This is a genomic window from Streptomyces sp. NPDC048825 (genome assembly GCF_043198355.1).
Lineage (GTDB): Bacteria > Actinomycetota > Actinomycetes > Streptomycetales > Streptomycetaceae > Streptomyces > Streptomyces xiangluensis.
The window spans coordinates 1-57,671 of record NZ_JBICUR010000019.1 but is presented as its reverse complement, the minus strand read 5'-3'; the positions used below and the strand labels follow the sequence as shown (position 1 = coordinate 57,671).

Genomic DNA, 57,671 nt, shown 5'->3' with positions numbered 1-57,671 from the left:
GGCGCGCCCCGTAGGGGCGCGGGGCTGTGACACATGCGGCTCCGCCGCATGGGCGCGACCAGCCACAACAAGCCTGCAGCCGACAAACGACCTCTACAGCTTGGCCAATGCGAACCCACACCTGAAAACGCAACCAAAACCCAAGCGAACCCCCTGCTCAACCAGCGGAGCGTACGCGTGGCCCTCCGCGCCGGCCACGCGTACGCGCTCACGGCCCAGGGCGCCGAAGACGCCTGGGGGACGTCGGGCCCCGGAGCCAGAGGCCCGGGGCCCTGACGACGTCTCAGGCGCCCTGAGCCGCTCCGGGAGTGGTTCCGTTGATCTTCTCTATGGCCTGCCGGGCCTGTTCGCCAGGAGACCGCGGCAACGACGAGACCGGCGACACCTGCGGCGGCTGCGGCGCCGCCTGGGGCCGCGCATGCGAACCGGGCTGACGGCTGCGCAGCCGGTGGCTGGCCGCCTCGTCGAGGGTCACGGGACGCTGCATGCTCGCGGCAAGCCGACCCGCTTCCTGGCCGAGCGCGGCCACGTCCTCCCACGACAGTCTGAGCACGAGGGCTACTTCCGCCTCGCCGTCCGGCGTGGCGGTCATAGTCGGAGTGACTCGGTCGTTCATTGACCTGTTCCTCACGTGTTGCTGGGATCACGGCGGTTGCCGAAACATACGCAGACGCCCGCGCTCCCGTTCACACCCGTTCAGAGCGGCCCGGTCGCGGGCAGAAGTTCCTTGTGGTCATCCCCGTCCATGATGTGAACCCGGCACGCCGCACACCGTTCGTGACGTACGCGCTGATCGGCGCCAACGTCCTTGTCTTCCTGGCCACCCCGGGCGTGGCCGCCTCGCTGGTCGGCGAGAGCAGCCTCACGCAGCTGTGCCAGCTCCAGGCGTTCCTGGACCAGTGGGCGGCGGTGCCGCGCGAGATGCTCCACGACCGGACGCCGACCGTCGTGCCCACCGGCGATGTGGCCGTGGGCCCACAGGGTCCGGGCTGCGTGGTGGGTCCGCCCGACTACGACAAGTCGCCCCCGCTGTCGGTGCTCACCGCGATGTTCCTGCACGGCAGCTGGCTGCACCTGCTCGGCAACATGCTCTTCCTGCTGATCTTCGGCAACAACATCGAGGACCGCCTCGGCCACGTGCGCTACCTGCTGTTCTACGTGGTCTGCGGCTACGCGGCGGCGTATGCCTTCGCCCTCGTCAACGCCACCTCCGGCGACCCGCTGATCGGCGCGTCCGGTGCGATCGCCGGTGTCCTGGGCGCATACCTGGTTCTCTATCCGAAGGCCCGGGTCTGGGTCCTCGTACCGTTCCTGATCTTCCTGCCGCTGCGACTGCCCGCCTGGCTCGTACTGGGCTTCTGGTTCGGCCTCCAGGCGGTGTACTCGTCCGGCGCCGGCGTCTCCGAAGCAGGCACCGTCGCCTACCTGGCCCATGTGGCCGGCTTCGTGGCAGGCATGCTCCTCGCCTGGCCCCTGCGCCCGGGCACCCCGCCGCCACCGGAGCCGCGCGGCCTGCTGTGGGGCAGGCAGGCCCGGCCGCGGCAGACCTGGAGACCTGGCTAGCGGGCGGTGCGTGTGTGGACGTACTCGACGAGCCGGGTCAGCGCGTCCGGTTCCGTGCTCGGCAGGACGCCATGGCCGAGGTTGAAGATGTGGCCCTCCAGGCCCGCGGCGGCGTCGAGGATCTCCTGCGTCTTGGTCTCGACGGCCTCGGTGGTGGAGAAGAGGACTGCCGGGTCGAGGTTGCCCTGCAGCGCCTTGCCCGGGCCGACGCGGCGCGCGGCCTCGTCGAGCGGGACGCGCCAGTCGACGCCGACGACGTCCGCGCCCGCCTCGCCCATCAGGCCCAGCAGTTCACCGGTGCCGACCCCGAAGTGGATGCGCGGGACGCCGTACGACTTCACTGCCTCGAAGACCTTCGTGGAGGCGGGCATGACGGAGCGCCGGTAGTCGGCCGGCGCCAGCGCGCCGACCCATGAGTCGAAGAGCTGCACGGCCGAGGCGCCCGCCTCGATCTGCACCTTCAGGAAGGCGGCCGTGATCTCCGCGAGCCGGTCGAGCAGTTCGGCCCACAGCTGCGGGTCGCCGTACATGAGCGCCTTGGTGTGCTCGTGGTTGCGGGACGGGCCGCCCTCCACGAGGTAGCTGGCGAGCGTGAACGGCGCGCCGGCGAAGCCGATGAGCGGGGTCTCGCCGAGTTCGGCGGTGAGCAGACCGATGGCCTCGGTGACGTACGCGACGTCCTCGGGCGTCAGGTCGCGCAGCTGCGCGAGGTCCGCGCGGGAGCGGATCGGCTTCTCGACGACCGGGCCGACGCCCGGCTTGATGTCGAGGTCGACACCGATGGCCTTGAGGGGGACGACGATGTCGCTGAAGTAGATCGCCGCGTCCACGTTGTGCCTGCGCACCGGTTGGAGCGTGATCTCGGCGACGAGCTCGGGCCGCATGCACGACTCGAGCATGGGGATGCCCTCGCGCACCTTGCGGTACTCGGGCAGCGACCGCCCGGCCTGCCGCATGAACCACACCGGTGTATGCGGCACGCTCTCGCGCCTGCACGCCTTCATGAAGGCGGATTCGTACGTGGCTGTCGGCTGGCCCGTCGGGCGGTCATTGGCACTCACGCCGAAAGTCTCGCACGCCGTACGGACAGAAAGCCTCGGGGGGCAGCGAGCGCCCCATAGGGGCGCGGGGCGCGGGGCTGTATCGATTTGCGGCTCCGCCGTGTGCGCGCGAGCAACCCACGACAACCCGCACCCGCCACACGCCCGAACCACCCCCGACGAACCCGCCCACCCCCACACCCAGTCACGCCCACAAACCCAACGAAACCGAACCGTTCCCCGCCCAACCGCCGGAGGCACGGGTGTCTCTCCCTGCACGAAGGCGCCGTTCCCCTTAATCTTCCCCGCATGGCTGCGGCTCAAGGACGACTGTCGGACGGCGCTGGCGGAATGGACGACGCAAAGGAAGCCAGGGACGACAAGGAAGCAGTACAGGGTGCGGACGCGACTCCGCTGCCCTTCCGCACGGCCGTCGACGCGCTCGGCACGGCACGGCTGCGGCCGGAGATCGAGATCGACCCGACCAAGCCGCCGCAGCGGCTCGCCCCGTTCGCGTACGCGCTGGAGGCCGCGGTCGTCGACGGCGACGAGGATCTGGCGGACGGCCGGCTCATCCTCCTCCACGACCCCGCCGGGCATGAGGCCTGGCAGGGGTCGTTCCGTCTGGTCACGCTCGTACGCGCGGAACTGGAACCGGAGATCGCCGCCGACCCGCTGTTCCCCGACGTCTGCTGGTCCTGGCTGACCGGCGCCCTCCAGGCCCGCGGCCTGTCGTACGGCGAACCCAGCGGCACCGTCACCCGCGCCAGCTCCCACTACTTCGGCGGCCTGTCGGAACGCCGCCCCGCCTCCCAGATCGAGATCCGCGCCTCCTGGACCCCCCGCGAGGGCCTGGGCGGCGTCCCGGACACGGCCTCCCATCTCGCCGCCTGGTGCGACCTGCTGAGCCAGATCGCCGGCCTGCCCCCGGCGACTCCGGGTGACCCATCGGTCGTGACGCTCCCTCAGCGACGCGGCCCCCAGGCCCGCTGAGCCCAACCCCGCTCCGCCCGATCACCCCTGATCGCCTCTTCTGATCAGCCCCTTCGGGTTTGCCGCCCGGCCCCTCACCCACAAGCAGCAATCTCTTTGTCGATACGACCACTTTCAGCCGCGCAACGAAGCGGAGTGGACTCGTTCGATCTTCGGGTGATCGACCATCCGTCCGAATTGCACGGATTGTTACTCACCAAATCGTGATCATTCTCTAAAGGCAGACACGTTTGATGCCGAAGACCTCTGTGACCTTGAAAGCACGGTTCCCCCCGGTTCCCTCCCCAGAGCCGGCCCCGTCCCACACCCCCCACCCCCAGGAGGCCTGGTGTCCGTTCTCCTCGAGCAGCCCGCAAGCCTGGTCGCCTACCGCCCGAACAAGCCCACCGCGATGGTGGTCGTGGCCGACCAGCGCGTGCGCTCCACCGTCACCCGCCACCTGTGGGCCCTCGGAGTACGCGATGTGATCGAGGCCTCGTCCGTCGCGGAGGCTCGTCCTCGCATCGGCAACCCCCGTGACATCTGCGTCGCGGAAGTCCATCTGCCGGATGGCTCCGGCCTCACCCTCCTCTCCGAAACCCGAGCCGCGGGCTGGCCCAACGGCCTCGCCCTCTCCGCCGCCGACGACATCGGCGCCGTACGCAACGCCCTGGCGGGTGGCGTAAAGGGATACGTCGTCACCGGTACGCGTACGAACATCGGCCTCCCCACCCGCCCCGGCGTCGCCCCCATCGGCTCGGCCGCCGCCGCCCGTATGCACCGCCGCCCCCCGGGTGCCCCGAGCCACCCGGGCGGCTACCGCGAACTGTCCGGCCGCGAGGTCGAGGTGCTCCGGCTGGTGGCGGAGGGCCAGTCGAACAAGGCCATCGGCGTCTCGATGGGTCTTTCCGCCCTGACCGTCAAGAGCCACCTCGCCCGTATCGCCCGCAAGCTCGGCACGGGCGACCGCGCCGGCATGGTGGCGGTGGCCCTGCGCACCGGCATCATCCACTGACCCGACTGCTGTACACATACCAGACGCCCGTCGACGGAACGTTCCGTCGACGGGCGTTGTACATCTCACGACGACGTCGCCCCTTGGGCGATCAGCGGCGTCGCAGTGACGGGTCGAGCAGCGCGGGCGGAGTGTCGTACTTCTCGTGCGGGGCCAGGTCGGTGCCGGGGGCGACGATGGTGTCGATCGCGTCGAGCACGTCGGCGGAGAGCACGGTGTCTGCGGCGGCGAGCTGCGCGTGCAGGTGGTCGAGCGTGCGGGGGCCGATGAGCGCGCCGGTCACGGCCGGGTGCGCGGTCACGAAACCGAGTGCGAGCTGGATCATGGTCAGGCCGGCCTCGTCGGCGACCTTCGCCAGCTGCTCGACCGCGTCGAGCCTGGCCCGGTTGGCGGGGATGCCGGTGTCGAAGCGGTCGGGCATGAACGTCGAGCGGCTGGTGGTGATGTCCCGGCCCTCGCGGATCGCGCCCGACAGCCAGCCCGAGGCCAGCGGGCTCCACACCAGCACACCGAGCCCGTACTCCTCGGTCACGGGCAGTACGTGGGTCTCGATGCCGCGCTGGAGGATCGAGTAGCTGGGCTGTTCGGTGACGTAACGGCTCAGGTGATGCTCGCGGGCGGCCCACTGCGCCTGCACGATGCGGTAGGCGGGGAAGGTCGAGGAACCGAAGTAGCGGATCTTCCCCGCGCGCTGCAGGTCGGTCAGGGCCGACAGGGTCTCCTCGTCGGTGGTGCTCGGGTCCCAGCGGTGGATCTGGAAGAGATCGACGTGGTCGACGCCGAGGCGGCGCAGGCTGTTGTCCAGCGCGGTGACCAGCCAGCGGCGCGAGCTGCCCCGGTGGTTGCGCTCGTCGCCCATCGGCATGGTCGCCTTCGTGGCCAGCACGATGTCGTCGCGGCGGCCGGCGATGGCCTTGCCGACCATCTCTTCGGATTCGCCGTCGCTGTACATGTCGGCGGTGTCGATGAGGTTGATCCCGCCTTCGAGTGCGGCGTCGACGAGGGCGGTGGACTCGTCCTGGGTAGTGCGGCCGATCTTGCCGAAGTTCATCGCGCCGAGCGCGAGGGAGCTGACCTGCACACCGGTGCGGCCCAAGGTGCGGTACTGCATGACCGTGTTCCTCCATGGCTCTGGCATCATAAGTAAACGGAACGGCGTTCCGTAACGACAGGAACGATACGGAACATTGTTCCGTTTGACAAGCTCGGCATGCACGGCAGGCACGCCATGCACGGCAGTGGAGGGAGCGGCGCGGTGAACGACAGCGACGAGGGCTCGGGGCACAAGGCGGCCCAGCCCAGGCGGAAGGACGCCCGGCGCAACAAGGAAGCCCTGCTCGACGCGGCAGCCTCCGTCTTCGTCACGTCGGGCGTGGAGGCGCCCGTACGCGACATCGCAGCCAAAGCCGGCGTCGGCCTCGGCACGATCTACCGCCACTTCCCGACGCGGGCGGATCTCATCCTCGCCGTCTACCGGCACCAGGTCGACGCCTGCGCCGAGGCTGGTCCGGCCCTGCTCGCGACGAGTGCGACTCCGCACGCCGCGCTGGGCCAGTGGATCAACCAGTTCGTCGACTTCCTGGTCACCAAGCACGGACTCGCCGCCGTGCTGCAGTCCGACAACGCCGGCTTCGAGGCGCTGCACGCCTACTTCCTCGACCGCCTCGTGCCCGTCTGCACCGGGCTGCTCGAAGCAGCGGCCGAAGCCGGCGAGATCCGCTCCGACCTGGAGGCCTACGAGCTCATGCGCGGCGTCGGGAACCTCTGCATCGGCGCGGACAGCGACCCCGACTACGACGCACGCCGGCTGGTCGAGCTCCTCATCGCGGGACTGCGCCACACGGAGACCGATTCTGGCCGGTCAGAGCCCGCGCCGATCGACAGTGCGGGTCAGGCGCGGGGCCGGGCAGATACGCTTGACATGTGACCGACGCCCAAGAGACCGCAGCAGACACATCACTGCGAACCACCGGAGGCGCCCCTCCGGACGACGGCGGATCCTCTGAAGCAGAGGTGCCGATTCCGTTGCTGGAGCCCCGGGACGGTATTCCGCCCGTGATCGCCGACGATGCGTCGCTCGCCGAGGTGATCGCCGCGTTCGCCGCGGGCAGCGGTCCCGTGGCCGTTGACGCCGAGCGTGCTTCCGGTTACCGGTACGGCCAGCGGGCGTATCTCGTGCAGTTGCGCCGCGAGGGTGCGGGCAGCGCGCTCATCGACCCCGTCGCGTGTCCGGATCTGTCGGGTCTCGGCGAGGCGCTGGCCGGTGTGGAGTGGGTACTGCACGCTGCCACGCAGGATCTGCCGTGTCTCCGCGAAATAGGCATGATCCCCAGCCGCCTCTTCGACACCGAGCTGGCCGGACGGCTCGCCGGGTTCCCGCGCGTCGGCCTCGGCGCGATGGTCGAGGGCGTCCTGGGCTTCGTACTCGAGAAGGGGCACTCCGCGGTCGACTGGTCGACGCGTCCGCTGCCCGAGCCGTGGCTGCGTTACGCCGCGCTCGACGTGGAGCTGCTCGTGGACCTCAGGGACGCGCTGGAGAAGGAGCTCGACCGGCAGGGCAAGCTGGAGTGGGCCCGGCAGGAGTTCGACGCGATCGCCTCGGCGCCCGCACCCGAGCCGCGCAAGGATCCGTGGCGGCGTACGTCCGGAATGCACAAGGTGCGCCGACGGCGGCAGATGGCGGTCGTACGGGAGTTGTGGCAGGCCAGGGACAAGGTCGCGCGGCGCCGTGACATCTCGCCGGGCAAGGTGCTCGGCGACGCGGCGATCGTCGAGGCCGCCCTTGCCCTGCCGGCCAATGTGCAGGCCCTCGCCGCACTGAACGGCTTCGGGCACCGCATGGGCAGGCGTCAGCTGGAGCAGTGGCAGTCGGCCGTGGACCGCGCGAAGGCGCTGCCGGACCATGAACTGCCGCAGCCAGGACAGCCGGTGACCGGGCCTCCGCCGCCGCGCGCCTGGGCCGAGAAGGACCCGGTGGCCGCGGCCCGGCTGGTCGCAGCACGGGCGGCGGTGTCGGCGCTGGCGGAGACCCTGACCATGCCTCAGGAGAACCTGATCACCCCGGACACGGTGCGCCGCTTGTGCTGGGAGCCGCCTGCCGAAGTGAACGCCGAGTCCGTCGCGGCCGCGCTCGCCGGGTACGGGGCGCGGCCGTGGCAGGTCGAGCAGGTGACCCCGGTCCTGCTGCCGGCGCTCACTTCGTCGCGCCCCGAGTCGAGCGAGTGAAGCCGTTGCGGATTTGACTTGCTCTTCCTCCTGAAGGAGGGAGACTCTGGCCTGCTCGCTCGGTGCTGTGCCGCTACGCGGCTTGGGCATCGGGCGGGCTTCCTTGAGCGCTTCAACTCCCTCAAAGGACGCCTCCTCCCGGCGCCTGCGCCCCGAAGCAACAGAACCAGCCAACTTGACCGGCCGATGCCGCACGAGCTGCCCCGTACTGCAGACCACATATCGCGTCACCGGAACCCCGGATGAGCTGACTGCCGTATGAACAGTGCGGGTGCGTTGTGGCTGATCGCGCCCCGCGGCGGAGCCGCAAATCGACACAGCCCCGCGCCCCTCACGGGGGCGTGTTCACCCTGACGCGTAAAAGTAGCCGTGTGACCTTCACCGCTCCCGTGTCTTGGACTGGGCAGCACGGTTACCCGCAAGTAGCATGGGGGTGAGCGCGCGCTCAGGCGTGTGTGCCGCGCAGCAGTGCCTACCCCGCATCTGGAGGAGAGCCATCGTGCCTCGTACCGTCAGGGACGTCGTCTTTGTCGACGGCGTCCGTACACCGTTCGGCAAGGCGGGCCCGAAGGGCATCTACCACGAGACCCGTGCCGACGACCTCGTCGTGAAGGCGATCCGGGAGCTGCTGCGCCGCAACCCCGGTCTCGACCCGAAGAAGGTCGACGAGGTCGCCATCGCCGCGACCACGCAGATCGGCGACCAGGGCCTCACCATCGGCCGCACGGCGGGCATCCTGGCCGGGCTGCCGCAGTCCGTCCCCGGTTACTCGATCGACCGTATGTGTGCCGGTGCCCTGACCGCCGTCACCACGACCGCGGGCTCCATCGCCTTCGGCGCCTACGACGCCGTCATCGCCGGTGGTGTCGAGCACATGGGCCGCCACCCGATGGGTGAGGGCGTGGACCCGAACCCGCGGTTCGTGAGCGAGAAGCTGGTCGACGAGTCGGCCCTTTTCATGGGCATGACCGCGGAGAACCTGCACGACCGCTACCCGCACATCACCAAGCAGCGCGCCGACGAGTACGCCGTGCGCTCGCAGGAGAAGGCTGCGAAGGCGTACGCGAACGGCAAGATCCAGGCCGACCTGGTGCCGATCTCCGTGCGCCGGACCAATGAGGAGGCGGGTGAGACGGGCTGGGGCCTGGTCACCGCCGACGAGCCGATGCGTCCGGGGACCACCCTGGAGAACCTGGCCGGTCTGAAGACGCCGTTCCGTGTGCACGGCCGGGTCACGGCCGGTAACGCGGCAGGTCTGAACGACGGCGCCACCGCCTCGATCATCGCGTCCGAGGACTTCGCCCGCGAGAACAACCTGCCGGTCAAGATGCGCCTGGTCTCGTACGCCTTCGCGGGTGTCGAGCCCGAGGTGATGGGTTACGGCCCGATCCCGGCGACCGAGAAGGCCCTCGCCAAGGCGGGCCTGTCGATCGAGGACATCAACCTCTTCGAGATCAACGAGGCCTTCGCCGTCCAGGTCCTGGCCTTCCTGGACCACTACGGCATCGCGGACGACAACGCGCGCGTCAACCAGTACGGCGGCGCCATCGCGTACGGCCACCCGCTGGCCTCCTCCGGCGTCCGCCTGATGACGCAGCTGGCCCGGCAGTTCGAGGAGCAGCCGCACGTCCGCTACGGCCTGACCACCATGTGCGTCGGCTTCGGCATGGGCGCGACGGTCATCTGGGAGAACCCGAACTTCGAGGGGGACAAGTGAGCACCACCGCTGAGCTTTTGAAGGGCGCGGCCGAGCTGTTCCCCGACGAGGTCGTCACGCAGGCGCACGTACGCCACTTCGACCTGCCCGCAGGCGCGGGCCGTTTCGCGCTCATCACGCTGGACAACGGCCTGGACCACACCAAGCCCACCACTTTCGGACCGCAGTCGCTGGCGAACCTGGACACCGCCATCGACCAGGTCGAGCGGGAGGCCACGGCCGGCGAGATCGTCGGTGTCGGCATCACCGGCAAGCCGTTCATCTTCGCGGTCGGCGCCGACCTCAAGGGCGTCGAGCTGCTCAAGAAGCACGAGGACGCGCTGGCCATCGGCAAGGGCGGCCACGAGGTCTTCAAGCGCCTGGCCGCGCTGGCGGTCCCGACCTTCGCGTACTACAACGGCGCGGCGATGGGCGGCGGCGTCGAGGTCGGCCTGCACTGCCAGTACCGCACGGTGTCGAAGGCGCTCCCGGCGTTCTCGCTGCCCGAGGTCTTCCTGGGCCTGGTCCCCGGCTGGGGCGGCTGCACGCTGCTGCCGAACCTCATCGGCGCGGACAAGGCCGTCTCGGTGATCATCGAGAACTCGCTCAACCAGAACAAGCAGCTCAAGGGCCAGCAGGTCTACGACCTCGGCATCGCGGACGCGATCTTCGAGGACGCGGACTTCCTGGAGCAGTCGCTGCTGTGGACGGCCTCCGTCCTCAAGGGCGAGATCGTCGTGGACCGTCCGGTGATCGACCGCGGCGAGGCCTGGGACCAGGCTGTCGCCAAGGGCCGCTTCATCGCGGACGGCAAGGTGCACGGTGCGGCTCCGGCCGCGTACCGCGCGCTGGACATCATCGCCGCGGCCAAGAACGGCGACCTCCAGCAGGGGTACGACGCCGAGGACGTGGCCCTCGCCGACCTGATCATGGGCGGCGAACTGCGCGCCGGTATCTACGCGTTCAACCTCGTCCAGAAGCGCGGCAAGCGCCCGGCCGGCGCCCCGGACAAGAACCTGGCGCGTCCGGTCACCAAGGTGGGCGTCGTGGGCGCGGGCCTCATGGCCTCGCAGCTCGCCCTGCTGTTCCTGCGCCGCCTGGAGGTGCCGGTCGTGCTGACCGACATCGACCAGGAGCGCATCGACAAGGGCGTCGGTTACGTCCACGCCGAGATCGACAAGCTGCTCGGCAAGGGCCGTATCAACCAGGACAAGGCCAACCGCCTGAAGGCCCTGGTCACCGGTGTCCTCGACAAGGCCGAGGGCTTCTCGGACGCGGACTTCGTCATCGAGGCCGTCTTCGAGGAGATCGGCGTCAAGCAGCAGGTGTTCGCGGAGGTCGAGGCGGTCGCTCCGGCGCACGCGATCCTCGCCACCAACACCTCCTCGCTGTCCGTGTCGGAGATGGCGTCGAAGCTCAAGAACCCCGAGCGGGTCGTGGGCTTCCACTTCTTCAACCCGGTCGCGGTCCTGCCGCTCCTGGAGATCGTGCGCGGCGAGCAGACGGACGACGCCTCGCTGGCCACGGCATTCGCCGTCGCCAAGAAGCTGAAGAAGACGGCGGTTCTGGTCAAGGACGCCCCGGCGTTCGTCGTGAACCGCATCCTCACCCGCTTCATGGGCGAGATCCAGAACGTCATCGACGAAGGCACCCCGGTCGAGGTGGCCGAGAAGGCCGTCGAGCCGCTCGGTCTGCCGATGTCACCGCTGGTCCTCCTTGAGCTGGTCGGCCCGGCGATCGGCCTGCACGTCTCCGAGACGCTCAACAAGGCGTTCCCGGACCGCTTCACGGTCTCCCCGAACCTCAAGGCGGTCGTCGAGGCGGGCAAGCGCGGCTTCTACGTGTACGACTCCGGGAAGCCGGAGCTGGACCCGGAGGTCGCCGCGCTGCTGAAGCAGGGCGACACCGTCCTGACGGAGGACCAGGTCCGCGCCCGTGTCCTGGACGCGGTGGCCCAGGAGATCGGCCTGATGCTCGACGAGGGCGTCGTCGCCGAGGCCCAGGACATCGACCTGTGCCTGATCACGGGCGCCGGCTGGCCCTTCCACCTGGGCGGCATCACCCCGTACCTGGACCGCGAGGGCGTCTCCGAGCGCGTGAACGGGAAGCCGTTCCTGGAGCCTGGCGTGGCAAGCGTTCCCGCGTAAGGCACGGACGAGACCCGTACGAGCTCGTACGACACTGATGCCCGGCCCACCAACTGGTGTGCCGGGCATCGGCGTTACCGCCCGGCGTTACTGCGGGACGATGGGACGCCACGCCTCCAGCGCCAGCCCCGGTTCGGCCTTCCTGCGGGTCATCAGCAACTCCCCCTTGGCCCCCTTGGCCGGCTGGAGCGTTGCCGCCACGAGGTCGCCCTGGTGGTCCTTGCTCAGCGATACCTGGGTGTCCGGGGGGAGTTGGGGGCCCGACTCGGTCCACCAGGCGCCCGCGGACTCCTGCTCGGTCGGGTAGGCGGCGAAGGCGACGCGGCCGCTTCTGGACCGTTGGGCGAGGAGGGTGCAGTCGACTCCGTCGAGGGTGAAGCGTATGGCGGAGACGGGTCCGGGGCCTGCGCAGGGCAGGAGCGCGATGGGCTCGGCGCCGGGGCGCCAGGCGCACAGGGTGTCCGACTCGTCCGTGAAGAAGAGGGTCACGTGCTCTTCGGAGGTGGCGAGGGCAAGCAGCGTGCCGGGGCGGGCCGACGCCTTGAGGGGCTCGTCGTCGAGCGCGGGTATGTGGCCGGGACCCGCCTGCGTCCAGCGCAGGATCCCTGCCGGCGAGGTCGCGTACAGCTCGACGCGGCCCGACAACCTTGTCACGGCGGCCAGTTCGCCCTCCACCTCGCGGCCCTTCAGGTCACGCCAGGGGCCCCAGCCTCCGCGCTCCTTCTGGCCGCGCATACTGACGCCGCCGCCCGCGTTGGGCACGAAGACATGGGCGCGGCCCTCCGCGTCGACCGCGACGGCCGGAACGCCGGTCTGCGCACCCGCCTTGTTGGGGTGCCCGAGCCGGTTCCAGTCGAGGGCGGCGAGATGCGGGCGGAAGTGCGTGGTGTGGACGAGTCCCGCCTCCTGCGGGCCGGTGGGACGCCAGGCCACCAGGTGGGCGTAACCGTCGGTTCCCTGGCCCACGGCGAGCACGGGATGCAGACGCTGGTCGCCGCCCACCGTACGGGGCGCGATCCACGAACCGCCCGGGGTTCGCTGAGCCCAGCACCACACCGCCTCGTCCCGCGGAGCGTAAGCGCTGAGCCGACCGTCCCGGCCGCGTATGAGCCAGGAACCGTTCACTGTACGGACCATCGACACTCCCCCACTCTAGTCGGGCCCCCAGGACCGCCCCGTGCGACCCTGGCCTCATGAGCGCCCCTCTCCTCATGATCGTCGACGCCGCCAATGTGGTCGGTTCGGTCCCCGACGGTTGGTGGCGGGACCGCCGCGGAGCGGCCGCGCGGCTACGGGACATGCTGGTGCCGTACGCCGACGACGGGGTGCCCGGCTTCCCGGGGCCCCTGGAGATGGTGCTCGTGGTCGAGGGAGCCGCCCGCGGGCTGTCATCCGTTGCGGGCGTACGGGTCGACTCGGCGCCCGGCAGCGGCGACGACCGCATCGTGGAGCTGGCCGCCGAGGCTGCGGGGCGCCGCTGTCTGGTGGTCACGGCCGACCGCGAACTGCGGGACAGAGTGGGCGCGTTGGGGGCGGAGGTCACCGGCCCGCGAACCGTCCGCCCCTGACCCGCCGTTCGCCGCCGGGCACGTCTGCGGCAGGCGCTCTACGGAGTCTCGCCGCCCGGCGGCGGCTTGAGCACGTCGTCGACCGTGGTCTCCCTCTCCTTACCGAGGCGGCTGCGCGTACGGCCGTAGAAGAAGTAGACGAAGAAGCCGGCCGCCATCCAGATGCCGAACCGCACCCAGGTCTCGGCGGGCAGGTTCAGCATCAGCCACAGCGAGGCGCACACCGACAGGATCGGGATGAACGGCACCCACGGGGTGCGGAAGGCCCGGTGCAGGTCGGGGCGCGTCCTGCGGAGGATGAGCACGCCGATCGCGACGACCACGAACGCGAAGAGCGTGCCGATGTTGACCAGCGCGGCCAGTTCGTTCAGCGGGGTGAAGCCCGCGAGGATCGCGATGACCACGCCGAGCAGGATGGTCGGCCGGTGCGGGGTCTTGAACCGGGGGTGGACGCGCGAGAAGAAGCGGGGCAGCAGTCCGTCGCGGCTCATCGCGAAGAAGACACGGGTCTGGCCCAGGAGAAGGATCATGCAGACCGTCGTCAGGCCGACCGCGGCGCCGAAGCTGATGAAGCCCGCGTACCAGGGGTGCCCGGTGGCCTTGAACGCGTCGGCGAGCGGGGCGTCGACGGACAGTTGGCTGTAGTGCTGCATGCCGGTCACGACGATCGACACGGCGACGTACAGGGCCGTGCAGATGAAGAGGGAGCCGAGGATGCCGCGCGGCATGTCACGCTGCGGGTTCCTGGTCTCCTCTGCGGCCGTGGCCACGACGTCGAAGCCGATGAAGGCGAAGAAGACGACGGAGGCGGCGGTGAAGATGCCCATCACGCCGAAGTTGGAGGGCGCCCAGCCGAACATCAGCTGGATCAGCGGGGCTTGGAGGCTCTCCCCCGGCGGCACGTCCTGCGCCTTCGGGATGAACGGGTCGTAGTTGTCGCCCTTGATGAAGAAGGCGCCCGCGATGATCACGACGAGGACGACCGTCACCTTGATGGCGACGACGAGCGAGGTGATCCGCGCGGAAAGCTTCATGCCGAGGACGAGGATGCCGGTGAGCACCAGAACCAGGGCGGCGGCGAGGATGTCGAAGCCGAAGTCGCCGGCGCCCTCTCTGCTGCCCAGCGCCGCGGGCATCTCCCAGCCCGCGTTGTCCATGAGCGACTGGACATAGCCCGACCAGCCGACGGCGACCACCGCCGTGCCCAGCGCGAACTCCAGGACCAGGTCCCAGCCGATGATCCAGGCGGGCAGTTCACCGAGGGAGGCGTACGAGAAGGTGTAGGCGGAGCCCGCCACCGGGACGGTGGAGGCGAACTCTGCGTAACAGAGCGCGGCGAGCGCGCAGACGACGCCGGCCGCGGCGAAGGCCAGGGCGACGGAGGGGCCGGCGTTGTTCCTGGCCACCGTGCCGGTGAGGACGAAGATGCCGGTGCCGATGATGACACCGACGCCGAAGACGGTCAGATCCAGCGCGGACAAGGATTTCTTGAGCGCGTGCTCCGGCTCCTCGGTATCGAGGATGGACTGCTCGACCTTCTTGGTCCTGAAGAGTGTGCCGCTCACGGTCTTACCTCCCACGCTTGGCATCCTCGACATGATCGAGAGGGGGCGTGGTGCGTATGCCCCGGCGCGGGGGGTTTCACGCAAATGGGCCGGTTTCACCACCGTAACGGATGGGTGAGACCGGCCCATTCGGAGCCGTCATGTAGCCGTCAGTCGCGGGCCGGCTCCGCCGAGTCGATGCCGGCGGTCGTGCGCTCGGTGGGCCCGTCGAGCTTGGCGACCAGGCCGGTGACCTGGCGGGCGATGTCCGGGGCGGTCAGGCCGATCTCCGCCAGGACCTCCTTGCGGGAGGCGTGGTCGAGGAAACGCGGCGGGATGCCGAAGTCGCGCAGCGGGATGTCGACGCCCGCGTCGCGCAGGGCCTGCGCGATCGTCGAACCGACGCCGCCGACGCGGGAGTTGTCCTCGACGGTGACGACCACCCGGTGCTGCTCGGCGAGCGGGGCCATGGCCTCGTCGACGGGCTTGACCCAGCGCGGGTCGACGACGGTCGTGGAGATGCCCTGCTTGTCGAGCAGGCCGGCGATCTCCAGGCACATGGGCGCGAGCGCGCCGATGGAGACGAGGAGGACGTCCGGGGCGTCGGTGCCGGGCGCGCGCAGTACGTCCATGCCGCCGATGCGGCCCACGGCGGGTACGGCGGGACCCACCGCGCCCTTGGAGAAGCGGACCACGGTCGGCGCGTCGTCGACGTCGACGGCCTCGCGGAGCTGGGCGCGGACCTGGTCGGCGTCGCGGGGCGCGGCGAGCCTGAGGCCGGGTACGACCTGCAGGATCGACATGTCCCACATGCCGTTGTGGGAGGCGCCGTCGGTGCCGGTGATGCCGGCGCGGTCGAGGACGAAGGTGACACCGCACTTGTGCAGGGCCACGTCCATCAGGACCTGGTCGAAGGCACGGTTGAGGAACGTCGCGTACACGGCGAAGACGGGGTGCAGGCCACCGGTCGCCAGGCCTGCGGCGGAGACGGCGCCGTGCTGCTCGGCGATGCCGACGTCGTAGACGCGGTCGGGGTACGTCTTGGCGAACTTCTCGAGGCCGACCGGCTGGAGCATGGCGGCCGTGATCGCGACGATGTCCTCGCGCTCCTTGCCGAGCTTGACCATCTCCTCGCCGAAGACGGAGGTCCAGTCGGCGCCGGAGGAGGCGATCGGCAGGCCGGTGTCGGGGTGGATCTTGCCGACGGCGTGGAAGCGGTCGGCCTCGTCCTGGAGGGCGGGCTGGTAGCCGCGGCCCTTCTCGGTGAGGCAGTGCACGATGACCGGGCCGCCGAAGCGCTTGGCTCGGGCCAGCGCGGACTCCAGGGCCTCGATGTCGTGGCCGTCGATGGGGCCGACGTACTTCAGGCCGAGGTCCTCGAACATGCCCTGCGGGGCGATGAAGTCCTTGAGGCCCTTCTTGGCGCCGTGCAGGGTCTCGTAGAGGGGCCTGCCGACGACGGGCGTGCGCTCCAGCAGGTCCTTCCCCCGGGCCAGGAAGCGCTCGTAACCGTCCGTGGTGCGCAGAGTGGCGAGGTGGTTGGCGAGGCCGCCGATGGTGGGGGCGTATGAGCGCTCGTTGTCGTTGACGACGATGACCAGGGGGCGGTCCTTGGCGTCGGCGATGTTGTTGAGCGCCTCCCAGGCCATGCCGCCGGTGAGGGCGCCGTCGCCGATGACCGCGACGACGTGATCGTCCTTCTTCAGGACCTGGTTCGCCTTCGCCAGGCCGTCGGCCCAGCCGAGGACCGTGGAGGCGTGCGAGTTCTCGATGACGTCGTGCTCGGACTCGGCCTGCGACGGGTAGCCGGACAGGCCGCCCTTCATCTTCAGTCTGGAGAAGTCCTGACGGCCGGTGAGCAGTTTGTGGACGTAGGACTGGTGGCCCGTGTCCCACAGCACCTTGTCCTTCGGGGAGTCGAAGACACGGTGCAGAGCGATGGTGAGCTCGACGACGCCGAGGTTGGGGCCGAGGTGGCCGCCGGTCTTGGAGACCGCGTCGACGAGGAAGGTCCGGATCTCCTCGGCCAGCTGGTCCAGCTGCTCCAGACTGAGCCGGTCCAGATCGCGCGGTCCCGTGATACGGGTCAGCAGCGGCACCCGTGCCTCCTTGCTGTAGAGCTGTTCGAGCTTTGCCGGGCTCGTCGAGTGTAAATGTCGCCCACGCACAGGGAAGAGCCCGGCACCGCCGTTGGTGCCGGGCTCTTGCTTGTAGGGGACTACGCGCGACCGGCGGTCCGCTGAGTCTTCCGCGTGACGGAGTCGATCACGACCGTGGCCAGCAGGACGCTGCCCGTGATCATGTACTGGATCGGTGTGGCGATGCCCTCGAGGGCGAGCCCGTACTGGATCGAGGTGATCACCATGACACCGAGCAGCGCGTTCCATGTACGGCCGCGACCGCCGAAGAGGCTGGTGCCGCCGATGACGGCCGCCGCGATGACGTTCATCAGAAGGTCACCGGCACCCGCGCTCTGGTTGGCCGCCGCGATCTTCGAGGCCCAGAACAGACCGCCCACCGCCGCGAAGAAACCCGCGAGGGCGAACACCGAGATCCGTACCCCCGTGACGTTGATTCCCGCACGCCGGGAGGCCTCGACGCTGCCGCCGAGTGCGAAGATCTTGCGGCCGTAGCCCGTGCGGCGCAGCACGAAGTCCGTCAGCACCAGGACCAGGAGGAACAGCAGCAGCGCCAGCGGCAGGCCCTTGTACTGGTTGAACATGATCGCGGCGGCGAACGCGACGACCGCCAGCAGGCCCGTGCGCAGCACGATGTCGACGAGCGGCCGGGACGGGACGCCCGCGGCCTCGCGACGGCGGCTGTCCAGGAACGACGTGACGAAGAAGACGGCGACCGCGACCGTGGCGAGCCCGTATGCGGCCGCGACGTCCGAGAAGTAGTACGTCGTCAGCTTGCCGATCACACCGTCGCCGTCGAGGTTGATCGTGCCGTTCTCGCCCAGGAGCTGGAGCATGAAGCCGAGCCAGAACAGCAGGCCGGCCAGGGTGACAGCGAACGCGGGCGCACCGATCCTCGCGAAGAAGAAGCCGTGGAGCGCGCCCGCGACCGCGCCGCCGCCGAGGGCCATGAGCACGGCCAGCCACTCGTTCATGCCGTGCGTGACGCTGAGTACGGCCGCGATGGCACCCGCGACACCGCTGACGGAGCCGACCGAGAGGTCGATCTCACCGAGCAGCAGCACGAAGATGATGCCGACGGACATCATGCCGGTGGCGACCATCGCCACGGCGATGTTGTTGAGGTTCTCGGCGGACAGGAAGTTCGAGTTCAGGCTCTGGAAGATGACGGCGATGGCGATCAGGCCGATGACGACCGGGAGCGAGCCCAGGTCACCGCCGCGGATCTTGCGCTTGAACTCGATGACGTAGCCGGCGAAGCCGCGTTCACGCACGAGCAGCCGTGGGTCGACGGCGACGTCCGCGCCGGCGGCGGCCTCCGGGTTCTCGACCACTACGCCGGTGGTCGCCGGGGCGGTGTCCTGTGTCTTGTCGATACTCACTTCTATACCTCCCCGTTGCCGCGCGCCGCGCGACGGGTCACGGCGTTGTCCGTGGCGCCCGTGATGGCGGAGATGATCTCCTCCTGCGAGGTGGACTTGACCTCGAACACGCCGTTGTTGCGGCCGAGGCGCAGTACGGCGACCTTGTCGGCGACGGCCTTCACATCGGCCATGTTGTGGCTGATGAGGAGCACCGCGTGGCCGCGTTCGCGCAGCCGCTCCACCAGGTCGAGGACCTGCGCGGTCTGCTCGACACCGAGGGCCGCGGTGGGCTCGTCGAGGATGACCAGCTTGGGCTCGCCGAGCATGGAGCGGGCGATGGCCACGGTCTGCCGCTGGCCACCGGAAAGTGAGGCGATCGGGATGCGCACACTGGGGATGCGGATCGACAGCGTCTGCAGCAGCTCGCGGGAGCGGCGCTCCATCTCGACCTCGTCGAGCACGCCGCGCCTCTTGAGCTCGCGGCCCAGATAGAGGTTGCCCACGACGTCGATGTTGTCGCACAGCGCGAGGTCCTGGTAGACGGTCGCGATGCCCAGGTTCTGGGCGTCGTGCGGCTTGTTGATCTGGACGGACCTGCCGTCCCACTCGATGAAGCCCTCATCGATGGGGTGGACGCCGGCGATCGTCTTGACCAGCGTGGATTTTCCGGCACCGTTGTCGCCGACCAGGGCGACCACCTCACCGGCGTGGACCTCGAGCTCTACGTCGGTGAGCGCCTGGACGGCACCGAACCGCTTGGAGACCCCGCGCAACGCCAGCACAGGCGTAGCGGACACGTAAACCATCTCCTTCGCCGCCTGACCCGGCGGAGAGGTAGTACAGAAGTTTGGGAAGCTGTTCCGTCCGGCGCCCCGCGCGAGCTTGCGGGGCTGTTGGTGGCGGGGCGCCGGAGGGGCTTTGCGGACCTACTACTTGAGGCCGATCTGGTCGCAGGCGGCCTTGAACTTGGCCGTGCAGATCTCGTCGACCGTGTAGATGCCGTCCTTGATGACCGTGTCGTTGATGTTGTCCTTGGTCAGCGAGATGACCGGGACGAGGACCGAGGGGACGCCCTTGGTGGTCGGGCTGTCGACCTCGGTCTTGGCGATGGAGTCGAGCTTCTCACCCTTGGCGAGGGCGACGGCCATCTCCGCCGCGATGTCCGCCTCCTGCGGGTAGGGCTTGTAGACGCTCATGTACTGCTCACCCGCGACGATGCGCTGCACACCGGCGAGCTCGGCGTCCTGGCCGGTGACCGGCGGGATCGGGTTGACACCGGCGGCCTTCAGGGCGGTGATGATGCCGCCCGCCATGCCGTCGTTGGCGGAGTAGACGCCGACGATGTTGTTCTTGCCGATCGCGGAGATCGCACCTTCCATGTTGGCGTTGGCGTTCTCCGGCTTCCACTCCTTGGTGTCGTACGACTTGGCGATGGCGACCTTGCCCTCGAGCTGGGAGAGCGCGCCCTTCTTGAAGAGGGCTGCGTTCGGGTCGGTGACCGCGCCGTTCATCATGACGATCTTGGCGGAGGGCGTGGCCTTGTCGCCGAGGGCCTCCAGGAGCGCCTTGCCCTGGACTCGGCCGACCTCTTCGTTGTCGAACGAGACGTAGCCGTCGATGTCGCCCTGGGCAAGACGGTCGTACGCGACGACCGGGATGTCCGCCTCCTTGGCCCTGTTGACGGAGTTCTCGATGGCCTTGGAGTCCACCGCGTCCACGATCAGCACGTCCACCTTGTTGGTGATCATCGTGTCGACCTGCTGGTTCTGGGTGGTGGCGTCCTGCTTGGCGTTGGCGTAGACGATCTCGCCCTTGTTGTTCGTGAGCTCCTTGACCTTCTTCTCGATCAGGGGCTTGTCGAACTTCTCGTAACGCGCCGTCTGGTTCTCCGGAAGAAGGAGACCGACCTTGATCGCGTCGCCCTTGTTCGTGGCGGCTTCGTCGTTGTCGCCGCCGGCTTCCTCGGCGCTGCCACAGGCAGCCAGCGAGATGGCCATCGCACCTGCGGCAACGGCAACAGCGGCACGACGCATACGCGTATTCACTTCAGATACCTCCCTGACGAGGCCGCGACAGTGCGGCCGAGGTGGCTGGCAGTCAACTCGGCCATTAGTGCGACGTCAAGAAGTAAATCCTTAACGAGATGACAACGGTGCCATCCGTCCTCTAAGTGAAGGCGGGAGTCGCCGTGGGGAGGGTTCCATCCAAAAGGGTTGAATCCCCCATCTCGCTGAGTGCGAGAGCGAGAGCCCCAAGGACCTCCGCCCGGCCACCAAGTGCCCCTGGAAGAACGGACAGTTGACGCGCTGCGCTGGGGATCGCGTAACGGCCGACCGACTCCCTTATGGGCCCGAGCACCAGCTCACCGGCCTCGGCGAGATCACCGCCGAGGACGACCCGGCTCGGGTTGAGCAAGTTGCAGAGATTGGCGACTCCACTGCCGATGTGTCGGCCGACGTCGGCGATCACGCGACGGCAGCCAGGGTCGCCGTCCCGCGCCAGCCGTACGACGCCTTCCATGGTCAGATCCGTGCCGTGACTGGACTGGAGCAGCGGCAGTACATAGCGCGCGGCCGCGAAGGTCTCCAGGCAGCCCCGGTTTCCGCAGCGGCAGACGGGGCCGGACTCATCAAGAGTAATATGACCGATTTCTCCCGCCGTGCCACCCGGTCCGCGGTAAATACGTCCGCTGATCACCAGGCCGGCGCCGACACCGCTGGCGACCTTGATGTACGCCAGGTCCCGCACCCCCCGGCCGCTGCCCCAGACGAGCTCACCGAGGGCGCCGAGGTTGGCGTCGTTGTCCACGTGCACCGGTACGCCGAGCCGCCCCCGCAGCTCCTCGGCGGGCTTGGTACCGGTCCAGCCCGGCAGGATCGCGGTCGAGCCGAGGGTGCCGGACTCCACGTCGATCGGCCCCGGCACACCGAGGCCCACGCCCGCGATCTTGCTGCGGTCGACGCCGGTGGCCGCGATCAGCCTGCTGACCAGCTGTTCGGCCCGGTCGAGGCCCTGCGCGGCGGAGGCGTCCACATCGAGGGGTTCGGACTCCTCGGCGAGCACCTGATGCGCGAGGTTCCCGACTGCGACGCGCAAATGCGTGTGCCCGAAGTCGACCCCTATGACGATGCCGGCGTCGCCGCTCAGGCTGACGCTGCGGGCCCGCCGTCCGCCCGCCGATGTGGGCGTGACCTCGACCGTTCCGCCTTCCTTGAGCTCGCGGACGATGTTGGAGACCGTCGCCGCGGACAGGCCCGTCGTCCTCGCGATCTCCGCCTGGGTGAGCGATCCGGCCAGGCGCACGGCGCGTACGACCCGCTCGAGATTGGCTCGGTGCAGCGACGACTGCGACCCCGGAGTCTCCACGACGACCTCCTGCATACGGGGTCGCCTCGGCAGGACCCCGTCTATGTGCAACTAGTGAACTCTAAGCTGAGCTGTTTGGGCTGCCTCCCGTCAAGAGGTTGAGCGGAGGGGCGCATGCCGGCCCCCCGCACGCGCAAGGGCGGCCCCGGACCAATCCGGGACCACCCTTGCAAAGCGACCTGGCGGCCGAACCCGCTACTTCAGTGCGCCCGCCGTCAGACCCGCGACCACCTGGCGCTGGAAGATGATGTACGCGGCGAGGACCGGGAGCATGGCCATGACCAGGCCTGCGAAGAGTCCGGACCAGTCGCCCTTGTAGCCCTGGCTGACGGCGAGCTGCACGAGGCCCTGCGTGAGGACCTTGCGGTCCTCATCGGTGTTCAGAACTGTCGGCAGCATGTACTGGTTCCACTGTCCCAGGAAGTTGAAGATGCTGATGCTGATCAGGCCGGGCTTGGCCATCGGCAGCATCACCTGGAAGAACGTCCGCGTGTGCGAGGCGCCGTCCACGAACGCCGCCTCGGCCACCGAGGTCGGCAGCGTACGGAAGAAGGCCGTCATGAAGAACACGGTGAACGGCAGCGAGTACGCGATGTAGACCAGGATCAGCCCGGGCAGTGTGTTCAGCAGCGAAAGGTTCTGCAGGACGTAGAAGAGCGGAACCAGCGCCAGGATGATCGGGAAGCTCATCCCTCCGATGAAGAGGAAGTAGATGAGACGGTTCCCGGGAAACTCGAAACGCGCGAGGACGTACGCCGCCATCGAACCGAGCAGCATCGTGCCGACGAGCGAGAACCCCACCACGATCACCGTGTTGAGGAAGTAGTCGCTCATGTGCGCCTCGGTCCAGGCCCGCGACCAGTTCTCGAAGTGCAACGAGTCCGGCAGCGCCCAGGGCGAACTGAAGATGTCCCGGTCCGTCTTGAACGAGGTCATCACCGCCCACAGCAGCGGCATCACGACCATGAACGCCCAGAGGATGAGCATGCCGTGCGAGAAGAAGTTGAGGGTCCTGCCCTCGGACGGCTTGTCCAGCGGCCCGGGCACGGCCGTCGTCTTGGCGACGGGCGGCCGCTCGTCCGGGGTGACGTCGGCGGGAGGGGTGTCGGTCGTCTTCATAGTCAGTACTCCAACCGCTCGCGCCGGCCCAGCCTCATCACGACCGCCACGAACAGCAGCGTCACGATGAGCAGGGCAACACCGATCGTCGTCGCATAGGCGGCCTGGCCGTCACGGAACGCCTTCTGGTAGACGTACAGCGGCAGAACCGTCGTCGAATAGTCGGGGCCGCCGCCGTTCGGCCCCACGGTCATGATCTGCACCACCGCGAAGGACTCGGCGCCCAGCGCCAGGATGCCCATGTACGCCCAGCCGGACTGCACGGTGTCCCAGAGCAGCGGCAGGGTGATCTTGAAGAACGTGGTGATGCGGTTCGCGCCGTCGAGGAGTGCCGCCTCGTAATAGTCCTTGGGAATGGACGCCATTCCGGCGGAGAAGAGCACCACGAAGAATCCGACGGTGCACCAGACGAGAACAGCGAAGACACACCACAGTGCGAGATCGGGATCGCCCAGCCAGTTGGGCTGGACATTGTCCAGACCGACCGCCTTGAGCGCGGAGTTGAGCGCACCGCTGTTGGGGTTGTACGCGAACTGGAACAACAGCGCGACGATCGCGATCGACAGCACCTGCGGGAAGAAGTAGACGACCTTGTAGAAGGCCGAACCGCGTACGCCCGCGATCGCGGCGTTCTTCCTGCGCCGTCCGCCCACATTCAGCATGAAGGCGAAGAACAGCGCCAGTGTCAGCGTCACCAGCGGCAGCAGCACCACGAACATCACGCTGTGCTGGAACGACTTCCAGAAAACCTCGTCGTCCAGCATTCTCGTGAAGTTGGCGAAGCCCACCATCTTGAACTCGGGGCTCAGACCGCTCCAGTCCGTGAACGAATAGTAGATGGACTGGATGAAGGGCCAGATGACAAAAAGGATGTAAATCGCCAGGGGGGCCGACAAGAACCCCACGATGAAACGGTACTTACCGTGCTGCATTCCTACCGACCCGATCTTCCCGCGCCGCCGCCGACACCACGCATCGAGAGCGGGGGACCCCGGTCACGTCCCGGAGCCCCCCGCCGCGCTCACTGGTGCTTGTAGTGCTGGATGGAGTCGTCCTTGGCCGCCTCGTCGGCGTAACCCTGGATCTTCTTGATCGCCTCGGCCGGGGTGAGCCGCCCGGCCATCATCTCGCCGAGGCCACCAACGCCGATCTTCTCCTTCTGCAACGACACGTACCAGTCCTGGAGGCGCGGGTTGACCACGTTCTCGCCGGCCTTCTCCAGGGCCGCGACACCGGACTTCAGACCCGGGGTCAGCTCGATACCGTCGGTGCCGCCGTTGAACGCGGACAGCGACTTGACGGACGTGGTGAAGTTCTTCGACGACTCCTCGCTGAGCATGATGCGCAGCTGCTCCATGCCGCCATCGGGGTTCTTGGACTTCGCGGGGACGATGAAGGGCTCGCCGCCCGACGCCCAGATGGTGCCGAAGGGCATCTTGTCCGAGCTGTCGATGCCGGTGGGCGCGGACACCGCGAGGTCGAAGTCCTTCGGCATGGTCTTCGCCGCCTCGTTCTCCACCCACGAGCCGTTCGGGATGAAGAGCGCCTTGCCCTCGGTCCAGGCCGTCTGCGACTGGATGTGGTCCAGGCCCGGCGTGCCCTGGAGGATGTAGCCCTTCTTGTAGAGCTCGTAGTAGGCCTCGAAGCAGGTCTTGACCGCGGGGTGCTTCCAGGCGTTCGGCTCAAGGTTGTCGATGGCGTCGAGCGTCTCCCGGCCGCCGACCTTGGCGATCATCGGGTAGAGCGAGAAGGGGAGGTAGTACGGGTGCTTGCCCGCGTACGTCCAGCCCGCCATGCCCTTCTTCTTCGCCTTCGCGCAGACCGCGAGCATGTCGTCCCAGGTCTCCGGGTACGTGGCGTCCAGCGAGTCCAGGGCCTTCTGGGAGTACCACACGCCGTACACGGTGTACGCGTAGTACATGATCCAGACCGGGTCGCCGTCGAACTGCCCCATCTCGACGATGCCGGGCCGCAGCGTGTCGCGGACCTTCTTGTTCGGGTCGTCGACGGACGGCGCGTCCAGCAGCGGCGTGAGGTCGGCGAGCTGCTTCTTGCCGACGAGGACGCCCATGTCCATCTGCTCGGCACCGGAGTTGTCGATCAGGTCCGGCGGGGAGCCCTGGTTGAAGCGCGGCTGGAGAACCGACTGGATCTTCTGGGTGGCGGAGAACTTGACCTTCGCGTCCGGGAACTTCTGCTCGTAGACCGCCTTGGCGTCCTCGGCGTACTTCGTACCGAAACCGCCGTCGAAGATGACGATCTCCAGCGGAGCGCTCTCGTTGACGGCGAGCGGGTTCTCCGCGGTCTTCTTGCCCTTGTCGACCTTCTCCTCGCTGTCGCTGTCACCACCGCTGGCGCACGCGGACAGGAAGCTCATCGTGGGCACGGCGATCAGGCCGAGTGCGGCGGACCGCTTGATCAGATCACGCCGGCCCAAACCTTCATGGCCGCTGTGGGCGGAAGTGGATCCCATGCTCAAGTCCTCGCCTTCTCCAGGACTCAGGCGGTGAACCGGATCCTCCCGGGCACCGCGATGATGTGCTGCGTTTTCCCAGCGACGCATGGCCGAAAAGCGACTGCGTCACGGGCCGGACTCCCGGCCCTGAGGCCGGGTAGGACGACGTACTTGGTGCGCCCCTGCGAGGGGTTTCGGTTGAACTCGGGTCGGGCGGCGCCACCCACGGATGGAGGAGCGACCTTGCGGACGCTGACAGGTATAGTCCACTTCCCGATGCGGGGGCAAGATCGAATGCAGGTTCGGTCGGCAGTCTTTCCCGAGTTGAGATCTCGCGGATATATGACACGCCCTTGGATTCCCCATGGACTCTTTGAACCTCTCCTGACCTCGGCCAATTGAGTGATGCCGGCAACTCGCGGCTCCTGACATCGCATACGCCTCTTCAACACTCTTGACACCGCTGACCACTTGACGCCCTACTGGACCCCGCACAGCGGATTGACAACGTTGTCCACTTCGCGAGGGATTCTGGTAGATGCAGCACAGATCTCGGCACAGATGGGGTTCCACGGCATTTCTCGGCGCTACGGCATTAGCCCTGGTGGTGGCCTCACAGGGCGCCGCCGTCGCCCGGCCGGGCCAAGCGGCGGCGGCCGACCGGGAGTTCGCCTCCTCATTCGAGGCGGACGATCCGGCCCCCGACTGGCTCAATACGGTCGATACGGCACCTGACGGCACGAAACGCTCCTCGGGCGTGGACGGCGGCTACAGCACCGGCATCCCCGGCAATGTCACCGAACACGTCACCGACGTCCGGGCGAGCGGCGAGAACACGGGCGGCGGCGAGGTCAAGGAGAACCTCGTCGACGTCGAGTCGAGCACCAAGTGGCTGACTTTCGCCCCCACCGGCTGGGTGGAGTTCGATCTGGACGCCCCGGTCAAGCTCGTCACCTACGCGCTGACGTCGGCCAACGACCACGACGAGCGCGACCCCGTGGACTGGACCCTGAAGGGCTCCACGGACGGCAAGGACTGGAAGACCCTCGACAGTCGCACGGGCGAGTCCTTCGGCAAACGGTTCGAGACGAAGTCGTACGACCTCGCCGCCCCGGCCGAGTACCAGCACTTCCGGCTCGACATCACCAAGAACAACGGCGCCCCCGACGCCGTACAGCTCGCCGACGTGCAGTTCTCCACCGGCGGCGGCGAAGAGCCCGCTCCCAGGGACATGCTCTCCCTCGTGGACAAGGGGCCGAACGGCTCCCCGACCGCCAAGGCGGGCGCGGGCTTCACCGGCAAGCGGGCCCTGCGGTACGCGGGGGCGCACAAGGCGGACGGCCGCGCCTACTCGTACAACAAGGTCTTCGACGTGAACGTCGCGGTCGGGCGTGACACGGAGCTGGCATACCGGATCTTCCCGTCGATGGCGGACGGCGACCGCGACTACGACGCCACGAACGTGTCCGTGGACCTGGCCTTCACGGACGGCACCTATCTGAGTGACCTGCGCGCCACCGACCAGCACGGGTTCGCGCTGACGCCGCAGGGGCAGGGCGCCGCCAAAGTCCTGTACGTCAACCAGTGGAACAACGTCGTCTCCCGCATCGGCTCCGTCGCGGCCGGCCGGACGGTCGACCGGATCCTGGTCGCGTACGACTCCCCGAAGGGCCCCGCGAAGTTCCGCAGCTGGCTGGACGACGTCGCGCTGAGCGTCAAGAAGCCGGAGAAGCCCAAAGCGCATCTGTCGGACTACGCCTCGACCACGCGCGGCACCAACTCCAGCAACGGCTTCTCGCGTGGCAACAACTTCCCCGCGACGGCCGTGCCGCACGGCTTCAACTTCTGGACTCCGGTCACCAACGCGGGCTCACTCAGCTGGCTGTACGACTACGCGCGTGCGAACAACGCGGACAACCTGCCGACCATCCAGGCCTTCAGCGCCAGCCACGAGCCCAGTCCATGGATGGGTGACCGGCAGACGTTCCAGGTGATGCCCTCGGCCGCCTCCGGCACGCCGGACATCGACCGCACGGCCCGCGCGCTCGCCTTCAAACACGAGAACGAGACGGCGCGCCCGTACTACTACGGGGTCCGCTTCGAGAACGGCCTCAAGGCGGAGATGGCGCCGACGGACCATGCGGCGGCCCTCCGCTTCACGTATCCCGGTGACGACGCGAGCGTGCTCTTCGACAACGTCACCGACCAGGCCGGGCTGACACTGGACAAGGAGAACGGGGTCGTCACGGGCTACTCGGACGTGAAGTCCGGACTGTCGACGGGCGCGACGCGGCTCTTCGTGTACGGGGTCTTCGACGCGCCGGTGACCGACGGGAGCTCCTCCGGCGTCAAGGGCCACCTGCGCTTCGACGCGGGCGCCGACCGCACCGTCACCCTGCGCCTGGCGACCTCCCTCATCAGCGTCGACCAGGCCAAGGACAACCTCCGCCAGGAGATCCCGGACGGCACGTCCTTCGACACCGTCAAGTCGCGCGCCCAGAAGCAATGGGACCGGATCCTCGGCAAGGTCGAGGTCGAGGGCGCCACACCGGACCAGCTCACGACGCTGTACTCCAGCCTCTACCGGCTGTACCTCTACCCCAACTCCGGCTTCGAGAAGGTCGGTTCGAAGTACCAGTACGCCTCGCCGTTCTCGCCGATGCCCGGCCCCGACACGCCCACGCACACCGGGGCGAAGATCGTCGACGGCAAGGTGTACGTCAACAACGGCTTCTGGGACACCTACCGGACGACCTGGCCGGCGTACTCGCTGCTCACCCCTCGCCAGGCGGGTGAGATGGTCGACGGTTTCGTGCAGCAGTACAAGGACGGCGGCTGGACCTCGCGCTGGTCCTCGCCCGGGTACGCGGACCTGATGACCGGCACCTCCTCGGACGTGGCGTTCGCGGACGCGTACGTGAAGGGTGTCGGCTTCGACGCCAAGTCGGCGTACGACGCGGCCCTGAAGAACGCAACCGTCGTCCCGCCGTCCTCGGGCGTCGGCCGCAAGGGCATGACGACCTCCCCCTTCCTCGGCTACACGAGCACCGAGACGCACGAGGGCCTGTCCTGGGCCCTCGAGGGCTACCTCAACGACTACGGCATCGCGAAGATGGGCCAGGCCCTCTACAAGAAGACGGGCGAGAAGCGCTACAAGGAGGAGTCCGAGTACTTCCTCGACCGGGCTCAGGACTACGTCAGCCTCTTCGACTCGAAGGCCGGCTTCTTCCAGGGCCGCGACGAGAAGGGCGACTGGCGGGTCGAGTCGTCCAAGTACGACCCCCGCGTGTGGGGCTACGACTACACCGAGACGAACGGCTGGGGGTACGCCTTCACCGCGCCCCAGGACTCGCGCGGCCTCGCGAACCTGTACGGCGGACGGTCGGAGCTCGCGGAGAAGCTCGACGAGTACTTCGCGACCCCCGAGACCGCCTCGCCCGAGTTCAAGGGCTCGTACAGCGGCGTCATCCATGAGATGACCGAGGCGCGGGACGTACGGATGGGCATGTACGGGCACTCCAACCAGGTGGCCCACCACGTCAACTACATGTACGACGCGGCCGGCCAGCCCTGGAAGACCCAGAAGAACGTGCGCGAGGTCCTCTCCCGCCTCTACACCGGCAGCGAGATCGGCCAGGGCTACCACGGCGACGAGGACAACGGCGAGCAGTCGGCCTGGTACCTCTTCTCGGCGCTCGGCTTCTATCCACTGGTCATGGGCAGCGGCGAATACGCCGTCGGCTCACCGCTGTTCACCAAGGCGACCGTGCATCTGGAGAACGGCAAGGAGCTGGTGGTCAAGGCCCCGAAGAACAGCGCGAAGAACGTGTACGTACAGGGGCTGAAGGTCAACGGCCGTACGTGGACGTCGACTTCGCTTCCGCACTCGCTGATCTCCCGCGGCGGCGTTCTGGAGTTCGACATGGGGTCGAAGCCGTCGTCGTGGGGCACGGGGAGGAACGCGGCACCCCCGTCGATCACGCAGGACGACAAGGTGCCGTCGCCGCGGGCCGATGTCATCGAGGGGGAAGGGGCGTTGTTCGACAACACCTCGGCGACGGGTGAGGCTGCGGCCTCCGTCGATCTGCCAATTCCCAAGGTGGCAAAAGCGGTTCAGTACACACTGACGTCCTCGGACCGCGCGAAGGCACCCAAGGGCTGGGTCCTCCAGGGCTCCCCCGACGGCAGCACGTGGAAGGACCTCGACAAACGCTCCGGCGAGTCCTTCACCTGGGACAAGCAGACACGCGCCTTCTCGGTCGCCAAGCCGGGGACGTACGAGCGCTACCGGCTGGTCCTCGACGGCGAGGCGACGCTGGCGGAGGTGGAGCTGCTGGCCTGAGGCACGCCGGTCCAATCCCCCACGGGAAGGGCGGGCGCGGAGGAACTCTCCGCGCCCGCCGCGCGTCAACGGCGAGCCGTGGCAGTCTCACTTCGGGTGACGCTACCGTCGTACACAAGACCATGACGCGCACCGGCGTCCACACTCTTGTCCATGGGAGCAGTGATGACCACACCCCAGCGGGGACGGGCCACCGAGGACAACTGGATGTTCCCGCCGACCCTCGGCTGGACCTTCGACCAGGTCAAGCACTTGGAGCTGCCCTTCGACTGGGAACTTGTGGACGGAGTGATCGTGGCCCGTGGGCAGACCAACGTCTGGCACAACGAGGTACGGGACGGCATCGGCGACGCCCTCAAAGCGGCACGCGTATCGCCGTATCGGGTCCTGACCGAGCAGTGCGTGATGGTGGACGACCAGAACGTCTCCAAGCCCGACGTGATTGTCTACGACCCCCGGAAACTGAACCTCTTCGAGGCTGATTGCATCCCCGTGGCAAAGCTCGCCCTTGCCATCGAGGTGGTATCCCCCGGTTCCCGCCAGGACGACCGGGTGCGCAAGCCCGCGCTCTTCGCCACAGCCAAGGTTCCTTGCTACTGGCGCGTGGAACTCGACCGGGATCAGCAGCTCACCGTGCACGAGTACTGGCTCAACGCGGACACGCGCTCGTACTTCCCTGCTCCCCTGCACCCAGTGCACCACGACAAGCTCGTCACCGAGATGCCGTTCCCGGTCGAGATCGATCTCGACGCACTCGTCGCGTTCTGACAAGCCGCTCCCGTCAGCCGACCCGACACGCGAGGGCGGTCGCCGCATCACCCCCGGAGCCCTCGACCACGTACCCGAACGTCGTGCTTTCTCCCGGATCCAGCGAGCCGTTCCAGTTGGCGTTGTGGACCATCACGTTCTGACCGGAGTAGGTCGCGTTGCCGCTCCACAGGCTCTCGACCTTCTGACCGCTGGGCAGCGTCCAGTCGACCATCCAGCCCAGCATCGGGACGTCGCCGGTGTTGGTGACGGTCACCTGGGACTGGTAGCCGCCGTTCCAGCTGCCCGTCGTCTTGCGGGTGGCCGTGCAGGTGCCCGGCACCGGCTCTGTGGGGTTGCCCGGCTCGCGGATGCCTGTGACCTCGCCGTTTCCGCCGTCGAAGACGACGTCGGAGCAGGAGTAGAAAGTCTCCTGGCTGTCGGAGCGCTGCCACACCATGTAGATGAGGTGGCGTCCTGACTTGCCGTCAGGGAGCTTGCCGGACCAGGAGTAGTTGGCCTCGACCGTGCCCGGGCTGCCGTTGAGCGGCGGGTGGTCGACGGTCAGGAACGGCTGCTCCTCCATGTCGTCCCAGGTGAGCGCCTTCTTGGGGTCGAAGCCGTCCTTGGTGATGTACACGTAGAACCAACCCGGGTGCGCGGCCCACGCGTTGTACGAGAAGTCGACGGTCGCGCCCGAGGTCAGATGCGTCAACGGCCAGCTGTCGCTCGGGGTGTTGAAGCCGGTGAAGTTGGTGTTGCCGCCGCTGCACAGCTCGCCGTCGGGCACGAAGCCGCGAGTGCGGCCCGCACCGTCCGAGCGGAGTACGGAGAACCAGTTGTAGAACGGCGTCGTGCCGCTGACCTGCTGCGCCGCCTTGCACGCCGGGTTGACCGGCTTGATCTCACCGGTGTCGGTCAGGCCGTCCTGCCAGCACAGGAAGGTGCGGCTGCCGGGCTTCATGGGGGTGCCGTGAGCCTCCGCCTCGCCGCCGGACGCGACCACGAGGCCGAGCGCGGGGACGGTGACGACGAGGGCGAGCAGCACAAGGAGCCATGCTCTGAGGCGAGTTGGTGCCGGTAATGGAAGTAGTCGAAAACTGCTCATGACGTACGTCCCTTCGCGCTGCGGATGTGGGGTCGCTGCGGTTCTGTGAGGACGTGCGGGTGAGGTGGGAGGGCCCCGGTGGTTCGGGCAGGTTCCGGTCCGCCCCTCCATGGGAGCGCTCCCACCTCACTCGTGGTGAAGATAGCGCCGAGCGGCCGACTTGTAAACGCCTGGCACCCAAGGGGCGGCGGACGGCGACACCGGCTACGGCATGGCGTCGCCGTACGCCGAATTCGCACGCCGCCGGGGCTGGTTGCGGCCCGACCAGGTGGTGGACGGCGACAGTACGCGGCGCTGCGCGACGGGGTGCGGGTGTGGGCCGGCACGGACCGGTCGTGGGCGGACGTGACGACCACGTTCGGCGAGCCGTCGGTGTTCTTCGGCGGGACCAGCCCCCTGTACGGCAGGGCACTCGGCTACCTCGGCGAAGACGCGGACGCGGACGCCCCGATGTCGTCTTCCACGCGGGTTCCGTCGATCCGTCCCTGCCTCAGGCCTGGTCGGCCCCGGCCGAACGGTCCCCGTTGCTCGCGGTGCGCTTCGGTGACGGCCCCTTCCGCGAGTCGTTCACCTTCACCCCGGAGGGGGTGCGGCGGCAGCCGGAGCCCACGGGCTGAACAGGGTCACGCCGACGGACGGTCCGGGCGTACGGAGAACGCCGTGTCGCCCGCCACGGCCACGATCGCGTCCTTCACGAGCAGCACGCTCGGGATCCTGTCCTGCGCCGACGTACCCGGGTCGTCCAGCTTGTCCGTGGTCTACCGTACGGCGCCGGTTTCCCGGTCGAGGGCGAGGAGGCGGCCGTAGCGGTTGGCGAAGTAGAGGTGGTCGTACGTCGTCGACATCACTGGCGCCGACAGGTTCTCGATCTGCGTCCCCCGCTGCCACAGCCGGGCGCCGTCGGTCGCCCTGTTCGCGGTGACGGTCCCGTCGGGCCTGACGAAGTACACGACGCCGTCGATGAGGGTGGCCGTGCCGCGCGGGGTACCCGCCAGCGGGGTCCGGACGGCGGCACCGCTGGACGGGTTCACCCGCAGCAGAGTCTTGTACGCCTCGTCCCGCCCGTCATTGGACTCCCACTCCGCCTGCTGCGGCAGCGCGAACAGCGGCTGCCCGTCGACGACGCCGAGCGGCACCGCGCCCAGGGGCAGGGCGTCGAGTTCTTGGGGCGTGCCGTCGGCCGGGTCGAGGCGCACCAGGCCGGTCGGTCCCTGAGTCGGGTCGTCCGCGTCGGCGCACACGCCGTAGGGGACGCCGCCCAGGACCAGCGCGTCGCAGGCGGTGCCGGCCGACGATGTCGCCGGTGTGCGCCACAAGTCCTTGCCCGTCCGGGCGTTGACAGCGACGAACTCCGCTGCCCCCTCCGGCATCGCCAGAACGCCGCCGTCGAACAGGGCGACGGTACGGCCCGCGTCGACCGCCCGTGTCCAGAGCCGCTTCCCGGTGTCGGCGTCGAGGGCGAACAGCCGCCAGGTCGACTGCACCTCCGTCACGTCCGGCATGTCGGCCCCGTACACGATCCCGTCCCGGACGCCGAGGGGCCGATCGGTGGACTGGGGGCTGCTGCCGAAGCGCCACGCGATGCGGCCCGAGGCGGCGTCGATCCGGGCGACCGTGAAGCCGGTCCCCGCGCAGTACACCGAGGATCCCCCGGCCACACAACCGGAATCCACACTGTCCACGTTGACGATCACGGACTCGTCCTTCACGGCCCGGACGAGGCTCGCCTGCCAGGGCTGCCAACCGGTGGGAAGCGCCGGGCCGGGGGACGCGGACCTACGCGCACCGGGCGTGCCCTCGGTGGTCTTCACGTTCGACACCAGGTGGTACACCGACACGCCGACCACCGTCACGGCGAGGGCCACGGCCAGGACGACGAGTCGACGCGCCCGGCTTCCACGGCGGGCGGGACCTGCCACGGCCGTCGTGGCACCGTGCCGCCGCGCGGCCCGCCGGCCTCCCGGCACAGTCGGCGGACCCGCCGCTACCGAGGTGCCGGGCGCAGTGTCCGAGAGAGTCATGAACAACTGGTGCAGGTCGTCCAGTCGGGGCCGCGCGGCCGGGTCCTTGTCCAGACAACGCTCGACGATGCCCAGCAGCGGCTCGTGCACACCGTCCAGGGCGGGTTGCTCGTGAACGACCTGATAGCCCGTCATGTACGGGCTGGCGCCGTCGAAAGGACGGTTGCCCGTGGCCGCGTACACCAGCAGTGAACCCAGCGAGAACACGTCCGAGGCGGCGGTGACGTCCCGGGGCGAGGCGAACTGCTCCGGGGACATGAAGGGCGGGGTGCCGATCAGCCGTCCGGTCACGGTGAGGGCCTGGTTGTCGGCGGCGCGCGAGATGCCGAAGTCGATGACGCGCGGGCCGTCCTCGGCCATCAGGACGTTGCTCGGCTTCAGGTCCCGGTGCACCACCCCCGCCCGGTGGATGTCCCGCAGCGCCTCGACAAGGCCCAGCGCCAGCGTGCGCAACTCGCCACCGCCCAGAGCGCCTTCCTTGGCAACGCTGTCCTCCAGCGTGCGGCCCGGCACGTACAGCGTGGCCATCCACGGGAGTTCGGCGTCGGGATCGGCGTCCACCACCGGGGCGGTGAACGCCCCGCTCACCCGGCGGGCCGCCGCGACCTCCTGGCGGAAGCGGGTCCGGAACTCCTCGTCCTGCGCGTACTGCGCGTGGACGACCTTGACCGCGACATGGCGCCCGGAGGCGGCGCGGGCCAGGTAGACGACGCCCATGCCGCCGCTGCCGAGCCGGTCGAGCAGCGTATAGCCGCCTATGGACCCGATGGGCTCCGATTCCCCGGTGCTCAGCGGCGTATGCCGTTCGCCCATCGTAAATCCCCCGTGTCGCACGGCTGTTCAGCCGCATCAGACTAGTGCCTGTTCCGCCGGGCCGTGTCGCGGAGGCCGGAACCCTGGACCGACGCCGACCTGCTCCGGGCCGCCCGCACTCCCGTCGGATCGTCCGCCGCCGGGAGGCCGACGGTGAACTCCGTACACCCGGGGACGCTGTGTACCTCGATACGGCCGCCGTGCGCGGACGTGATCGCCGCGCGATGGCCAATCCCAGCCCCGACCCTCCCGCTCGCGCGTCCGTGCGGGGGCGGGAGGTGTCGGCGCGGGTGAAGCGTTCGAAGACTCCGGGCAGGAGGGCGGGCGGGATGCCCGGGCCGTCGTCGCACGCCCTCGCGGCGGGCGCACGGCCCGCCCTCCGGGCGCACGACGGGAGTTCGACGACCAGACCTGACGAAGACCTACGAAAGCGCCAATTCCCCTGACCGAAGGGGGCATTGGCACTCCTCGGCCACAGGATTCCCTTGAGTCGCTTTCCACTCAGCGCTCACGCTGATCACTGGCTCCCTCTCACCAGGGCGGGAGCGTTCAGCGTTCAGGGGAGGAAGTCCACACATGCGAAGACTCCACGCCCTCTGGGCCGTGGCAGCCGCGGGCGGTCTGCTCACGGGGGCCATCACGCCCTCAGCGGCCGATCCCGCGTCCCCGGTCACGAAGCCGGCCACCAAGCCCGGCACCACGAGCACGCAGACCGTCACCCTCATCACCGGCGACACGGTCACACTCACCACCGGCGCCGACGGCAAGTCCGCCGTCGACGTCCGACGCGGCAAGGGCCGCGAGTTCGCCACCTTCCTGTCGAGCGAGCAGAAGGGCGAGGTCAGCGTCGTACCGGACGACGCGATCCCGCTGCTTCAGGCGGGCCGTATCGACCCGGCCCTGTTCAACGTCACCCAGCTCGTCAAGCAGGGGTACGCGGACTCGAAGACCGGCGCCATCCCGCTGATCGCCACCTACCGCCAGGGGAACTCCACCCCCGAGGGCGCGCGCAGGACGCTGTCCCTGCCCAGCATCGACGGCGCCGCGCTCACCGCGAAGAAGTCCACCGCCGAGAAGTTCTGGGCGGACGTCGCCCCCGACGCCGAGAACACGGCCGCCGAGCCCACGGCCAAGGCGGCAAGGCAGCTCGACGGCGGCCTCGACAGGCTCTGGCTGGACGCCAAGGTCAAGGTGTCCCTCGACGTCAGCGTCCCGCAGATCGGCGCCCCGGAGGTGTGGCAGGCGGGCTACGACGGCAAGGGCGTCAAGATCGCCGTCCTGGACACGGGCGCGGACACCGGACACCCGGACCTCGCGGGCAAGATCACGGAATCGAAGACCTTCGTGCCCGATCAGGAGGTGCAGGACGGCCACGGCCACGGCACCCATGTCGCGTCCACGATCGCCGGCTCGGGCGCTGCCGCCGACGGCAAGCGCAAGGGCGTGGCGCCGGGCGCGGAGCTGATGGTCGGCAAGGTCCTCAACAACGCGGGCTCCGGCCAGACGTCGTGGATCATCGCCGGCATGCAGTGGGCAGCGGACTCCGGCGCGGACATCGTCTCCATGTCCCTCGGCGGTACGGCTTCCGGCCCCTCGGACCCGATGAGCGAGACGGTGGACGAGCTGTCCGCGTCGACCGGCACCCTCTTCGTGATCGCCTCGGGCAACTCGGGCCCGCGGGAGCAGACCGTCGGTACGCCGGGCATCGCCGACTCGGCGCTCACGGTCGGCGCGGTCGACAAGTCCGACAAGCTCGCCTCATTCTCGAGTCGTGGCCCGCGCCTCGGCGACTCCGCGGTCAAGCCGGAGATCACCGCACCCGGCGTGGGCATCACGGCGGCCCGCGCCTCCGGTACCTCCATGGGCGCGCCGCTCGACGACAACTACACGGCGGCCAACGGCACTTCGATGGCGACCCCGCACGTGGCGGGTGCGGCAGCGCTGGTCGCGCAGGCCCATCCGGACTGGACGGGCGAGCAGATCAAGCAGGCGCTGGCCAGTACCGCGAAGACGAACGCCGACAACTCCGTGTTCGAGCAGGGAGACGGCCGCGTCGACGCCGTGCGGGCGGTCAAGCAGAACGTCTTCGGGACCTCGACCCTCAGCTTCGGCAAGTACGAGGACGGCGACACGGAGGTCGACAGCAAGGACATCACTTACACCAACACCACTGAAACGCCCGTGGAGTTGAAGCTCTCGTCGAGCCTCGCCGACGTCACCCTGGGGGCCACCACCGTGACCGTGCCCGCGAAGGGCACCGCCACGGTCCCGGTCGGCGTCGACCCGGCGCCGGCAGCCCAGGGCCGGTACACGGGCCACATCACCGCGACCGCCGACGGCATCCTGGTCACGACGGGTGTCGGCTTCGAGAAGGCGCCGAAGACGCACGACCTGAAGGTCTCCCTCGTGGGCCGCGACGGCAAGCCGGCCACCACCCGGGCGTCGCTCTACGTGTTGCAGGAGCTGAACGGCGCCTACGGCAACGCCTACGGCTTCATGGGCGCCACCGGGACCTGGGAGGTCCCGGCCGGTACGTACTCCATGGCCACCTGGATCGACGACACCGACGCGGGCGGCGTGGCCGTCGGCACGTCGGTCGTCGGCAACCCCGAGATCAAGGTCGACGGGGACACCGAGGTCACGCTCGACGCCCGCAAGGCGGTAGAGATCAAGCCGCAGACCAAGGAGGACGCCGAACACCAGGGCTTCACCACCTCGTGGCACCGCGAAGGCCCGGGGAGCTCCTTCGGGATGACGTACAGCCAAGGCCCCTGGACCGACCACGTCTATGTGGCGCCTACCGAGAAGGTCACCGAGGGATCCCTTGAGTTCTACGCCAAGTTCCGTCTGTACGCGAAGGAGTTGACGGCGAGCGTCACCAGCCCCGAGAAGTACGCGCTGCCGCTCGAGTACGCGAACACGTACAACGACTTCCCGGTGAAGATCACCGGTGACCGGAAGGTGCGGGCGGTGTACGCGGGCGCCGGCACGGCGGCCGACTTCAAGGGACTGGACGTCAAGGGCAAGGCAGTGGTGGTCGGGGTCCCCGCCGACACGTGGGGGCCGGACGAGGCGATGGCCAACGCGGCTGAGGCGGGGGCGAGTTATCTGATCGCGTACCGCAAGAAGGCCGGCCAGTGGCTCACGGCCGTGGACAGGGCGACGATGCCGGTGATGGTCGCCACCGGCGAGGACGGCGAGAAGCTCACCACCCTGCTGAAGAGCGGCAAGAAGGTCACGCTCAAGCTGGGCGGCACAGAGGTCAGCCCGTACGTCTACAACGTGACCCTCCCGCAGTCCGGAGCGATCTCGCCGGACCAGACGTACACCCTGGACCGCTCCACCACGGCGAAGGTGAAGAACCGTTACTACGCGGGCAGGGCAGGCGAGATGGGGGCGGACACCGTCTACACGTTCCGCCCCTGGCAGCTCGTCGCGGTCGAGTCCAGTGACTACATGCAACTCGGCCAGGAACGCACCGAGTACTTCAACGTGAGCCCCGACACCCGCGTCTGGCACACCGTCTACCCGTCCTGGGAGTCGTTCGGTGGCCAGTGGAACACCTTGCGGACCTACGGCAAGGCGGGCACCCAGCCGAGCGAGGACTGGCTGCGCCAGGTGGTACGCCCGGCGACCAGCACCGAGTACGGCCTCTCGGAGCGCACCGGCGACAAACTCACCCTCCAGGTAGCTGAGTTGAGCGACTCGACGCCCGGTCACTACGGGTATGTGAGAGACGTCAACGACACCGGGCAGGGCAAGCTCTACGCGGACGGTCAGCTGGTCGGGGACTCGACGGTCGGCGGGTACGGCACCTTCGACGTCCCGGCGGCGAAGGCCTCGTACCGCTTCGTGCTCGACACCCAGCGCAAGGCCGGCTGGACGCCGTACTCGACGAGCACCCACACCGAATGGTCCTTCGCCTCGGCGCACACCGACGAGGCGACGGCACTGCCCCTGCTCTCCGTCGACTATGACCTGTACGGGCTCGACCTCCTCAACCGCGCCGAATCCAAGCGGAAGCCGGAGCTCGGGCTCTCCGTCCGGGATCAGGAGGGGAGCGTCAAGGCCAAGGCCCTCAAGGCCTGGGTCTCGTACGACGACGGCGCGTCTTGGAAGGAGGCGAAGGTCCGGAACGGCAAGGCCGAGATCAAGCACCCGAAGGGCGCGGAGTTCGTGTCGCTGCGCGTGCAGGCCTCCGACGGCGCCGGAAACCAGGTCGATCAGACCGTACTGCGGGCGTATGGCCTGAAGTAGGAGCGCCGCCAAAAGCCGTGCGACAGCTTTAACAAAGACCGTCTACCGTGCCGGGCCATGGTGAACACGGCATACGACTCGGCACTCAGACAAACGGCACTTAGACAGACCCCTGCCGCGAGCCCCTGGGCCGCGGTGGGGGTCTCTGCTTTCGACGAGCTGCTGTACCAGGCGATTCTCCATCAGCCCGATGCGGGCGCGGGCGGCTGGGCACGGCTCACCGACGCGTCTCCGGCCCGGGTGCGCGAGGCCTGCGACCGGCTGCTCACACTCGGTCTGCTCCAACCGCCCGACTCCACCGGCGGGTTACGGGCCGTCGATCCGCGCGTGGCGATCCGCGCCCTGATCCGGCGACGCGAGACCGAGTCCGAGCTGCTCGCCGCCACCGCCGACGAGATGGCGACGGCGTACGAGGCGGGGCTGCTGCGCGAGGAACCGTCGCGCCTGGTCGACGTCGTGTCGGGCGAGGGCGCCAACGCCGCGCGCCTCGAGGAGCTGTACGCGCGCGCCGAGCACGAGGTGTGCGTCTTCGACACTCCCCCGTATCTCGCCCCGCGCACCCCGCAGTTGGACCTCCAGGCGGATCTGCTCAGCCGTGGCATCGTCTATCGCACGGTGTACGCGGCCACCGCCCTGGAGGACCCGGACGTGCTGTACCACGCCTGGAAGATGGTCGAACTCGGCGAGCAGGCCCGGGTGTTGCCCACCGTGCCTATCAAACTGCTGGTGGTCGACGGCCGCAGAGCGATGCTGCCGCTGACCGCCTCCGCCGCGGGCGGCTATTGCGCGGCGGTGGTACGGCACTCGGCGGTGACCGAAGCGCTGCAGAGGCTCTTCGAGCTGGCCTGGCAGCAGGCGACGCCGCTCGGTCAGCCGGTCACCGACGGCGAACTCACCGAGGGCGAAAGGGCGTTGACGCGACTTCTCGCCGCCGGAATGAAGGACGAGGCGGTTGCCCGGCACCTGGGAGTGAGCCTGCGGACGCTGCGTCGGCGGGTGAGCGATCTCCAGGAGCGGCTGGGTGCGGCGAGCCGCTTCCAGCTGGGGGTACGGGCGGCGCAGCGCGGCTGGGTGTGACGGTATGACGCGAAGGGGGCCGCACCCTGTGTCCTTCAGGGATGCGGCCCCTCGACTGCCGTACCTGAGCGCTTACTTGCGGATCAGGCTGCGCAGCACGTACTGCATGATGCCGCCGTTGCGGTAGTAGTCCGCCTCGCCGGGGGTGTCGATACGGACGACCGCGTCGAACTCGACGCCCGTGTCCGTGGTGACCTTCACCGTGCGGGGCGTGCGGCCCTCGTTCAGTTCTGTCACGCCGGTGAAGGAGAAGGTCTCCTCGCCGGTCAGGCCCAGGGACTCGGCCGAGGCGCCCTCCGGGAACTGGAGCGGGAGTACGCCCATGCCGATGAGGTTCGAGCGGTGGATGCGCTCGTACGACTCGGCGATGACGGCCTTGACGCCGAGGAGCGCGGTGCCCTTGGCGGCCCAGTCGCGGGACGAGCCGGAGCCGTACTCCTTGCCGGCCAGGACGACCAGCGGGATGCCCTGCTCGATGTAGTTGCGCGAGGCGTCGTAGATGAAGGAGACCGGGGCGCCGTCGACGGTGAAGTCGCGGGTGTAGCCGCCTTCCGTGCCCGGCGCGATCTGGTTGCGCAGGCGGATGTTGGCGAACGTACCGCGGATCATGACCTCGTGGTTTCCGCGGCGGGAACCGTAGGAGTTGAAGTCGCGGCGCTCGACGCCGTGCTCCGTGAGGTACTTGCCCGCCGGGGTGTCGGCCTTGATCGCACCGGCCGGGGAGATGTGGTCGGTGGTGACCGAGTCGCCCAGCTTGGCGAGGACGCGCGCGCCGGTGAAGTCGGTGACCGGCGTGGTCTCCATCGTCATGCCCTCGAAGTACGGGGGCTTGCGGACGTACGTCGACTGCGGGTCCCACTCGAAGGTGTTGCCGGTCGGGATCGGCAGCGCCTGCCACTGGGCGTCGCCCGCGAAGACGTCGGCGTAGGACTTGTTGAACATGTCCTCGCCGATGGCGTTCGCCACGACGTCGTTGACCTCGGCCTCGGTCGGCCAGATGTCCTCCAGGTATACGGGCTTGCCGTCCTGGTCGGTTCCCAGCGCGTCCTTGGTGATGTTCACCTTCATGGAGCCCGCGATGGCGTACGCGACGACCAGCGGCGGGGACGCCAGGTAGTTCATCTTGACGTCGGGGTTGATCCGGCCTTCGAAGTTGCGGTTGCCGGAGAGTACCGAAGTGACCGCCAGATCATGCTCGTTGACCGCCTTGGAGACCTCCTCCGGCAGCGGGCCGGAGTTGCCGATGCAGGTGGTGCAGCCGTAGCCGACGAGGTTGAAGCCGACCTTGTCGAGGTAGGGGGTGAGCCCCGCCTTGTCGAAGTAGTCGGTGACGACCTTGGAGCCGGGGGCGAGGGTGGTCTTGACCCAGGGCTTGCGCGTCAGGCCCTTCTCGACCGCCTTCTTGGCCACAAGGGCGGCGGCGACCATGACGTACGGGTTCGAGGTGTTGGTGCAGGAGGTGATGGCCGCGACCGTCACGGCACCGTGGTCGATCTCGTACGTCGAGCCGTCGGGGGCGGTGACGGTGGTCGGGCGGCTCGGGGCGCCGTTGGGGGCGACGGCCGGGGCGTCGGAGGCCGGGAAGGACTCCTGGCCCGCCTCGTCCACGTCGTCGACGTAGTTGCGTACGTCGGTCTTGAACTGCTCGGCCGCGTTCGCGAGGACGATCCGGTCCTGCGGGCGCTTCGGGCCGGCGATCGACGGGACGACCGTCGAGAGGTCGAGCTCCAGCTTCTCGGAGAAGTCGGGCTCGGCGGCCGGGTCGAGCCAGAGGCCCTGTTCCTTGGCGTACGCCTCGACGAGCGCGAGCTGCTGCTCGCTGCGGCCCGTGAGCTTGAGGTACTTGATGGTCTCGCCGTCGATCGGGAAGATCGCGGCGGTGGAGCCGAACTCCGGCGACATGTTGCCGATGGTGGCGCGGTTGGCGAGCGAGGTCGCGGACACACCCTCGCCGTAGAACTCGACGAACTTGCCGACGACGCCGTGCTTGCGGAGCATCTCGGTGATGGTCAGCACGAGGTCGGTGGCGGTGGTGCCGGGCTTGAGCTCACCGGTCAGCTTGAAGCCGACGACACGCGGGATGAGCATCGAGACCGGCTGGCCGAGCATCGCGGCCTCGGCCTCGATACCGCCGACGCCCCAGCCCAGCACACCGAGGCCGTTGACCATGGTGGTGTGCGAGTCGGTGCCGACGAGGGTGTCGGGGTATGCCTGGCCGTTCCGGACCATGACCGTACGGGCCAGGTGCTCGATGTTGACCTGGTGGACGATGCCGGTGCCGGGCGGGACGACCTTGAACTCGTCGAAGGCGGTCTGGCCCCAGCGCAGGAACTGGTAGCGCTCGCGGTTGCGGCCGTACTCCAGCTCGACGTTCTGTGCGAAGGCCTCGTTGGTGCCGAACTTGTCGGCGATGACGGAGTGGTCGATGACCAGCTCGGCCGGGGCGAGGGGGTTGATCTTCGCGGCGTCGCCGCCGAGCTCCTTGACGGCCTCACGCATGGTGGCGAGGTCCACGACACAGGGCACGCCGGTGAAGTCCTGCATGATCACACGGGCGGGGGTGAACTGGATCTCCTGGCTCGGCTGGGCCTGTGAGTCCCAGCCGCCGAGGGCCCGGATGTGGTCGGCGGTGATGTTCGCGCCGTCCTCGGTCCGGAGCAGGTTCTCCAGCAGCACCTTCAGGCTGTACGGAAGGCGAGCCGAGCCTTCCACCTTGTCCAGCCGGAAGATCTCGTACGACTCGTCGCCCACGTTCAGTGTGGCGCGGGCGTCGAAGCTGTTCGCCGACACGACAGTCTCCTTCATTCATGTGCGCGTACCACCGCATCCTGCCGCCACGTCGGTTGGCCGATCAGCTAAGGTAAGGCTAAGTTAGGTAACCCTTACCGATCCGGCGGCTGAGGTACGTCTCGGCAGATATCTCGATGTCGAGATAACTCTAGTACATGACCGCTGCCCGGTCATGCCCGGAGGGTGCGCCACCCTCGCGAAAGGCGACGGCAGAAATCAGCCGCGGCGTGCCGCTGCCGATCCGGGGTACCCACCCTGGGACGAAAGGACGCAGACATGCCCCTCACGTTCCGTAAGAGTTTCCGGATCCTGCCGGGGGTGCGGTTGAACATCAACCGGCGCTCCTGGTCCATCACCACGGGTGGCCGGCACGGGCCGCGGCACACGCGCAGCAGCACCGGGCGCCGGACCACATCGTTCGACCTGCCCGGCCCCTTCGGGTGGCGCAGGACACGTACCGCGACCCGGCGCCGCCGTGGCGCCACCCTCACCAGGCGTCACGGAGGCCGCGCCTGAGGGGACGTCACTCCAATGGACCCCCCGGGATGGTGACATCTCATATCCGAGATAGCCTTCCGGCATGGCAGACGATTACCTCGTACGCATCGGCAAGCTCATCCGTGACGCCCGCCAGCACCGGGGCTGGACACAGACGCAACTGGCCGTGGCGCTCAGCACCAGTCAGAGTGCCGTGAACCGCATCGAGCGCGGGAACCAGAACATCAGTCTTGAGATGATCGCCCGCATCGGTGAAGCCCTGGACAGTGAGATCGTCTCGCTGGGGTACGCGGGCCCGATGCATCTACGAGTGGTTGGCGGCCGGCGGCTCTCCGGCTCCATCGACGTGAAGACGAGCAAGAACGCGTGTGTGGCGCTGCTGTGCGCGACCCTCCTGAACAGGGGACGCACGGTGCTGCGCCGGGTGGCCCGCATCGAGGAGGTGTACCGCCTTCTCGAGGTGCTCGGCTCCATCGGCGTACGGACCCGGTGGATCAACGACGGGGTGGACCTGGAGATCGTGCCCCCGGCGGACCTCGACCTGGGCACCATCGACGCGGAGGCGGCCCGCCGTACGCGCTCGATCATCATGTTCCTCGGCCCGCTGCTGCACCGTATGGACCAGTTCAAGCTGCCGTACGCGGGCGGTTGCGACCTCGGTACCCGGACGATCGAGCCGCACATGATCGCGCTGCGCCGGTTCGGTCTGGACATCACTGCCACCGAGGGGCTTTACCACGCGCAGGTGGACCGGTCCGTCACACCCGGCCGGCCGATCGTGCTGACCGAGCGCGGGGACACGGTCACCGAGAACGCGCTGCTCGCCGCCGCGCGCCACGACGGCGTGACCGTCATCCGCAACGCCTCGTCCAACTACATGGTCCAGGACCTGTGTTTCTTCCTGGAGGCATTGGGCGTACGGGTGGAAGGCATCGGTACGACGACGCTGACCGTGCACGGGGTGCCGAACATCGACGTGGACGTGGACTACTGGCCCTCGGAGGACCCGGTCGAGGCGATGAGCCTGCTGGCCGCCGCCGTCGTCACCGAGTCGGAGCTGACGGTGCGTCGAGTGCCGATCGAGTTCCTGGAGATCGAGCTGGCGGTCCTGGAGGAGATGGGCCTCGATCACGACCGTACGCCGGAGTACTTCGCGGACAACGGCCGTACGCGGCTGGTCGATCTGCTGGTCCGGCCCTCGAAGCTGGAAGCGCCGATCGACAAGATCCACCCGATGCCGTTCCCGGGCCTGAACATCGACAACGTCCCCTTCTTCGCGGCCATCGCGGCCTCCGCACAAGGCAAGACGCTGATCCACGACTGGGTCTACGACAACCGCGCGATCTACCTCACCGACCTCAACCGCCTCGGCGGCCGCCTCCAACTCCTCGACCCTCACCGTGTGTTGGTCGAGGGCCCGACCCGCTGGCGCGCCGCCGAGATGATGTGCCCACCCGCGCTGCGCCCCGCCGTGGTCGTCCTGCTGGCGATGATGGCGGCCGAGGGCACGTCGGTGCTGCGGAATGTGTACGTCATCAACCGGGGGTACGAGGATCTGGCGGAGCGGCTCAACACGGTGGGGGCGCAGATCGAGATCTTCCGCGACATCTGATCCCTTGTTGTCCCTGCTCCTTACCGCTTACCGCCGCACCTGCTGAGATCGGGCTTCTGGCACCACCCTGCCGGTGGTGCCACGACTCCTGTCCGTGCCACCTGACAGCGCGGCGGCACCCTTCACAAGGTCCCCGCTCCCGGAACCTCCCGGCGCTGTTCGGCCTGTGGCTGCACCACGCCCGACAGCCGGAAGGACCAGGCCACGTTCATCTGCAAGAACCCCGACTGCGGCTTCCAGGCGAACGCCGACTGGAACGCGGCCCGGAACATCTTGCACCTGTATCGGATCGGCCACCAGGCGATCCCGGCTGCCGGGAGGGCAGTCGTCAGGCGCACTCGTGGCGTCAAGCCCGCCACCGAAAGGTAGGTGGGAATCTCCCGGCTTGCCGGGAGAGCACTTCAATTCGGGGACAACCACGCGCGGCACGCGCGGCGGCTCCAACGGATCAAGGCGAAGTGGGATCCGCGGAACGTCTTCCGTCACACACTCTCGGTACGCGCTGCCTGGCGTCCGGGGCGCGGGCACGTTCACGCCGTGCCCTTCTGAGAAACGCGGTCAGGCACAGCAGGAGCGTCACCGCTCCCGCGCTCGCCGCCGAGGCCGCGCGCAGGCCGGGTGGCCGGAAGGAGCAACGGAGTTGGTGCTCCGTGGCGTCGTCCGGCAGTGGTACCGCCAGCATGCCCAGGCGGCTCTGCGGGGCGCGCATCGGGCCGCCGTCGACCGCGCAGCGCCAGCCCGGTGTACGCGCGGTGGCGATGACGGCCGTGCCCGTGGAACCGGCCGGGAGTGTGGCTCGTACGCTGTGGCCGCCCGCCGCGACGTGTGTGGCGCCCCGGGCTCGCAGGTCCGTGATGGCCCGCCGTAGTGCGGCGGGGTCCAGGCAGGCCAGGGGTGAGTGGGTCAGTTCGGTGTCCTGGAAGACCGTGGCGATGGTGAGCGTGACACGGCCGTCCGCCGGGACGGTGCCGAGCGGCTTGGTGGCCACCGCCTTCTCGGGGCGCTCACCCCACAGGCGTACGAACCTTCCGTCGGGGCCGGCGAGCATGGCGTCGGTCCAGGAACCGTCGACGTACAGGCGGCTGCCGGGGCGGCATCGGGCGGTGATCCGGTACGGGGCGCCTGCGGCCGTCAGCCGGTACGGGCCCGACGCGCGCAGCGGGGCCGTGCCGTGCGCACCGGCGAAGGAGATCCGCGGCAGCTCGTACACCTTGTGTCCCAGTGCTGCCTGCTGGTGGGCGAACACCGAGGAACCTGGCGGGAGTCGGGGTGCCTCGCGTGGGTGGACGGTCACCAGCGGTGGCGCGGGGAAGCGTTCGACGCGTACCCGTGCCGGGGCGTCGGTGTGCCGGATGCGGGCGCCGACGGAGAAGATCGCGTCGGCGACCGGGTTGTCCTGGGGGATCAGATGGCGGCCGTACATCGTCCAGGAGTAGCCGAGGCGTCGCAGCAGGCGAGCGGTCTGCTTCGGCACGTAGCTGCTGTAGTAGGCCGGGCCCTCGCCGCCCAGGAGCTGGGGGTCGTTGTTGACGATCTCGGGCGGGCCGGTGTCGGTGCGATGAGCGGGCCAGTCGGCGACCCGCTTGACGGCCTCGCGTACCGCGTCGTGACGGGCGCCCCAGGTGGGCTTGGGGGTGTAGAAGGCCAGCTTGTGGCGCTGTTGGTCGACGGCGACACCGCTGGCCGCGGACTCTGCGAGGACGAGCACGGCGAGTGCGGCGCCGACCAGCCGGGCGCCGCGCTTCCCGGCGAGCAGCAGCAGGAGCCCGAGCGTGAGCCCTCCCGAGCCGAGGACCACGAGCCAGGTCAGGTGACTCACGCCGTTCTCGTTGCGTACGGACGCGGCGGCGAGGACGCAGGTGATCGCACCGGCGGCGAGCAGGGGTCCTGGCCGTGGCCGGTGGGCGAGGCACAGCCACGCGACCGAGACCAGCAGACCGGCGAGCACGAACGTCGCGCGGTACGGACTGCCGTTGGGCAGCGAGAGGCCGTACCAGGCCTTGACCGTGGGCAGCGAGCAGAAGGAGGCGACGACGGCGAGCAGCGCCAGGCACCACGCCACCCGCGTACGCACGGGGATCTGCCTGCTGAGCGGGAAGGCGAGCACCAGCAGCAGCGCGAGCATGCCCACGAAGAACCGGGGCAGGCTGCCGAACCCCCACTGTGCGGGCAGCAGTTGGAGCAGATACTCCAGGGGTGGCGGACGGCTGTAGGGCAGCGCGGGAATCGGCTGGGCACCCGCGGCGGCCAGGTACGAGGGCCAGATCACGGGCGCGGCGAGTGCCGTACCGAGCGCGAAGGTGAGGGCCGTACGGCCGAGGAACCGCAGCAGCCCTGTCCGGCTCCACTCGCGGGTGGCCAGCAGCACGACACCGACGACGGCTGTGCCGACGGCGGCCATCAACGCGGTGTAGAAGTTGCCGGCCCAGGCCATGCCCACCATGGGCGCGGCCCACAGCCAGCCACGCTCGCGCGTACAGCGGTCGAGCGCCAGCAGCATCAGCGGGAACCCCGTCAGGCCCCACAGCCACATCGGGTCGAACGCGCCGTCGCTGAGCGTCCAGCCCGACAGTCCGTACGCGGCGCCGAGCAGGCCCGCCTGCCACCAGCGGCCGGGCTTCAGCCGCCGTAGCCACAGCGCCATGACGGCCGCGCCGAGCCCGATGCTCAGGCACTCCCCCACGTACACGCCCAGGTCGACCTGGCGCCGCGGGAAGGCCGCGACGAGCAGCGAGAAGGGGTTGCCGAGGAAGCTGACGAAGTCCGCCCAGTACGGCACTCCGAAGGCGCTGTTCCAGTTGAAGAAGAGGTCGCCGGACGAGGTGCCGTGCAGCAGGTCCCACAGGTGGGCATGGAAGGGCACGAACTGGTTGCCGAGGTCGTTGACCGCACGCGAGCGGTCCCCGAAGGGGTACGTGCCGCGCAGCCCGCCCGAGATGACGAAGGCGGCCATGGCGATCGCCGCGGCCAGGCCGGGTCCGGCGAGGCGGGTCTTCATGCCGGCACCAGGATGCGGCGGGCGATCAGGAAGGTGACGGGGATCGCTCCGACGGCGGCGATCAGCGGGGCGATCCGTGCGTCCATGCCGAGGCCGGAGACCAGCGCGTAGACCCCGGCGGTGGTCAGCAGGAGGTTCGCGGCGTTCGTCAGCGGGAACAGCACGAACTTCTGCCAGCTCGGATTGGTCCGGTAGGTGAAGCGGACGTTCATGAAGAAGGAGCCGATCATGCTCAGCAGGGTCGCCAGGACATGCCCGACCAGATATGGCGTCCACAGGCACAGCAGCCGGTAAAGGGCGTAATACGTCCCGGTGTTGACGGCCCCGACCAGCGCGAACCGCAGGAGTTGCCCCTTCACGAGGAGCGGGTCCGCAGGGCGGGCGGACGGGTGACGTCCGCGGGCTGGCGCTCGCTCACCAGGTAGTGCGGGCGCTGCTTGCACTCGTAGTAGACCCGGCCGATGTACTCGCCGATGAGGCCGAGCAGCACCATCTGCATACCGCCGAAGCCGGTGATCGCGACGAGCAGGGTGACGTAACCGGGTGCGGTGACGCCGCCGATGAGCACGGCGCCGACCGTCCAGACGGCGTAGATGAGGGCCAGGCCGGAGAGCAGGAGCCCGAGGTGGAGGGCCAGTCGCAGGGGGCGGCTGTTGAAGGAGACCAGGCCGTCCACCGCGTAGTTGAGGAGCTTGGGGTAGCTCCACTTGCTGTTGCCTCCGGCGCGTGGGGTGTCCTGGTAGTCGAAGAAGACGGTGCTGAAGCCGATCCACGAGAACAGGCCCTTGGAGAAGCGGTTGCGCTCGCCCAGGTCAACGAGCGCGTCCACGGCGCGGCGCGAGAGCAGGCGGAAATCCCCGGCGCCGTCGACCAGTTCGACGTCGGCCCAGTGGTTGAGGAGCCGGTAGTAGGCGCGGCTCAGCAGGGTTCGCACGGGGCCGTCGTGGTTGCGGGAGCGGCGGGCGACGACCTGGTCGAAGCCTTCGCGCCGCAGGTCGAGCATCTTGCCGAGCAGGGCGGGCGGGTGCTGGAGGTCGGCGTCCATGATGGCGATGTGGTCCCCGGTGGCCTCGCTCAGCCCCGCGAGCAGTCCGGCCTCCTTGCCGAAGTTCCGCGACAGGGACAGGTAACGGACGCGAGGGTCCCGGAAGGCGAACGCGCGCAGCAGGGACAGCGTGCCGTCGGTGGACCCGTCGTCGACGAACACCACCTCGTACGGCTCCCCGAGTTCGTCGAGCCGCGCGTGGAGTTCGTCGTTGAACGCCTCGAGCACCTGCTCCTCGTTGAAGCAGGGCACCACGACTGACAGCATCCCGCGCTCCTTGCTTCTGGCCCGGAGGCCGGGGTGCCTCCGGGCCGGATGTTCTGTGGGCGACGTCCGGTGGACGTCGGGTCCTGGACGTCGGCGTCCTGTGCGGGGCGTCAGGCTTCGACGAGCGTGATGTCCTGTTCCTCAGTCGCGTGGACATGCGGCCGGGGGAGGTTGAGGGGGAGGCTGCCGTCGCTGCGGAGTTCCATCACCGTGGCCTCGACATGGGCCGGTCCGGGCTCGAAGCGGCCCGGCCGCGTCCGGCCGGTGTTCGTCCAGGTGTGCTCGGCTCCGTCGCAGACCGCGCGTGTGCCGCCGATGCCGTACCGCACTTGGCTGCCTGCCTGAGCGGCCAACGACGAGGTGACGAGCACCGGGCCGGAGCTGTCCGAGCAGCGGTAGGTGCCGGAGAGGGTGATGGTGCCGTCCGCCGCGATCCGGCCCGTCTCGTCGACGGTCACCACGCCGGCGGCGACGGTGGTGGAGTCGGCGGGATCGGGATCGGCCGGTTCGTCGACGGCGGTGGCGGACGGGGCGGCGAGCATCAGCAGCGCCGCACCGGCGGCCACGCCGAGGATCTTGCGTAGGAACATCGGTTTACCTCCTCGGGTGGGATTCCCAGAGGTACCCGGCGCTCGTCGCCGCGGCCGTGACCGTCACCCCTTCGGTGGCGAGTCCGTACCGTCCGTTCCGGGGACGTCCGAAGCATGTCCGCGTGTTGTCACGCTTCACGGACGGCGGTTCCGCCCAGTCCACGGCCGGGGCATGGTCTCATTACGAGGCGGCGACCACGTCGCCCGAACCCGTCGCACGTGGAGGTACGCCATGTGTACTCACCGGCCTTCCTGCCCGCAGTCCGACCGCTCCGGCCGCGACACCGCACACATCGTCGCGGCCCACCCCGAGCAGGGCTGGTACCTCCTGTGCGACGGCGCCATCGTCTTCGACGACACGGGCGCCCTCCTGCCTGACGGCCGCGTCGTCGCCCCTCACCGAGTACCGGTGGAGCACCTGAGCATCGCGGCGTAAGCGCTCCGCTGGGTGGGCGGTCGAAGGTGCGGGTCCGTCGTGGCTGGTCGCTCCCCCACTCTCGGCTTCTCCCCCACTCTCGACTTCGCTCGAGCGGGGGGACCCCCATCGCGGCGGAGCCGCACATTGATACAGCCCCGCGCCCCTGAAGGGGCGCTGTGCCGCGCCTTGCCTCTATGGGAGGACCGCGACCCCGTCGAGTTCCACCAAAGCCTGGGTGTCCCAGAGGCGTACGACTCCGAGGACGGCCATGGCCGGGTATTCGAGGCCTGCCAAGTTGCGCCAGATGCGGCCGAGTTCGGGGGCGTGGGTGCGGTAGTCGGCCACGTCCGTGGTGTAGACGGTGACGCGGGCGAGGTCGGTGGGGGTGCCTCCGGCGGCGCGTAGAGCGGTGAGGAGGTTGGTCAGGGCGCGTTCGAACTGGCCGGGGAGCGTGGAGCCGACGATCTTGCCCTCGGTGTCCAGGGCGGTCTGGCCGGCGAGGTAGATGACGCGAGAGCCGGTGGTGGTGACTGCGTGGGAGAAGCCGGTGGGCGGGGAAAGTTCGGCTGGGTTGATGCGCTCGGTGGTCATGCGCGGTCCTCCTCCGCGGACGGCTCCCTGTCACCCAATTCCTTGTACAACTCCTTTGCGATGACCGCCCGTTGGACCTCGCTCGCCCCCTCGTAGATCCGTGGGGCGCGTACCTCGCGGTAGAGGTGTTCGAGGAGGTGGCCGCGGCGCAGAGCGCGGGCGCCGTGCAGTTGGACGGCGGCGTCGACCACGTACTGGGCCGTCTCGGTGGCGAGCAGCTTCGCCATCGCGGCGCGTTTCGGGACGTCGGGGGCGCCTTCGTCGTACGCCGCTGCGGCCGCGTAGACCATCAGGCGAGCCGCCTCCGTCCGCTGGGCCATCTCGGCGACCTGGTGGGCCACGGTCTGCAGGTCGCTCAGTTTGCCGCCGAACGCGTCGCGTCCCGCGGTGTGCGTGAGGGTGGCGTCCAGCGCGGCCTGTGCCATGCCGACCGCGAAGGCGCCGACGCTCGGGCGGAACAGGTTGAGGGTGTTCATCGCGACGCGGAACCCACGGTCGGGTTCACCAAGGACGTCGCCCGCGTTCACCGGTACGGCGTCGAAGGCGAGGGTGCCGATGGGGTGCGGGGAGAGCATGTCGAGGGGGGTGCCGGTGAGTCCGGGGCGGTCGGCGGGCACCAGGAAGGCGGTCACCCCGCGGGCGCCGGCGCCGGGCGTGGTGCGGGCGAAGACGGTGTAGAAGTCGGCTTCGGGCGCGTTGGAGATCCAGCACTTCTCGCCGGTGAGGCGCCAGCGGGCCGGGCCGTCGGGTTCGGCCTGCGGCGAGGTGTCCTGTTCCGCCCGGAGGCTCAGCGCCGCCGCGTCCGAGCCCGCGCCCGGCTCGCTCAGGGCGAAGGCCGCCACCGCCGTGCCCTCGGCGACGCGGGGCAGCCAGCGGTCGCGCTGGGCCGGGGTTCCGTACGCGTGGACCGGGTGGGCGCCCAGGCCCTGGAGAGCCAGGGCTGTCTCCGCTTCCGTACAGGCGTAGGCGAGGGACTCGCGCATCAGACACAGGTCGAGCGCGCCGGAGGTGAACAGGCGCTTCAGGAGGCCGAGTTGAGCCAGTTCCACGAGGAGCGGGCGGTTGACGTGGCCCGGTTCGCCCTTCTCGGCCAGGGGGCGCAGACAGTCGGCGGCGACGGCCCGTAGCTTCGCGCACCAGGCGGATTGTTCCGGATCGAGCGAGAATGCGGTCATTGCCGGTCCCTTCTCCCCCTGCCGGGCCACACCCCAAGGCTATCGCGGACCGTTGACTGTCGTCACCAACACGATACGCTCGATGCGCGAGCCCACCACGACACAGGGGGCGAACCGCCATGGAACCCACGGACTCCAGGGACGCGAGCGACACCGGGCGGCCGACGACCTCGGCCCACGTCGACACCTTCGCCCGCGACCATCTCCCACCCCCCGGCCAGTGGCCCGAGCTCCGCTTCGACCTCCCAGGGCTTCACTACCCCGAACGGCTGAACTGCGCCGCCGAGCTCCTCGACCATGCCGACCCGGACCGGCCCGTCTTCCGTACGCCGTCCGGCGACCTATGGACGTACGGCGATCTCCGCACCCGAGCCGACCGGATCGCGCACGTCCTGACCCGTGACCTCGGCGTGGTGCCCGGCAACCGCGTCCTCCTGCGCGGGCCCACCACGCCCTGGCTGGCCGCGTGCTGGCTGGCCGTCCTGAAGGCGGGCGCGGTCGCCGTCACCGTGCTCGCCCAGCAGCGCCCTCACGAGCTGGCCACGATGTGCGAGATCGCGCGGGTCGGGCACGCGCTGTGCGACATCCGGTCCGTGGACGACCTCGCGAAGGCGGAGATCCCCGGGCTGCGGATCACGACGTACGGCGGCGATGCTCCCGACGACCTCCTGAACCGAATAGACCGCCGGGTGAACCCCGGCACCCCCGACGAGCCGTACCCCGCCGTGGACACCGCCGCCGACGACGTCGCCCTCATCGCGTTCACGTCCGGCACCACCGGCCGCCCCAAGGGCTGTATGCACTTCCACCGCGACGTCCTGGCGATAGCGGACACCTTCTCCGAGCACGTCCTGAAACCGCACGCCGACGACGTCTTCGCCGGCAGTCCCCCGCTCGGCTTCACCTTCGGACTCGGCGGCCTGGTCGTCTTCCCGATGCGCGCGGGCGCCAGCGCCCTGCTGCTCGAACAGGCGGGCCCCAAGCAGTTGCTGCCCGCGATCGCCGAGCACCGGGTGTCGGTGCTGTTCACCGCGCCGACCGCGTACCGCGCGATGCTGGAGGAGCTGGACTCGTACGACATCTCCTCGCTCAGGCGCTGTGTGTCCGCGGGCGAGAACCTGCCCGCCGCCACCTGGCAGTCCTGGCACGAGCGCACCGGCCTGCGCCTCATCAACGGCATAGGCGCCACCGAACTGCTGCACATCTTCATCTCCGCGGCCGACGACGACATCCGTCCGGGGACCACGGGCGTTCCCGTACCGGGGTGGCACGCGCGCGTGCAGGACGAGAACGGCGAACCGGTGCCCGACGGCGAGCCCGGCCTGCTCGCCGTGCGCGGACCGGTCGGCTGCCGCTATCTCGCCGACCCACGGCAGTCGGAGTACGTACGTGACGGCTGGAACATCACCGGCGACACATATGTCCGTGACGCCGACGGCTACTTCCGCTATGTCGCACGTGCGGACGACATGATCATTTCCGCCGGGTACAACATCGCCGGCCCGGAAGTCGAGGACGCGCTCCTGCGTCACCCGGACGTGGTGGAGACGGCGGTTGTCGGCCTGCCCGACGAGACACGCGGCCAGGTCGTGGTGGCGTACGCGGTACTGCGGGCCGGAGCGCGACAGGACCCCGAGGCGCTGCGCACCTTCGTCAAGTCCGAGCTGGCGCCGTACAAATGCCCGCGCCGGATCGTCTTCATGGAAGCGCTGCCGCGTACGGCGACGGGGAAGCTTCAGCGCTACCGATTGCGTACAGGCGTCAACCCGGGCCATACGGAAAGCAGTTCCGCCGGCACGGAAAGCGATCTCCGGTCCACGCAAGGTGACCTGGCATGACGCCGACGACCTAGAATGATCAACGTGTCCGAGCAGCACACTCCCCGGTCCCTCATCGTCACCTTCTACGGCGCGTACGGCCGCTTCGCCGCCGGTCCCGTGCCGGTCGCCGAGCTGATCCGGCTGCTGGCCGCGGTCGGCGTGGACGCGCCCTCCGTACGGTCGTCCGTGTCCCGGCTCAAACGCCGCGGGCTGCTCCTGTCGGCGCGCACGGCGACGGGTGCGGCCGGGTACGAACTGTCGCCGGACGCAAGGCAGTTGCTCGACGACGGCGATCGGCGGGTCTACGCGGCGGCGCCCCCGGAGGACGACGACTGGGTGCTCGCGGTGTTCTCCGTGCCGGAGTCCGAGCGGCAGAAGCGGCATGTGCTGCGCTCCCGGCTCGTGGGCCTCGGCTTCGGAACGGCCGCCCCCGGGGTGTGGCTCGCGCCGGCCCGCCTCCACGAAGAGACCCGTCATACGTTGGAACGGCTGCGTCTCGACGCGTACGTGGAGCTGTTCCGCGGTGCGCATCTGGGCTTCACGGCGACGGCCGAGGCGGTCGCGCGCTGGTGGGACCTGGCCGGGATCGCCAAGCAGCACGAGGAGTTTCTGGACCGCCACGCGCGCGTGCTGCACGACTGGGAGGCGCGGACGGACACTCCGCCTCAGGAGGCGTACCGGGACTATCTGCTGGCCTTGGACTCCTGGCGCCACCTCCCCTATGCCGATCCCGGACTGCCGCCCGCGCTGCTGCCGCCGGACTGGCCGGGGGCCCGCTCGGCGGCCGTCTTCCGGGCACTGCACGAGCGGTTGCGGGATGCGGGCGCCGCATTTGCGTGGGGGTCCCCCCGCTCGAGCGAAGCCGAGAATGGGGGAGCCCCGACAGGGTTGCCCGGAATCTGAACAAAACCTAGGACGACGTGAGTTGCCTCACATTTAGGTCAGTGCGAGCAACGCTCAGACCGCTCCTAGCCTCTTCTCATAATCCTTACCTAGGCTTGCGACGCATGAGTCTGATGCGCAATCTGAACCGGGCGCTCACCGCCACCACCGGCCTCCAGGTGCACAGGGCCCCCAACGCCCCCGCCGCGCCCAAGCAGCCGAAGGCCGCACCGGCGAAATCCGCCAAGCGGCCCACGCCGGTGTACCGACGCCCCGCGGCCGAGGACCTGACGACGGACCGACTGCTGCGGCAGCCGGTCTTCATCATGTCGCCCGTGCGCTCCGGTTCGACCCTGCTGCGCATGCTCCTGAACGCGCACTCGCGGCTGCACTCCCCGCACGAGACGCACATCCGCCGGCTCGAGGTCGACTACGGCAGCAAGCTGTCGCAGCGCGCCATGAGCGCCCTCGACCTGGAGCGCGGCGACCTGGAGCATCTGCTGTGGGACCGGGTGCTCCATCGCGAACTGGTCAAATCGGGCAAGGACTTCCTGGTCGAGAAGACGCCGAGCAACGCGTTCGTCTATCAGCGCATCCAGGACTGCTGGCCCGACGCCCGCTTTGTCTTCCTGCTCCGCCACCCGGTGTCCATCGCCCGGTCCTGGCACGAGGGCGACCCCGAAAAGCGCACCTACGACGAGGCGGCGGCCGACGCACTGCGTTACATGAAGGCCGTGGAGAAGGCCCGTAAGGGCATCACCGGCGGCCACACCGTGCGATACGAGGACATCACCGCGGACCCCGAGAAGGAGATGCGGAGCCTGTGCGAGTTCCTCGAGGTCGAGTTCGAGCCGTCGATGCTCGACTACGGCAAGAAGGACGACTCGCAGGTGGTCAAGGGGCTCGGCGACTGGCGCGACAAGATCAAGTCCGGTCAGGTGCAGGCCGGTCGTGCGCTGCCGAAGGACGACGAGGTCCCCGAGCTGCTGCGCCCGATGTGTATGTCCTGGGGTTATGTGTCATGAGACCGCACGCCGAGGTTGAAGAGGTCTGGCCGCGCGACGGCCGTGTCCGCCTCGTGGGCCGCATCCACGGCCGGGCCGCCGGGGGCACCGACGGTTGGCGGATGGTGCTCGTGCTGCGCGGGACCGACCGGCGGCTGCGGTACCCCGCGCGCGTGAAGGGCGATCGCTTCGAGAGCGAGCTGCCCGTCTCCGACCTCGCTGACCGTGACGCGGAAGCCGACGGAGAGGTTGAGGAGTGGGACATCCATCTCACCGACGGCGAGGCGGAGTTGCGCGTCGGGCGTCAGCTCGACGACATCCGCGGCAAGAAGAAGATCATGGTGTTCCCGGAGCAGCGGCTGAGCGGCTGGAGTGTCCGTCCGTACTACACGGTCAAGGACAACCTGTCGCTGGAGTGCCGTCTGGAATGCCGTTCGGAAGAGGCGATATGACAGTCCGGAATCAGGCGCCGCGACTTACGACGCATGAGGCCCCAAAGCGCCCGAAGGTCCGCTATCTGCTCTTGCACGCGTACGGCCGCGGCGGCACGATCCGCACCGTGATGAACCAGGCCAACTCCCTTGTGCGGGCGGGCTGGGACGTCGAGCTGGTGAGTGCGCTGCGCCGCCGCAAGGACATCCAGTTCCCGCTCGATCCGCGGGTGACGGTCTCCACGGTCGTCGACCTGCGGGAGGGCGAGTACACCCCGCCGTCCTCTCTCGCCGGCCGCTGGCACGACTGGCGCCGGGGCAGGCTGCTCGAGCGGCCCGGAAGGCACATCCCCGCGGGCGAGTTCGGCTACCGGTACTTCAACCGGTACGTCGAGGAGCAGCTCATCGCGTACCTGTCCACACTGCGGGACGGCGTCCTGGTGACCACGCGGCCCGCGCTCAACTTCCTGGCCGCGCAGCACGCGACGGGCGGCGTGGTCCGTGTGGCGCAGGAGCACATGAACCACGGCACGCACAAACGTGATGTGCAACAGCGCATCCGGGAGACCTATCCGAGCTTCGACGCAGTCGCCGTCCTGACCGAACGGGACCGCCAGGAGTACGAGCAACTGCTGCCCGGCACCAGGGTCGTACGCATCCCCAACGCCGTGCACTCGCTCGACCAGGTCCCCTCCGACCATCACGCGAAGATCGCCGTGGCGGCCGGGCGGCTCTTCCCGCAGAAGGGCTTCGACATGCTCATCGAGGCGTGGTCGAAGCTCGTCGAGACGTACCCCGAATGGCAGTTGAGGATCTACGGCAGCGGTGAGAAGAAGGCCGAGCTGCGGGCCCTCATCGAGGAGCATCACCTCTACAACCATGTGTTCCTGATGGGCCACACCGACCGGCTGGACGACGAACTCGCCAAGGCCTCGTTCTACGTGCTCAGTTCACGCTTCGAGGGCCTGCCCATGGTGATGATCGAGGCGATGAGCCACGCGCTGCCCGTGGTGAGCTTCGACTGCCCGACCGGGCCCTCCGATGTGCTGACGCACGGAGTGGACGGGCTGCTGGTTCCGCCGGAGGACCCGGACGCGCTCGCCCAGGCCATGGCCAAGCTGATGGCCGACGAGTCGCTGCGTTCGGAGATGGGCGTCGCGGCCGTGCTGACGGCCGCCTCGTACGGCCCGGACGCCGTACACCCGCGCTGGGAAGCCCTGTTCACCGAACTCCACGAACAACGGCTCGGCACCGCCGACGCCGCGAAAGGACTGCGCGTATGACCCACACGGCAAAGGCTCAGGGAGCCACGATCTGGCTCACCGGGCTGCCGAGCGCGGGCAAGACCACGATCGCCCGCATTCTCGCCGGCCGGCTGCGCTCCGAGAACCACCGCGTGGAGGTGCTCGACGGCGACGAGATCCGCCGCTTCCTCTCCGCGGGCCTCGGCTTCTCCCGCGAGGACCGCAACACCAACGTGCAGCGCATCGGCCTGGTCGCCGAAGTCCTCGCACGCAACGGCGTGCTGGCGGTGGTGCCGGTCATCGCGCCGTACGCCGACAGCCGCGAGGCGGTGCGCAAGCGGCACGAGGCGAGCGGGACGCCGTACATCGAGGTGCATGTCGCCACTCCGGTCGAGGTGTGCGCCGAACGCGACGTCAAGGGGCTGTACGCCCGTCAGGCCGCGGGTCAGCTGACCGGGCTCACCGGCGTCGACGACCCGTACGAGCCGCCGCTGGACCCGGCCATCGCGCTGAAGACCCACGGGGAGACGCCCGAGGAGTCGGCGGACGCGGTGTACGCGGTGCTGGCGGAGAGGGGGCTCGTATGACCTCCGTGAGCGCCGAGCGTGCGTACACGCTCTCCCATCTGGACGCCCTGGAGTCGGAGGGTGTGCACATCTTCCGTGAGGTGGCGGGTGAGTTCGAGCGGCCGGTGATTCTTTTCTCCGGCGGCAAGGACTCGATCGTCAT

43 protein-coding genes and 4 pseudogenes are annotated in these 57,671 nt (G+C 69.0%); 24 read left to right on the top strand and 23 right to left on the bottom strand.

Annotated elements, in window-relative coordinates; all coding sequences use genetic code 11:
- Window positions 1-283: 283 nt before the first annotated feature.
- Window positions 284-616, bottom strand: a complete 333-nt coding sequence (locus ACGFNK_RS35970) for a hypothetical protein (RefSeq protein WP_386356010.1) — start codon at window positions 614-616, stop codon at window positions 284-286.
- A gap of 113 nt (window positions 617-729) precedes the next feature.
- Here ACGFNK_RS35970 and ACGFNK_RS35965 point away from each other — a divergent pair, with 113 nt between their 5' ends.
- Window positions 730-1,563: a rhomboid family intramembrane serine protease gene (locus tag ACGFNK_RS35965; protein ID WP_393422789.1), complete on the top strand. Its 834-nt coding sequence runs from the start codon at window positions 730-732 to the stop codon at window positions 1,561-1,563.
- Here the strand turns inward: ACGFNK_RS35965 and hemE are convergent.
- Window positions 1,560-2,624, bottom strand: a complete 1,065-nt coding sequence (gene hemE / locus ACGFNK_RS35960; protein ID WP_386356004.1) for a uroporphyrinogen decarboxylase — start codon at window positions 2,622-2,624, stop codon at window positions 1,560-1,562. The genes ACGFNK_RS35965 and hemE overlap by 4 nt on opposite strands.
- 330 nt (window positions 2,625-2,954) lie before the next feature.
- Here hemE and ACGFNK_RS35955 point away from each other — a divergent pair, with 330 nt between their 5' ends.
- Complete coding sequence (locus tag ACGFNK_RS35955) at window positions 2,955-3,596, top strand: DUF3000 domain-containing protein (RefSeq protein ID WP_393422786.1); 642 nt, start codon at window positions 2,955-2,957, stop codon at window positions 3,594-3,596.
- Between the two features lie 328 nt (window positions 3,597-3,924).
- The gene (locus ACGFNK_RS35950; RefSeq protein WP_386355998.1) at window positions 3,925-4,590 is read left to right on the top strand and encodes a LuxR C-terminal-related transcriptional regulator; all 666 of its coding nucleotides are present in this window, start codon (window positions 3,925-3,927) and stop codon (window positions 4,588-4,590) included.
- Window positions 4,591-4,681: 91 nt separating this feature from the next.
- Here ACGFNK_RS35950 and ACGFNK_RS35945 read toward each other — a convergent pair whose 3' ends face one another.
- Complete coding sequence (locus ACGFNK_RS35945) at window positions 4,682-5,701, bottom strand: aldo/keto reductase (RefSeq protein ID WP_393422784.1); 1,020 nt, start codon at window positions 5,699-5,701, stop codon at window positions 4,682-4,684.
- Between the two features lie 144 nt (window positions 5,702-5,845).
- Between ACGFNK_RS35945 and ACGFNK_RS35940 the strand changes: the two genes are divergently transcribed.
- The 4 genes from ACGFNK_RS35940 to ACGFNK_RS35925 all read left to right on the top strand — a co-directional run bounded on the left by ACGFNK_RS35940 (window position 5,846) and on the right by ACGFNK_RS35925 (window position 11,658).
- Complete coding sequence (locus ACGFNK_RS35940; RefSeq protein WP_393422782.1) at window positions 5,846-6,517, top strand: TetR/AcrR family transcriptional regulator; 672 nt, start codon at window positions 5,846-5,848, stop codon at window positions 6,515-6,517.
- Window positions 6,514-7,815 carry an HRDC domain-containing protein gene (locus tag ACGFNK_RS35935; RefSeq protein ID WP_386355992.1) on the top strand — a complete coding sequence of 434 codons (1,302 nt, stop codon included), beginning with the start codon at window positions 6,514-6,516 and terminating at the stop codon, window positions 7,813-7,815. The genes ACGFNK_RS35940 and ACGFNK_RS35935 overlap by 4 nt, the downstream gene beginning before the upstream one ends.
- A gap of 499 nt (window positions 7,816-8,314) precedes the next feature.
- Complete coding sequence (locus tag ACGFNK_RS35930) at window positions 8,315-9,532, top strand: thiolase family protein (protein ID WP_393422779.1); 1,218 nt, start codon at window positions 8,315-8,317, stop codon at window positions 9,530-9,532.
- Complete coding sequence (locus tag ACGFNK_RS35925; RefSeq protein WP_393422777.1) at window positions 9,529-11,658, top strand: 3-hydroxyacyl-CoA dehydrogenase NAD-binding domain-containing protein; 2,130 nt, start codon at window positions 9,529-9,531, stop codon at window positions 11,656-11,658. Before ACGFNK_RS35930 ends, ACGFNK_RS35925 begins: the two co-directional genes overlap by 4 nt.
- Window positions 11,659-11,745: 87 nt before the next feature.
- Here the strand turns inward: ACGFNK_RS35925 and ACGFNK_RS35920 are convergent, their stop codons facing one another.
- Window positions 11,746-12,783 (bottom strand): hypothetical protein, encoded by a 1,038-nt coding sequence (locus tag ACGFNK_RS35920; RefSeq protein WP_393422992.1) that lies wholly within the window; start codon window positions 12,781-12,783, stop codon window positions 11,746-11,748.
- 68 nt (window positions 12,784-12,851) lie between these two features.
- Between ACGFNK_RS35920 and ACGFNK_RS35915 the strand changes: the two genes are divergently transcribed.
- Window positions 12,852-13,226, top strand: coding sequence for an NTP pyrophosphohydrolase (locus ACGFNK_RS35915; protein WP_393422775.1), 375 nt, complete (start codon window positions 12,852-12,854; stop codon window positions 13,224-13,226).
- Between the two features lie 38 nt (window positions 13,227-13,264).
- Here ACGFNK_RS35915 and ACGFNK_RS35910 read toward each other — a convergent pair whose 3' ends face one another.
- The 9 genes from ACGFNK_RS35910 to ngcE form a co-directional block, all read right to left on the bottom strand.
- Window positions 13,265-14,791, bottom strand: coding sequence for an amino acid permease (locus ACGFNK_RS35910; RefSeq protein ID WP_393422773.1), 1,527 nt, complete (start codon window positions 14,789-14,791; stop codon window positions 13,265-13,267).
- Window positions 14,792-14,940: 149 nt separating this feature from the next.
- Window positions 14,941-16,869 carry a 1-deoxy-D-xylulose-5-phosphate synthase gene (gene dxs, locus ACGFNK_RS35905; protein ID WP_386355978.1) on the bottom strand — a complete coding sequence of 643 codons (1,929 nt, stop codon included), beginning with the start codon at window positions 16,867-16,869 and terminating at the stop codon, window positions 14,941-14,943.
- Between the two features lie 119 nt (window positions 16,870-16,988).
- Window positions 16,989-18,290 carry a sugar ABC transporter permease gene (locus ACGFNK_RS35900; RefSeq protein ID WP_386355975.1) on the bottom strand — a complete coding sequence of 434 codons (1,302 nt, stop codon included), beginning with the start codon at window positions 18,288-18,290 and terminating at the stop codon, window positions 16,989-16,991.
- A 2-nt stretch (window positions 18,291-18,292) separates the two neighbouring features.
- Window positions 18,293-19,078 (bottom strand): ATP-binding cassette domain-containing protein, encoded by a 786-nt coding sequence (locus ACGFNK_RS35895; protein ID WP_386355973.1) that lies wholly within the window; start codon window positions 19,076-19,078, stop codon window positions 18,293-18,295.
- Window positions 19,079-19,201: 123 nt separating this feature from the next.
- Window positions 19,202-20,305, bottom strand: a complete 1,104-nt coding sequence (locus ACGFNK_RS35890) for a sugar ABC transporter substrate-binding protein (protein WP_393422990.1) — start codon at window positions 20,303-20,305, stop codon at window positions 19,202-19,204.
- A gap of 133 nt (window positions 20,306-20,438) precedes the next feature.
- Window positions 20,439-21,638 carry an ROK family protein gene (locus tag ACGFNK_RS35885; protein ID WP_386355970.1) on the bottom strand — a complete coding sequence of 400 codons (1,200 nt, stop codon included), beginning with the start codon at window positions 21,636-21,638 and terminating at the stop codon, window positions 20,439-20,441.
- 195 nt (window positions 21,639-21,833) lie between these two features.
- A complete protein-coding gene (locus ACGFNK_RS35880; RefSeq protein WP_393422769.1) occupies window positions 21,834-22,757 on the bottom strand; it encodes a carbohydrate ABC transporter permease in 924 nt (307 codons plus the stop codon).
- Between the two features lie 2 nt (window positions 22,758-22,759).
- A complete protein-coding gene (locus tag ACGFNK_RS35875) occupies window positions 22,760-23,689 on the bottom strand; it encodes a carbohydrate ABC transporter permease (RefSeq protein WP_393422767.1) in 930 nt (309 codons plus the stop codon).
- 89 nt (window positions 23,690-23,778) lie between these two features.
- Window positions 23,779-25,230: an N-acetylglucosamine/diacetylchitobiose ABC transporter substrate-binding protein gene (ngcE, locus tag ACGFNK_RS35870; RefSeq protein ID WP_393422765.1), complete on the bottom strand. Its 1,452-nt coding sequence runs from the start codon at window positions 25,228-25,230 to the stop codon at window positions 23,779-23,781.
- A gap of 520 nt (window positions 25,231-25,750) precedes the next feature.
- On the opposite strand from ngcE, the gene ACGFNK_RS35865 reads away from it, so the two are divergent.
- A complete protein-coding gene (locus tag ACGFNK_RS35865) occupies window positions 25,751-29,554 on the top strand; it encodes a GH92 family glycosyl hydrolase (RefSeq protein WP_393422763.1) in 3,804 nt (1,267 codons plus the stop codon).
- Window positions 29,555-29,707: 153 nt separating this feature from the next.
- On the top strand, window positions 29,708-30,322 hold the full coding sequence (locus ACGFNK_RS35860; RefSeq protein ID WP_393422761.1) for a Uma2 family endonuclease: 615 nt from the start codon (window positions 29,708-29,710) through the stop codon (window positions 30,320-30,322).
- A gap of 13 nt (window positions 30,323-30,335) precedes the next feature.
- Here the strand turns inward: ACGFNK_RS35860 and ACGFNK_RS35855 are convergent, their stop codons facing one another.
- The 3 genes and pseudogenes from ACGFNK_RS35855 to ACGFNK_RS35845 form a co-directional block, all read right to left on the bottom strand.
- The gene (locus tag ACGFNK_RS35855; RefSeq protein ID WP_393422759.1) at window positions 30,336-31,409 is read right to left on the bottom strand and encodes a lytic polysaccharide monooxygenase; all 1,074 of its coding nucleotides are present in this window, start codon (window positions 31,407-31,409) and stop codon (window positions 30,336-30,338) included.
- Window positions 31,410-32,167: 758 nt separating this feature from the next.
- A complete protein-coding gene (locus ACGFNK_RS35850) occupies window positions 32,168-34,243 on the bottom strand; it encodes a PQQ-binding-like beta-propeller repeat protein (RefSeq protein ID WP_393422757.1) in 2,076 nt (691 codons plus the stop codon).
- 41 nt (window positions 34,244-34,284) lie between these two features.
- Window positions 34,285-34,598, bottom strand: a pseudogene (locus ACGFNK_RS35845) (ATP-binding protein); the annotation flags it as partial.
- A gap of 221 nt (window positions 34,599-34,819) precedes the next feature.
- On the opposite strand from ACGFNK_RS35845, the gene ACGFNK_RS35840 reads away from it, so the two are divergent.
- Both ACGFNK_RS35840 and ACGFNK_RS35835 read left to right on the top strand, forming a co-directional pair.
- Window positions 34,820-38,500 carry a S8 family serine peptidase gene (locus ACGFNK_RS35840; RefSeq protein ID WP_393422755.1) on the top strand — a complete coding sequence of 1,227 codons (3,681 nt, stop codon included), beginning with the start codon at window positions 34,820-34,822 and terminating at the stop codon, window positions 38,498-38,500.
- A 57-nt stretch (window positions 38,501-38,557) separates the two neighbouring features.
- Window positions 38,558-39,577 carry a LuxR family transcriptional regulator gene (locus ACGFNK_RS35835; RefSeq protein WP_393422753.1) on the top strand — a complete coding sequence of 340 codons (1,020 nt, stop codon included), beginning with the start codon at window positions 38,558-38,560 and terminating at the stop codon, window positions 39,575-39,577.
- A gap of 72 nt (window positions 39,578-39,649) precedes the next feature.
- Here ACGFNK_RS35835 and acnA read toward each other — a convergent pair whose 3' ends face one another.
- Window positions 39,650-42,367 carry an aconitate hydratase AcnA gene (gene acnA, locus ACGFNK_RS35830; RefSeq protein ID WP_393422751.1) on the bottom strand — a complete coding sequence of 906 codons (2,718 nt, stop codon included), beginning with the start codon at window positions 42,365-42,367 and terminating at the stop codon, window positions 39,650-39,652.
- A gap of 276 nt (window positions 42,368-42,643) precedes the next feature.
- Between acnA and ACGFNK_RS35825 the strand changes: the two genes are divergently transcribed.
- From ACGFNK_RS35825 to ACGFNK_RS35810, 4 genes and pseudogenes are all read left to right on the top strand, one after another.
- Window positions 42,644-42,883: a DUF4236 domain-containing protein gene (locus ACGFNK_RS35825; protein ID WP_386349486.1), complete on the top strand. Its 240-nt coding sequence runs from the start codon at window positions 42,644-42,646 to the stop codon at window positions 42,881-42,883.
- A 64-nt stretch (window positions 42,884-42,947) separates the two neighbouring features.
- On the top strand, window positions 42,948-44,477 hold the full coding sequence (locus tag ACGFNK_RS35820) for a UDP-N-acetylglucosamine 1-carboxyvinyltransferase (RefSeq protein ID WP_388682507.1): 1,530 nt from the start codon (window positions 42,948-42,950) through the stop codon (window positions 44,475-44,477).
- Between the two features lie 105 nt (window positions 44,478-44,582).
- A pseudogene (locus tag ACGFNK_RS35815) lies at window positions 44,583-44,846 on the top strand (zinc ribbon domain-containing protein); the annotation flags it as partial.
- A pseudogene (locus ACGFNK_RS35810) lies at window positions 44,847-44,948 on the top strand (hypothetical protein); the annotation flags it as partial.
- Here the strand turns inward: ACGFNK_RS35810 and ACGFNK_RS35805 are convergent.
- From ACGFNK_RS35805 to ACGFNK_RS35790, 4 genes are all read right to left on the bottom strand, one after another.
- The gene (locus ACGFNK_RS35805; RefSeq protein WP_393422988.1) at window positions 44,926-47,430 is read right to left on the bottom strand and encodes a YfhO family protein; all 2,505 of its coding nucleotides are present in this window, start codon (window positions 47,428-47,430) and stop codon (window positions 44,926-44,928) included. The pseudogene ACGFNK_RS35810 and the gene ACGFNK_RS35805 sit on opposite strands and share 23 nt — an antisense overlap.
- Before the next feature lie 41 nt (window positions 47,431-47,471).
- The gene (locus tag ACGFNK_RS35800; RefSeq protein WP_393422749.1) at window positions 47,472-47,834 is read right to left on the bottom strand and encodes a GtrA family protein; all 363 of its coding nucleotides are present in this window, start codon (window positions 47,832-47,834) and stop codon (window positions 47,472-47,474) included.
- Window positions 47,831-48,787 (bottom strand): glycosyltransferase family 2 protein, encoded by a 957-nt coding sequence (locus ACGFNK_RS35795; RefSeq protein WP_393422747.1) that lies wholly within the window; start codon window positions 48,785-48,787, stop codon window positions 47,831-47,833. The genes ACGFNK_RS35800 and ACGFNK_RS35795 overlap by 4 nt, the downstream gene beginning before the upstream one ends.
- 110 nt (window positions 48,788-48,897) lie before the next feature.
- Window positions 48,898-49,377: a DUF6299 family protein gene (locus ACGFNK_RS35790; protein WP_393422745.1), complete on the bottom strand. Its 480-nt coding sequence runs from the start codon at window positions 49,375-49,377 to the stop codon at window positions 48,898-48,900.
- Between the two features lie 232 nt (window positions 49,378-49,609).
- On the opposite strand from ACGFNK_RS35790, the gene ACGFNK_RS35785 reads away from it, so the two are divergent.
- Complete coding sequence (locus ACGFNK_RS35785; RefSeq protein WP_388682497.1) at window positions 49,610-49,813, top strand: DUF5999 family protein; 204 nt, start codon at window positions 49,610-49,612, stop codon at window positions 49,811-49,813.
- A gap of 174 nt (window positions 49,814-49,987) precedes the next feature.
- Here ACGFNK_RS35785 and ACGFNK_RS35780 read toward each other — a convergent pair whose 3' ends face one another.
- Together ACGFNK_RS35780 and ACGFNK_RS35775 are read right to left on the bottom strand one after the other, a co-directional pair.
- Complete coding sequence (locus tag ACGFNK_RS35780; RefSeq protein WP_393422743.1) at window positions 49,988-50,386, bottom strand: RidA family protein; 399 nt, start codon at window positions 50,384-50,386, stop codon at window positions 49,988-49,990.
- Window positions 50,383-51,561 (bottom strand): acyl-CoA dehydrogenase family protein, encoded by a 1,179-nt coding sequence (locus tag ACGFNK_RS35775; RefSeq protein ID WP_393422741.1) that lies wholly within the window; start codon window positions 51,559-51,561, stop codon window positions 50,383-50,385. Before ACGFNK_RS35775 ends, ACGFNK_RS35780 begins: the two co-directional genes overlap by 4 nt.
- A 119-nt stretch (window positions 51,562-51,680) precedes the next feature.
- Between ACGFNK_RS35775 and ACGFNK_RS35770 the strand changes: the two genes are divergently transcribed.
- From ACGFNK_RS35770 to ACGFNK_RS35740, 7 genes and pseudogenes are all read left to right on the top strand, one after another.
- On the top strand, window positions 51,681-53,399 hold the full coding sequence (locus ACGFNK_RS35770; RefSeq protein ID WP_393422739.1) for an AMP-binding protein: 1,719 nt from the start codon (window positions 51,681-51,683) through the stop codon (window positions 53,397-53,399).
- Between the two features lie 15 nt (window positions 53,400-53,414).
- Complete coding sequence (locus ACGFNK_RS35765) at window positions 53,415-54,284, top strand: PaaX family transcriptional regulator C-terminal domain-containing protein (RefSeq protein ID WP_393422737.1); 870 nt, start codon at window positions 53,415-53,417, stop codon at window positions 54,282-54,284.
- Window positions 54,285-54,388: 104 nt separating this feature from the next.
- The gene (locus ACGFNK_RS35760; protein WP_393422735.1) at window positions 54,389-55,288 is read left to right on the top strand and encodes a sulfotransferase family protein; all 900 of its coding nucleotides are present in this window, start codon (window positions 54,389-54,391) and stop codon (window positions 55,286-55,288) included.
- Complete coding sequence (locus ACGFNK_RS35755) at window positions 55,285-55,719, top strand: hypothetical protein (RefSeq protein ID WP_393422733.1); 435 nt, start codon at window positions 55,285-55,287, stop codon at window positions 55,717-55,719. The genes ACGFNK_RS35760 and ACGFNK_RS35755 overlap by 4 nt, the downstream gene beginning before the upstream one ends.
- On the top strand, window positions 55,716-56,981 hold the full coding sequence (locus ACGFNK_RS35750; RefSeq protein ID WP_393422731.1) for a glycosyltransferase family 4 protein: 1,266 nt from the start codon (window positions 55,716-55,718) through the stop codon (window positions 56,979-56,981). The genes ACGFNK_RS35755 and ACGFNK_RS35750 overlap by 4 nt, the downstream gene beginning before the upstream one ends.
- The gene (gene cysC, locus ACGFNK_RS35745; protein WP_393422729.1) at window positions 56,978-57,529 is read left to right on the top strand and encodes an adenylyl-sulfate kinase; all 552 of its coding nucleotides are present in this window, start codon (window positions 56,978-56,980) and stop codon (window positions 57,527-57,529) included. Before ACGFNK_RS35750 ends, cysC begins: the two co-directional genes overlap by 4 nt.
- A gap of 14 nt (window positions 57,530-57,543) precedes the next feature.
- Window positions 57,544-57,671 (top strand): annotated as a pseudogene (locus ACGFNK_RS35740) (sulfate adenylyltransferase small subunit); the annotation flags it as partial.

Coding starts and splice junctions, on each gene's coding strand:
- ngcE (WP_393422765.1), bottom strand. CDS start 25,230: ATGGGATCCACTTCCGCCCACAGCGGCCATGAAGGTTTGGGCCGGCGT.
- ACGFNK_RS35825 (WP_386349486.1), top strand. CDS start 42,644: ATGCCCCTCACGTTCCGTAAGAGTTTCCGGATCCTGCCGGGGGTGCGG.
- ACGFNK_RS35820 (WP_388682507.1), top strand. CDS start 42,948: ATGGCAGACGATTACCTCGTACGCATCGGCAAGCTCATCCGTGACGCC.
- ACGFNK_RS35865 (WP_393422763.1), top strand. CDS start 25,751: ATGCAGCACAGATCTCGGCACAGATGGGGTTCCACGGCATTTCTCGGC.
- ACGFNK_RS35855 (WP_393422759.1), bottom strand. CDS start 31,409: ATGAGCAGTTTTCGACTACTTCCATTACCGGCACCAACTCGCCTCAGA.
- ACGFNK_RS35760 (WP_393422735.1), top strand. CDS start 54,389: ATGAGTCTGATGCGCAATCTGAACCGGGCGCTCACCGCCACCACCGGC.
- ACGFNK_RS35955 (WP_393422786.1), top strand. CDS start 2,955: ATGGACGACGCAAAGGAAGCCAGGGACGACAAGGAAGCAGTACAGGGT.
- ACGFNK_RS35775 (WP_393422741.1), bottom strand. CDS start 51,561: ATGACCGCATTCTCGCTCGATCCGGAACAATCCGCCTGGTGCGCGAAG.
- ACGFNK_RS35890 (WP_393422990.1), bottom strand. CDS start 20,305: ATGCGTCGTGCCGCTGTTGCCGTTGCCGCAGGTGCGATGGCCATCTCG.
- ACGFNK_RS35780 (WP_393422743.1), bottom strand. CDS start 50,386: ATGACCACCGAGCGCATCAACCCAGCCGAACTTTCCCCGCCCACCGGC.
- ACGFNK_RS35895 (WP_386355973.1), bottom strand. CDS start 19,078: ATGGTTTACGTGTCCGCTACGCCTGTGCTGGCGTTGCGCGGGGTCTCC.
- ACGFNK_RS35785 (WP_388682497.1), top strand. CDS start 49,610: ATGTGTACTCACCGGCCTTCCTGCCCGCAGTCCGACCGCTCCGGCCGC.
- ACGFNK_RS35765 (WP_393422737.1), top strand. CDS start 53,415: ATGATCAACGTGTCCGAGCAGCACACTCCCCGGTCCCTCATCGTCACC.
- ACGFNK_RS35795 (WP_393422747.1), bottom strand. CDS start 48,787: ATGCTGTCAGTCGTGGTGCCCTGCTTCAACGAGGAGCAGGTGCTCGAG.
- ACGFNK_RS35850 (WP_393422757.1), bottom strand. CDS start 34,243: ATGGGCGAACGGCATACGCCGCTGAGCACCGGGGAATCGGAGCCCATC.
- ACGFNK_RS35770 (WP_393422739.1), top strand. CDS start 51,681: ATGGAACCCACGGACTCCAGGGACGCGAGCGACACCGGGCGGCCGACG.
- ACGFNK_RS35790 (WP_393422745.1), bottom strand. CDS start 49,377: ATGTTCCTACGCAAGATCCTCGGCGTGGCCGCCGGTGCGGCGCTGCTG.
- ACGFNK_RS35875 (WP_393422767.1), bottom strand. CDS start 23,689: ATGCAGCACGGTAAGTACCGTTTCATCGTGGGGTTCTTGTCGGCCCCC.
- ACGFNK_RS35915 (WP_393422775.1), top strand. CDS start 12,852: ATGAGCGCCCCTCTCCTCATGATCGTCGACGCCGCCAATGTGGTCGGT.
- ACGFNK_RS35750 (WP_393422731.1), top strand. CDS start 55,716: ATGACAGTCCGGAATCAGGCGCCGCGACTTACGACGCATGAGGCCCCA.
- ACGFNK_RS35880 (WP_393422769.1), bottom strand. CDS start 22,757: ATGAAGACGACCGACACCCCTCCCGCCGACGTCACCCCGGACGAGCGG.
- ACGFNK_RS35755 (WP_393422733.1), top strand. CDS start 55,285: ATGAGACCGCACGCCGAGGTTGAAGAGGTCTGGCCGCGCGACGGCCGT.
- ACGFNK_RS35805 (WP_393422988.1), bottom strand. CDS start 47,430: ATGGCCGCCTTCGTCATCTCGGGCGGGCTGCGCGGCACGTACCCCTTC.
- ACGFNK_RS35945 (WP_393422784.1), bottom strand. CDS start 5,701: ATGCAGTACCGCACCTTGGGCCGCACCGGTGTGCAGGTCAGCTCCCTC.
- ACGFNK_RS35835 (WP_393422753.1), top strand. CDS start 38,558: ATGGTGAACACGGCATACGACTCGGCACTCAGACAAACGGCACTTAGA.
- ACGFNK_RS35860 (WP_393422761.1), top strand. CDS start 29,708: ATGGGAGCAGTGATGACCACACCCCAGCGGGGACGGGCCACCGAGGAC.
- ACGFNK_RS35970 (WP_386356010.1), bottom strand. CDS start 616: ATGAACGACCGAGTCACTCCGACTATGACCGCCACGCCGGACGGCGAG.
- ACGFNK_RS35840 (WP_393422755.1), top strand. CDS start 34,820: ATGCGAAGACTCCACGCCCTCTGGGCCGTGGCAGCCGCGGGCGGTCTG.
- cysC (WP_393422729.1), top strand. CDS start 56,978: ATGACCCACACGGCAAAGGCTCAGGGAGCCACGATCTGGCTCACCGGG.